Below are 57,671 nucleotides of genomic sequence, written 5' to 3'. Positions count from 1 at the left end.
CAGGGCGGAACAACGGTGTATAAAACGTTCAAGAAACCTATATGAATATACATAATCTATTTTCTTGAAGATATCTTCCTTATTTTTTGATATGATAGTAAGGGTAAATATTTTTTGGATTGTTGGTGGAGGATTTTTTATGCTAAACAAGCTTAAGCAATGGAAACGACAGCAAACTTCCGAGGAAGTGGATGATCGATTTCAAGAATTAGTAAAACACCCTATTCCGGGTCATATAGCAATTATCATGGATGGCAATGGACGCTGGGCCAAAAAAAGGGCCTTGCCCAGAGTGGCCGGACACCATGAAGGCATGAAATGTGTGCGAAGAATCACTAAATTGGCAAACGAACTGGGTGTAGAGGCCTTAACACTCTATGCTTTTTCAACCGAGAACTGGAAACGCCCAAAAATGGAAGTTGAGTTCCTGATGAAGTTGCCAGAGGAATTCCTAGGAACTTTCCTGCCCGAATTAGTAGAAGAAAATGTTCAAGTTAAAATGATGGGTTCTCCTGATGCCCTGCCGAACCACACGAAGAAAGCTGTCACTAAGGCGATGGAAGCTACGAAGCTTAATGACGGTTTGATATTAAACTTTGCTTTAAATTATGGCAGCCGCTCAGAAATTATAGATTCCATGAAACATGTCTTAAAAGATGTTCAGAATGGAATACTAGATGAGAACCAATTGAATGAAGAAGTGTTTTCGAGTTACTTGATGACGAAAGATTTAAAAGATCCAGACCTGCTTATTCGAACGAGTGGAGAAATCCGCTTAAGTAACTTTATGCTTTGGCAATTAGCTTATACAGAGTTCTTTTTTACAGACGTACTGTGGCCGGATTTTGGCAAAGAACAGTTAATAGAAGCAATTGAAGCATATCAAGGTCGTTCAAGAAGATTTGGTGGGTTACAAAGCGAGGAATCCTAATGAAACAAAGAATTATTACAGCTGTGGTAGCTGCAGCAATATTTTTACCGATCATCATTTTTGGTGAAACACCATTTATTATTTTAATGTATCTTATTGCTTCTATCAGTTTATATGAAGCATTAAAGATGAGGGGACAATGGATCTTTACCATTCCCGGTTTATTATCTCTTGCCCTTTTATGGGTTTTCTTGATTCCAACCGATGCTATTGGGATCATAGCTGACTTTGGCTATTCCAAAATTGAAATGGCTTTTCTTGCTGTGCTTCTCTTTTTAACATATACAGTGGCAACCAAGAACCGCTACACATTCGATGATGTGGCATTTGCTCTATTAAGCATTTTATATGTAGGGATTGGTTTCTATTACTTCATGGAGATCCGTTTGGATGAAGGAGTACAGTTTGTTTTCTATGCTTTATTTATTATATGGGCGACAGACTCAGGTGCTTATTTCATAGGAAGAGCGATGGGGAAAAAGAAGCTCTGGCCTGAAATCAGTCCGAATAAAACCATTGAAGGTTTTGTAGGCGGGATCATTTGTGCCATCGTAGTCGGTGTCATCATGACATTCTTCACAGATCTTGATATGTCCATTCCTAAACTCATTATCGTGACCGGGATTCTTTCTGTGTTTGGACAAGTGGGAGACTTAGTCGAATCCGCACTGAAAAGACATTACAAAGTAAAAGATTCAGGTCACTTATTACCTGGCCATGGTGGAATGCTTGATCGTTTTGATAGTTTATTATTTGTGTTACCCCTTCTTCACTTTCTTTTATAGTAAAGGTAGAAGGCTTCTAGCGGGAGGAGTGTAGTTGTTGAAAAAGATCAGCTTAATGGGAGCTACGGGTTCTATTGGAACACAAACCCTTGATGTAATTCGAGAGCATCCTGAAGAATTCAAACTGACAGCTATGTCTGTTGGCAGAAATATAGAAGAAGCAAGAAAAATGATTGAAGAATTCAATCCTCAGTTGGTTTCTGTTCAGAATAAAGAAGATGCGGAATTATTAACGAAAGAATTATCTACATCCATCAAGGTACTGTATGGGGAAGAAGGTCTTGTGGAGGTGGCTTGTCACCAGGAAGCTGACATACTCGTTAATGCAGTCCTGGGAAGTGTGGGGCTCTATCCTACACTGCAAGCCATTGAGGCAGGGAAAATGATAGCAATCGCCAATAAGGAAACTCTTGTAACAGCTGGACACCTGGTGATGGAAGCGGCCAAGAAAAAGGGCACCACTCTATTGCCTGTTGATAGTGAGCATTCTGCTATCTTCCAAGCTCTTCAAGGAGAACAAGAGAAGAACATTGAAAAATTGATCATTACTGCTTCCGGGGGCAGCTTTAGAGACCGTGCGAGAGAAGAATTAGTTGGTGTCACGGTAAAAGAAGCGCTGAATCATCCGAACTGGTCGATGGGAGCGAAGATCACCATCGACTCTGCTTCTATGATGAACAAGGGATTAGAGGTGATTGAGGCTCATTGGTTATTTGATATTCCTTATGATCGTATCGAGGTTGTGCAGCATAGGGAAAGCATTATCCATTCCATGATTCAATTTCATGATTCATCTGTTATGGCTCAACTGGGCACGCCTGATATGCGTGTGCCGATCCAATATGCTTTAACATATCCAGACAGGCTTCAAAGGCCAGGTAAAAGATTGGATTTAGTGGAAATGGGTAAGCTTCATTTTGAGAAGATGGATTTACAGCGATTCCGTTGTTTGGCATTTGCATATGAAGCAGGTCGAATTGGCGGTAGTATGACAACGGTTTTAAATGCTGCCAATGAAGCGGCTGTTGCTTTGTTCCTGGATAATAAAATATCTTTCCTCGATATTGAAATGTACATTGAAAAGGCTATGAATACCCATCAAGTGATACATAGACCTGACCTTGAAACCATACATGAGATTGACCGGCAGACCCGCCAACTCGTTTCAAGTTGGTTGTAGAGTACTTGGGCATGTTTACATGATCTGTAACGTAGTATGATAGTGGACGTGTTTGCCTGGACTTTAAACATTTAGATCTGTTACCGACAGGTTATAAAAAAGGTGGTTTTTTATTTGCAAACGGTGATTGCCTTTGTTGTTATTTTTGGAGCTTTAGTTTTCTTTCATGAGCTTGGACATTTGATTTTTGCTAAGCGTGCAGGCATCCTATGCCGTGAATTCGCCATTGGGTTTGGTCCTAAAGTTTTTTCTTACAAAAAGGATGAAACAACCTACACGATTCGATTATTGCCTCTTGGGGGCTTTGTGCGTATGGCCGGGGAAGACCCAGAAATGGTCGAGCTTAAGGCTGGACATCGGGTTGGTCTTGTACTTGATCAGGATGAGAAGATAAGAAAAATTGTCTTAAATAACAAAGATCGGTATCCGAACATTCGTGTCATTGAAGTAGAAGAAGCAGATTTAGAGCATAGGCTACATATTCGTGGATACGAAGAAGACGAGGAGGAACTGAAAACCTTCTCGATCTCAAGGGAAGCCGTGTTCATTGAAGATGGAGTGGAAACACAAATTGCGCCTTGGGATCGTCAATTTGCTTCTAAATCCCTGCCACAACGAGCCATGGCCATTTTTGCAGGTCCGCTTTTTAACTTTATCCTGGCCTTCTTCATTTTCATCCTTGTGGGCCTATTGCAAGGGGTTCCGACGAATGATCCTGTCCTTGGCGAATTGACAGAAGACGGTGCAGCTAAAGAAGCCGGTCTTCAGGAAAATGACATTGTTTTAAGTATAGACGGTAAAGAGATTTCAACATGGGAAGATATTGTTACAATCATACAGAAACACCCTGGGGATGAGCTGAGATTTAATGTTGATCGGAATGGCTCAAACACTGAGATTCCTGTCACACCAAAGCCTCAAGAAATTGAAGGGGAAGAAATAGGTATCATTGGGGTTCATAGTCCTGTTGAAAAGTCCCCCCTCAAAGTGGTGACCAATAGTGCACAACAAACCTATGAATGGACCAAAATGATTTTTGTTCTGCTAGGAAAGCTTGTGTCCGGTGAGTTCTCAATCGATGCGTTATCAGGACCGGTCGGAATCTATCAGTCAACAGATGTTGTTGCTAAATCAGGTATATACTACTTGATGAGATGGGCGGCCATCTTAAGTATCAACCTGGGAATTATGAATCTTCTGCCAATCCCTGCCCTTGACGGAGGCAGACTCCTTTTCTTCGCTGTTGAAGCGGTAAGAGGAAAACCGGTGGACCGCCAAATGGAGGGAATGGTCCATTTTGTCGGGTTTGCTCTTCTCATGGTTCTGATGCTCGTTGTAACATGGAATGACATTCAAAGATTCTTCTTATAAAATATAATGTGTGAATCGTGAACAGGCAGTTTCTCCCTCAAGAATGAAAAAATGAGGGTGTTACTGCCTGTTAATTTAAGATAAAATAGTGAGAAGGAAATTCCCACACTACATAAATGGTAACTGAGGTGCTAATAGATGAAGCAACGAAAAACATTCATCCCTACACTTAGAGAAACACCAGCTGATGCAGAAATCAAGAGCCATCAGCTTCTCTTGCGTGCAGGGTTCATAAGACAAAATGCTAGTGGTATTTATAGCTTCTTGCCATTAGGAAATAAAGTGTTAAAGAAAGTAGAAGAAATTATTCGTGAAGAACTGGATAGAGCAGGGGCTGTCGAAATGCTTATGCCTGCTCTTCAACCTTCTGAGCTCTGGAAAGAATCAGGACGTTGGGGAACGTATGGCCCGGAATTAATGCGATTGAATGATCGCCATGACCGTGAATTTGCCCTTGGAGCAACACATGAGGAAGTGATTACAAGTTTAGTAAGGGACGAAATCAAATCATACAAGCGTCTGCCCCTTACGATGTATCAAATTCAGACAAAATTCCGTGATGAAAAGCGTCCACGTTTTGGACTTCTTAGAGGAAGAGAGTTCATTATGAAGGATGCCTATTCATTCCATTCTTCTTTTGAAAGTTTGGACGAGACATACGATGCTTTATTTCAAGCATATTCAAATATATTCAGCAGATGCGGGCTTAATTTCAGAGCAGTCATCGCCGACTCTGGAGCCATGGGTGGTAAGGATACACATGAATTCATGGTGTTATCTGAAGTCGGAGAAGATACGATTGCTTACTCCGATACATCCGAATATGCAGCCAATATAGAAATGGCTGAAGTGGTTGATTCCTACACGCAGTCGGATGAAGATATACTTGAAATGGAAAAGGTTTCAACACCAGAGAGTAAATCGATTGAAGAAGTATCCTCTTTTCTATCGATCGATAAAGCTCAGTGTATTAAGTCCCTGCTATTTAAAGTAGATGATGATTACGTACTGGTATTATCCCGTGGTGATCACGAAATTAACGATATCAAAGTGAAGAATCTTCTAAATGCAAATGTAGTCGAATTGGCATCAGCCGAAGAGACGAAAGCGCTCATAGGATGCGAAATCGGATCGATTGGTCCTTGTTCATTAGATAAAGACGTGAAAATTGTAGCCGATCACGCAGTTAAATACATCCGGAACGGTGTAGCCGGGGCAAACGTAGGAGGATACCATTTCACAAATGTGAACCCTGGACGTGATTTTGAGGTTTCTCGATATGCTGATCTTCGTTTTATTCAAGAAGGTGACCCTTCACCAGACGGAAATGGTACGATTGTTTTCGCAAAAGGAATTGAAGTGGGACATGTATTCAAATTAGGGACAAGATATTCTGACGCTTTAGGAAGTTCATTCTTGGATGAAAATGGTCGATCTCAATCAATCATCATGGGCTGTTATGGCATTGGTGTATCACGTACCCTCGCAGCGGTTGCAGAGCAATTTAATGATGAAAATGGTCTGGTTTGGCCAACGAACCTTTCACCATTTGACCTTCACTTAATTCCAATTAATATGAAGGATGAAGCACAGGCAAATCTTGCAAACGAATTATATGACTCATTAAAAGATAATCGGTATGATGTATTAATGGATGACCGGGCTGAGCGTCCAGGTGTTAAATTCGCCGACTCAGATCTGATTGGACTCCCTATCCGCATAACAGTCGGAAAGAAAGCAGGGGAAGGCATCGTCGAAGTGAAAGTAAGGAAATCAGGAGATATGCTGGAAGTGCACAAAGACGAGCTTCTACCAAAACTCCAAGAACTATTCAAGACTCTTTCTTAAACATAAAAGGGCTCGACTTTGAAGGAGGCAATCCTTGGCTGTCAGCCCTTTTTCTACTGTAAATAACACGATTAGAAATGGGGGAAAAGAATCATGGAAGAAAAGCCCCTGGGCAAAAGAGAAAGGTTTCAACTGTTGCTAAGTCAATTAGGGTTAACAGAAGATGCCTTTGTAAAGTACTTTCAAAACGCTGAAATTGAAAAACTAGCGGTGTTTCGCAAGGAGAAGAAATGGCATTTTTACTTTACTTTTGAGGAAATCATTCCATGTAATGTGTGGAGTGAATTTTCAATTGCGCTGCAAACATCCTTTAAACATATTGCAAATGTTGGTTTTACCATTAAAGTATTGAATACCCAAATAACTGAAAAGCATATTTTGGATTATTGGCAGGACTGTGTGAAAGAAATCCAAGGGATATCACCGCCATTATTAAAATTATTAAATACCCAAAAACCAAAAATCAATGGAAACAAAATCATTGTTCGGGCATCGAATGATACAGAAGCAACCCAATTAAAGAGAAAATACGGTGACATGATCACCTCTACCTTCGAGAACTTTGGTTTTCCTAAGCTGGTTTTAGATGCAGAAGTTAGTCAGGTAGAGGAACAGAGCAATGAGTATGAGAAATTTTTAGAAGAAAAGCTTAAAGAAGATCAAGAAAGAGCGAAACAGGCTCTTATTGAAATGGAAAAGGCTGAAAAAGAGGAAGCAAGTGATGCACCCAGCGGTCCATTCATGCTGGGTCTTACAATTAAAGATGATGCTGACTTCCGGAAGATTGAAGAGATTTATGATGAAGAACGACGAATCGCTATCGAAGGATATGTCTTTGATTGTGAAACGCGCGAATTACGAAGCGGTCGTACATTACTAACGTTTAAAGTAACCGACTACTCAAGTTCCATCCTGGTCAAAATGTTCTCAAGGGATAAAGAAGACGCAGCGGTTATGAACATTATGAAAAAAGGTATGTGGGTACGATGTCGTGGAAGTATTCAAAATGATACGTTCGTACGCGACCTTGTGATGATTGCCAATGATGTGAACGAAATCAAACCTGTTCTGAGACTGGATACAGCCCCTGCAGATGAGAAAAGAGTAGAGCTTCACATGCACACACCCATGAGTCAGATGGATGCTGTATCTTCCGTATCAAGTTTAGTGTCTCAAGCAAAAAAATGGGGGCATAAAGCTGTAGCCATCACGGATCATGCCGTTGCACAGTCATTCCCTGAGGCGTATAGCGCAAGCAAGAAGAACGATATTAAACTGCTCTATGGAGTAGAGGCCAATCTTGTAGATGATGGAGTACCAATCGCCTATAATGATCGAGACCTTCCTCTCGAAGATAGTACCTATGTTGTTTTTGATGTTGAAACTACGGGGCTTTCAGCCGTTTATGATACGATCATCGAACTTGCCGCAGTGAAAATCAAAGACGGAGAAGTCATTGATAAGTTCGAATCGTTTGCCAACCCCCATCACCCGTTATCGGCAACAACCATCGAATTAACGGGGATCACAGATGACATGGTGCAAACGGCTCCTGAAATAAAGGATGTTCTTCATGACTACCATAGATGGGTAGGGGACGATATTTTAGTCGCCCATAATGCATCCTTTGATATGGGATTTTTAAATGCCGGGTATCAAAAAGCCGGATTACCTAAGGCAACCAATCCGGTTATCGACACATTGGAACTGGCCAGGCTTCTGTACCCTCAATTTAAGAATCACCGTCTGAATACGTTAGCCAAGAAATTCGATGTTGAACTAACGCAGCATCACCGTGCAATCTATGATGCAGAAGCAACTGGTTACCTGTTATTGAAAATGCTGAAGGATGCCGTTGAAAAAGGAATCACCAATCATAATCAATTTAATGATTACATGGGAAAAGGCGATGCATACAAGCGGTCAAGACCATATCATTGTACACTGATTGCTCAAACGGAAGAAGGGTTAAAGAACCTCTATAAACTAGTATCCATTTCTCACATGAATTACTTTTTCCGTGTGCCGCGAATTCCCCGGTCTCAGCTTCAAAAATACCGAACGGGAATTCTCGTCGGTTCAGGCTGTGACAAGGGCGAAGTATTTGAAGGGATGATGCAAAAGGGGAAAGAAGAAGTTGAGGAAACTGCTCAATTCTATGATTACCTGGAAGTTCATCCAAAAGAAGTCTATCAACACTTAATCGAGTTGGATCTGGTGCAAAGTCAGAAAAACCTTGAAGATATCATTAAAAACATTGTGGATCTTGGTAAGAAATTGGATAAGCCCGTTGTGGCTACTGGTAATGTTCATTACTTAAATGAAAACGACAAGATTTACCGTAAGATTCTCGTTGGCTCTCAAGGCGGGGCGAATCCGTTAAACCGACATGAACTTCCTGATGTTCATTTCAGAACAACGAATGAGATGCTGGATGCATTCTCTTTCTTAGGGAAAGAAACAGCGAAAGAAATTGTTGTGGATAACTCCAACAAAATAGCCGATCTTGTAGATGTTATTAAACCAATTAGAGATGATCTCTATACACCTAAAATTGAAGGTGCAGATGAAGAAATGCGTCGCATGAGTTATTCCATGGCAAAAAGCATCTACGGAGAAGAGCTTCCTGAAATCGTAGAAGCTAGGCTAGAAAAGGAATTAAAGAGTATTATCGGGCATGGATTCGCAGTCATCTATTTAATCTCACATAAGCTCGTGAAGAAGTCATTGGATGATGGTTACCTGGTAGGATCCCGTGGATCAGTAGGATCTTCTTTTGTCGCCACGATGACAGAAATAACGGAAGTAAATCCTTTACCTCCCCACTATGTTTGTCCAGCTTGCAAGAAATCCGAGTTCTTTGATGATGGATCGGTAGGATCCGGGTTTGATTTGCCTAATAAGGATTGTCCTGATTGTGGAATTCCATACAAGAAGGATGGTCATGATATACCCTTCGAAACATTCCTTGGGTTTAAAGGAGATAAAGTTCCTGATATCGATTTGAACTTCTCAGGTGAATATCAGCCTAACGCCCATAACTATACGAAGGTTCTGTTCGGTGAAGACAATGTATATCGGGCAGGTACTATCGGTACAGTGGCGGAAAAGACCGCCTATGGGTATGTTAAAGGATACGCGAATGACCATCAGCTGCAAATCCGTGGAGCGGAAATCGATCGATTGGTAAGCGGGTGTACCGGGGTGAAAAGAACAACTGGTCAGCATCCTGGAGGTATCATCGTAGTACCTGATTATATGGATATTTACGATTTTTCACCCATCCAGTTCCCTGCTGATGATTCAAGCTCGGAATGGAAAACAACACATTTTGATTTCCATTCCATACATGATAATCTCTTAAAGCTTGATATCCTGGGACACGATGATCCAACCGTGATTCGTATGCTCCAAGATTTATCTGGTGTAGACCCTAAAACGATTCCAACAGATGATCCTGAAGTAATGAAAATCTTCAGTGGGACGGAATCGCTCGGAGTGACAGAGGACCAGATCATGTGTAAGACCGGGACGCTCGGAATCCCGGAATTCGGTACACGATTCGTTCGTCAAATGCTCGAGGATACAAAACCGACGACATTTTCTGAGCTTGTACAAATATCAGGGCTTTCACATGGTACTGATGTATGGCTTGGCAATGCACAAGAGCTTATTCATAATAATATTTGTAATCTGAGCGAAGTAATCGGATGTCGTGATGATATTATGGTTTATCTCATCTATCAAGGACTCGAGCCTTCACTTGCCTTTAAGATCATGGAATTTGTACGTAAAGGTAAGGGACTGCAGGATGAATGGGTAGAAGAGATGAAAAAGAATGGGGTACCGGACTGGTATATTGATTCTTGTCTGAAGATCAAATATATGTTCCCAAAAGCCCATGCGGCTGCCTATGTATTAATGGCTGTCCGTATTGCTTACTTTAAAGTGCATCATGCTCTTCTTTACTATGCTGCTTACTTCACCGTTCGTGCAGAGGATTTCGATATCGAAGCCATGGTGAGGGGGTCACAAGCTGTCAGGGCCAAGATAGAAGAAATCAATAGCAAGGGCCTGGATGCATCTCCAAAAGAAAAGAACACGTTAACAGTACTGGAGTTGGCCCTTGAGATGTGTGAACGGGGATACAAGTTCCAAAAGGTAGATCTGTATCGTTCACAAGCGGCTGAATTTGTGATAGATGGAGATTCATTGATTCCACCGTTCAACTCGATTCCCAGGCTTGGTACGAATGCAGCCATCAATATTGTCAATGCAAGACAAAATGGGGAATTTCTATCTAAAGAAGATCTTCAACAAAGAGGTCGCGTCTCCAAGACCATTATCGAGTACCTGGACAATCACGGCTGTTTGGAAGCCTTGCCGGATAAGAACCAACTATCCCTATTCTAAGCTGATACCATGGGAATTGTTTGCATAAAAATGTTGATTATGGTATATTTTTATTGGAAATACTAAAGATAGCTCTAAAGGTAGAAGAGTGGGGTCGCACCCCACTCTTTCGTTATTACATGGAGATTTTTTGAACTATCATTTCTAGTCTTGGTGCAAGATTTTCATATAGACCAGGAGGTAAGTATGAGCAAAATAACAACACTCGTAGAAGAACTTGTTACACCTATCTTAGATGACATGTCACTAGAACTCATCGACATGGAATATGTGAAAGAAGGATCCAATTGGTTTCTTCGAGTATTCATCGACAAAGATTCAGGTGTCGACATTGAAGAATGCGGAATAGTAAGTGAAAGACTTAGTGAAAAGTTAGATGAAATTGACCCAATTCCTCATAATTACTTTTTAGAAGTTTCTTCACCGGGGGCTGAACGTCCTTTAAAGAAAGAAAAGGACTTTGAGAAAGCCATCGGCAAAAACGTTTATGTGAAAACATATGAGCCGTTGAACGGTGAAAAGGCCTTCGAAGGCACACTTCTTTCCTATACTTCAGACCAATTAGCATTAGAAGTAACCATTAAGACTCGAAAAAAGAAGGTTGAAATTCCAACAGATAAGATAGCTGTCGCACGATTAGCTGTTACATTTTCATAGGAACGAACCGCACTATAAAGGGGGATGAAACCACCATGAGCACTCAGTTATTAGATGCTCTTACTGTTTTAGAGAAAGAGAAAGGCATTGCAAGAGATGTCATCATTGAAGCAATTGAAGCTGCACTTGTGTCAGCTTACAAACGAAATTTTAACCAAGCACAAAATGTCCGTGTAGACCTAAATCTTGAAACGGGTACGATGAGAGTTTTTGCTCGTAAAGAAGTTGTAGACGAAGTATTTGATTCCCGCCTTGAGATTTCTGTTGAAGACGCCGGGGAAATCAACCCCAGCTACGAGGTGGGAGACGTTGTTGAGTTGGAAGTTACACCTAAGGACTTTGGCCGTATCGCTGCGCAAACGGCTAAACAGGTTGTTACCCAACGAGTAAGAGAAGCTGAAAGAGGAATTATATATTCCGAATTTGTGGATCGCGAAGAAGATATCATGACAGGTATCGTTCAACGACAGGACAATCGCTTTATTTATGTGGCGCTAGGGAAGATTGAAGCGCTCTTACCAGTGAGCGAGCAGATGCCAAATGAAACATATAAACCTCATGATCGCATCAAAGTGTTTATCACAAAGGTTGAAAAGACTACAAAAGGTCCTCAAATCTTTGTTTCACGGACACACCCCGGATTACTGAAACGTTTGTTTGAAATCGAAGTTCCCGAAATCTTTGATGGAACGGTAGAAATCAAATCTGTTGCACGTGAAGCCGGAGATCGTTCTAAAATCTCTGTTCATGCAGAAAATTCAGAGGTGGATCCTGTTGGTGCTTGTGTAGGAACCAAGGGTGCACGTGTACAGGCAATTGTAAACGAATTAAAAGGTGAAAAAATTGACATTGTTCAATGGTCTGAGGATCCTGTAACATTCGTAGCCAATGCATTAAGTCCATCGAAAGTGCTGGATGTACAGGTGAATGAAGATGATAAAGCGACAAGGGTAGTTGTACCGGATTATCAGCTTTCACTTGCAATCGGTAAACGTGGTCAAAATGCTCGCCTTGCAGCTAAATTGACAAACTGGAAGATTGATATCAAGAGTGAAACAGACGCTCGTGAACTGGGATTGTATCCTCGAGAAGAGTCATTCCTTCCTCAAGATGAAGAGGAAGAATATGATAACGAGCCTTTAAATATTGATTTCGACAATCAAGATTAAGAGGTGAGTCAGATGAGTGTGAATAGGAAGATCCCATTGCGCAAATGTGTGGCAACGGGTGAGATGAAACCGAAGAAAGAAATGATCCGGATTGTCCGCTCGAAAGAAGGGGAGGTTTCCATCGATCCTACCGGTAAGAAATCAGGACGGGGAGCTTATCTTTCAAAGGATAAAGACGTCATTTTACAAGCTAAAAAGAAAAATACTTTAGCCAATCAATTACAAGCGAAAATAGATGAATCTCTATACGATGAATTGATTAGCCTTGTGGAGAAGGAGTAACGTTTAGCGTATGAATCAAAATCGTTGGATGTCACTTTTAGGATTGGCGAATCGGGCACGTAAGATTATTTCAGGTGAAGAGCTTGTTATTAAAGAAGTTCGTAGTGGACGAGCAAAACTTGTCATTCTTTCCAAAGATGCTTCTGCTAATACGCACAAGAAAATCACGGACAAATGTAAATCTTACAATGTCAAGGTTAGTTTGGTGGATAGCAGAAATGATTTAGGTCAGGCCATTGGAAAAGAAGCCAGGGTAGTGGTGGCTATTATGGATGCAGGCTTTGCCGGGAAATTATCCGAACTGCTCGATGAATCTCAGTGGGGGTGAACATATGAGCAAGATGCGTGTTTATGAATATGCAAAAAAATACAATGTTTCAAGCAAAGATGTTATCGGAAAATTAAAGCAACTGAATATTGAGGTATCAAACCATATGGCAACTATAGAAGACGACGCAGTAACGAAATTAGACGCGATGTATAAAGGTGATTCAAAAGGTCAAGGGAATAAAGCTGCCCAAAAAGATCCCAATGCATCGAAGTCAGAAGAAGCTCCTAACAAGGAAAAAGTAAAATCAGCACCGAAAAGTCGTGAAGGAAAAAAACACGAACAACAGCACCAATCAAAGGAGAAGAAGGTCTTCAATAATAATAATAACAACAACAAAAACAAAAATAATAGACAAAATAAGCAAAATAAAAATTTCAAACAGGCTCCACAGCAACAGCAGCCTGCCAAGAAAAAAGAGCTTCCTTCAAAAATCACTTTCTCAGAGTCATTAACGGTTTCAGAGCTTGCGAAAAAGCTTCACAAAGAGCCATCTGAAATCATTAAAAAGCTATTCATGCTTGGGGTGATGGCAACAATCAACCAAGAGTTGGATAAAGACTCGATTGAGCTGATTGCAGGAGAATATGGAGTGGAAGTAGAAGAAGAGATCAAAGTTGATGCTACTGATCTTGAAGTATACTTCACAGAAGATACCGAAGAGCAAGTAGAAGAGCGTCCTTCCGTTGTGACAATCATGGGTCACGTTGACCATGGTAAAACGACTCTGCTTGATTCTATCCGTAACACAAAAGTAACGGCAGGAGAAGCTGGAGGAATCACTCAGCATATCGGTGCTTATCAAGTAGAAGTAGATGGAAAGAAAATCACATTCCTTGATACTCCTGGACATGCTGCGTTCACAACGATGCGTGCCCGCGGTGCTCAAGTAACGGATATTGCGATCATCGTCGTAGCCGCTGATGATGGTGTCATGCCTCAAACAGTCGAGGCAATCAACCATGCGAAAGCTGCTGAAGTTCCAATTATCATAGCCGTTAATAAAATGGATAAGGAAGCTGCAAATCCAGATCGTGTAATGCAAGAATTAACGGAATATGAACTGGTTCCTGAAGCGTGGGGTGGAGACACAATCTTCGTACCGCTATCTGCATTATCTGGTGAAGGTATCGATAATTTACTTGAAATGATCGTCCTTGTAAGTGAAGTGGAAGAGCTAAAAGCGAATCCAAATCGCCTTGCACAAGGTACAGTGATTGAAGCACAATTAGACAAAGGTCGAGGATCTGTTGCGACTTTACTTGTTCAAAACGGTACTTTAAAAGTTGGAGATCCTATCGTTGTAGGAAACACGTTTGGTCGTGTACGTGCAATGGTCAATGATCTTGGCCGCCGTGTGAAAGAAGCAGGTCCATCTGCCCCTGTTGAAATCACAGGTTTAAATGATGTTCCTCAAGCAGGAGATCGTTTCGTTGTATTTGAAGACGAGAAGACGGCTCGTTCGGTTGGTGAAGCCCGTGCATCTCAAGCATTACAAGCACAGCGCGGAGAAAAGTCTAAAGTAAGCCTTGAAAACCTGTTTGAACAAATGAAACAAGGAGAAATGAAGGACCTTAACCTTGTTCTTAAAGCGGACGTTCAGGGATCAGTTGAAGCTCTTGCAGCTTCATTGCTGAAAATTGAAGTTGAAGGTGTAAATATTCGAATCATCCATACAGGTGTTGGAGCGATTAACGAATCAGATATTACACTTGCAGCAGCTTCCAATGCCATTGTGATAGGTTTTAATGTACGCCCGGATGTAAATGCTAAACGTACTGCTGAGGCAGAAGGCGTTGAAATTCGATTACACCGCATTATCTATAAGGTGATGGAGGAAATTGAAGCTGCTATGCAAGGGATGCTGGATCCAGAATTCGAAGAAAAAATCATTGGTCAGGCAGAAGTCCGTCAAACATTTAAAGTGTCTAAAGTTGGTACGATTGCGGGAAGCTATGTAACAGAAGGTAAAATTTCTCGCGATAGCGGTGTTCGTCTGATCCGTGATGGAATTGTTATCTTTGAAGGTGAACTCGATGCCCTTAAACGCTTTAAGGATGATGCGAAAGACGTAGCCAAAGGTTACGAATGTGGTATTACGATTAAGAACTTTAACGATGTGAAAGAAGGCGACGTTATCGAAGCCTTCATCATGGAGGAAATTACACGTAAATGATCACGTATGTTGAATGTGAGTGTATGATTTATGATTCTCACTCTTTAAAAGAAAAGCGGGCGGTCCTGCAGAGGGTCTTGTCACGACTTAAACAAAAATTCAATGTATCTGTCTCTGAAATCGGACATCAGGATGTATGGCAACGAACAAAGATTGCCATCGTCACCGTCGCTTCTTCTAAAGGGGCGAGTGAAAGAGAAATAGAGCATGCATTGAAATTTATAGATTCTTTCCCGGAGTGGGAAAGACTGGAAACGCGAGTTGAGTCATTGTAATTAGCTGCTTATATTTCAACATATACCCATAACGATATAAGAGGTGATATTGATGAGCCATCGTGCGAATCGTGTTGGCGAGCAAATGAAAAAAGAGCTCAGCGATATTATCGGACGAAAAATAAAGGATCCACGTATTGGCTTTGTAACGGTTACAGATGTACAGGTAACTGGGGATTTACAACAGGCAAAAGTGTATATTACCGTTCTGGGTGGAGAAGACCAAAGAGAAAACACTCTTAAAGGTCTGGCGAAGGCAAAAGGGTTCATCCGTTCTGAAGTAGGACAGCGAATCCGTCTCCGCAAAACACCTGAAATTATTTTTGAGTTTGATGAATCGATTGATTATGGTAATCATATTGAATCTTTATTAAGAAAAGTTCAAGATGAACCAGAAGAGTCTAAAGATACAGAAGAGTAACTAGAAAGGGCTGATCCGGACGGAAGTACAATTCCAAATGGATCGGTCCTTTTGTTTTCTATTTGTTGAAATGCAGAATGAACATTAGTGGAGGTAGTAAGATGAATGGAATCCTGCCCTTATGGAAGCCCCGCGGCATGACGTCCCATGATTGTGTATTTAAATTAAGGAAGCTCCTTAGAACGAAGAAGGTTGGCCATACTGGTACCCTGGATCCGGAAGTTTCTGGTGTACTGCCAATTTGTATTGGAAGGGCGACGAAGATAGCCGAGTACATTACAGCATCGGGTAAAACCTACGAAGGGGAGGTCACTCTCGGTTTTTCGACTACGACGGAAGATGCCTGGGGTGAGCTCGTGGAAGAAAAGAAGGTGGACCGGACGATTACAAGAGCAGAGGTTGAGGAGATACTCCGAAGTTTGACAGGCGATATTGTTCAAACGCCTCCAATGTTTTCGGCGGTCAAGGTAAATGGCAAACGGTTATATGAATATGCAAGGCTTGGGATTGAAGTAGAAAGACCATCAAGAACTGTTCATATCCATAAGCTTCACTTGCTGGAGGAGTGGAATGAGTTAGACATTGATGATCCATCTTTTTCTTTTGAAGTGGCTTGTGGCAAAGGGACCTATGTGAGGACACTTGCAGTTGAAATTGGAAATAGACTTGGATATCCGGCTCATATGTCCGCCCTTACCCGTACGCAATCAGCTAGTTTTAGAAAAGAGGACTGTTTTACCTTAGAAGATGTAAAAGAGTTTGTTGAGAATGAAAATACAAAGGGACTTCTTCTTCCGTTGGAAATGGGACTTTCTCATTTGCCGAAAATGGCAATTAGTGATACATTAGCAGAGAAAGTGAAGAACGGAGCACGCTTAGAAGAGCCTGAAGATTGGCCAGAAAGCAAAGAAGTAGTGATGGAGTACCAAGGCAAGGTCATTGCCATCTATCATCGTCATCCGGACAAACCTGGGATTATCAAGCCTGTTAAGGTGCTTTTCAACGACTAGTGAAAAAGGTGAAATACTGTGAAAGTAATAACTGTACATCATCCCCATTCTAATAGTAAGAATGATTTTCCTCCCCTTGTATTGGCTCTTGGATACTTCGATGGAGTACATAGAGGACATCAAAGGGTGATCACGACAGCAGTAAAAAAAGCAAAGGAACTCAATGTCAGTAGTGCGGTCATGACATTTGATCCCCATCCTTCAGTTGTATTGGGCCATAAACACAAACATATACACTACATAACCCCTCTCGAAGATAAGAAAGAAATCATAGAGGAGCTGGGAGTAGATTATTTATTTATTGTTCGTTTTACATCTGAATTTGCAAGTCTGATTCCACAGGACTTTGTCGATCAATATATTATCGGACTCAATGTACTGCATGTAGTAGCAGGATTCGATTACTCATATGGGAGGTTGGGAAAAGGGACGATGGAAACCCTTCCATTCCATTCAAGGGATAAGTTTACATCCACTACAGTCTCGAAATTGACAGACGAGGATTTGAAAGTAAGTTCAACTTTCATAAGAGGAAGCCTTGAAGAAGGGGACGTAAAGAAGGTTCATCAGCTCCTGGGAAGACCGTTTAAAATGAAAGGGACAGTCATTCACGGGGATAAGAGAGGCAGGAAAATCGGCTTCCCTACTGCCAATATTGAATTAGCCGACGACTATCTGACTCCTAAAGTGGGAGTGTATGCTGTTAAAATCAAAATTCATGATAAATGGTTTGATGGTGTATGTAATATTGGATACAAGCCCACTTTTAAGAATCCTGATGAATATTCCCTTTCGATTGAAGTTCATATTTTTGATTTTCATTCTTCAATATATGGCGAAGAAGTCTATATTGAATGGTATGAGAGAATTAGAGATGAACAGAAGTTTTCCGGGATAGAGGAATTAATCTCGCAAATTCAAAAAGATAAAGACAAAGCGATTCACTACTTTTCGGAAATTTGAGGATTATACTTGATTTTTGCTGAAAAGAGTAGTATTCTAAATAGCGTATGAAATGAACCTTTGCTTGGCATCACGATTCACCAACGGCTGCTCAGTAACAGGGGATTTGAAAGAAATTATTAGGAGGTGAAAAGGATGGCTATCACTAAAGAGCGTAAAAACGAACTTATCAGTGAATACAAAGTACATGAGAACGATACTGGATCTCCAGAAGTTCAAATTGCTGTCCTAACTGAAGAAATTAACAACCTGAACGATCACTTACGCGTTCACAAGAAAGACCACCACTCTCGTCGCGGTCTTCTAAAAATGGTAGGTCACCGTCGTAATCTATTATCTTACCTACGTAAGAAAGATGTACAACGCTACCGTGAGTTAATTAACAAATTAGGTTTACGTCGATAAACAGACAAAGGAAGCGGGATTATGTCCCGCTTTTTCTTTAGTTTTGATAAGTGGAAATCATTGTATGATGAACCACAAATTTTTCATCATTATCACCTGAAAAAGTATTCAATTTCATGGTTTTTGTCAACAATACATAATATGAACAGAATATTGGACTAAACGTCTCTGACTTTGTGTAGAAAGCGCACCTGCATTTACATAGACATTTATGTAATCCACTTTTACGAATATAACGGCACCATCGTGCATGATATAGATTAATAATAACGAGATTTATACGGGTAAGGTACATCCGAAACCCTTTAAGTGATGTATAAAGAGAGGGGTACACTTTATGGAACAAACTAAACAAACCTTTTCCATTGATTGGGCAGGAAGAGAATTAACGGTCGAAGTAGGCCAATTTGCCAAACAAGCCAATGGAGCGGTAATGGTACGCTACGGAGATACTGCGGTATTAAGTAGTGCAACAGCTTCAAAAGAGCCAAAACCACTGGATTTCTTCCCGCTGACGGTTAATTATGAAGAAAGATTATACGCAGTGGGTAAAATTCCAGGAGGATTCATTAAACGTGAGGGACGTCCAAGTGAAAAGGCGATCCTGGCAAGTCGATTGATCGACCGTCCTATACGTCCATTGTTCGCTGATGGATTCCGTAACGAAGTACAAGTAATCAGTATAGTGATGAGCGTAGACCAAAACTGTTCATCTGAAATGGCAGCTATGTTTGGATCTTCACTGGCACTATCTGTTTCTGATATCCCATTCGAGGGTCCGATTGCCGGTGTCATAGTTGGTCTGATTGATGGAGAATTCATCATTAACCCTTCAGTAGAGCAACTTGAAAAGAGTGAGATTCATTTATCTGTAGCCGGTACAAAAGATGCCATCAACATGGTTGAAGCGGGTGCGGATGAAGTACCGGAAGAGACAATGCTTGAGGCAATCATGTTTGGTCATGAAGAAATTAAGCGTTTAGTTGCTTTCCAAGAGGAAATCGTCGCTAAAGTCGGTAAAGAAAAATCTGAAATCCAACTTGTGGAATTAGATCAAGACATTGAAGCAGAGGTTCGTTCATTATGTGAAAGTGAACTGATCCCGGCTATTCAAGTTCAAGAAAAACATGCTCGTGAAGAAGCAATCAAAGCAGTAAAGAATAAAGTAATGGCTGTTTATGAAGAAGAAAAGGAAGCCGATGAAGCTACCCTGAAGCAAGTGAAGAAAGTGTTGGATAAGCTTGTGAAAAATGAAGTCCGCCGCTTGATTACTGAAGATAAGGTCCGTCCTGATGGCCGTAAAGTTGACGAAATTCGTCCACTTTCTTCAGAGGTTGGATTACTGCCTAGAACACATGGTTCAGGACTTTTCACACGTGGACAAACTCAAGCACTAAGCATTTGTACATTAGGGGCTCTGGGAGATGTTCAGGTTCTTGATGGTTTAGGGATTGAAGAATCAAAACGATTCATGCACCATTATAATTTCCCTCAATTCAGTGTAGGGGAAACAGGACCGATCAGAGGACCGGGCCGTCGTGAAATTGGACATGGAGCACTGGGAGAAAAAGCTCTGGATCCAATTATTCCGAACGAAAAAGACTTCCCTTATACAATCCGTCTTGTATCGGAAGTACTTGAATCAAATGGTTCAACTTCTCAAGCAAGCATTTGTGCAAGTACCCTCGCAATGATGGATGCCGGTGTTCCTATTAAAGCGCCTGTGGCCGGGATTGCAATGGGTCTGATCAAGTCAGGTGAAAACTACTCCATCCTGACAGACATTCAAGGAATGGAAGATCACCTTGGTGATATGGACTTTAAAGTAGCCGGGACTTCTAAGGGTGTAACCGCTCTTCAAATGGATATCAAAATCGAAGGTCTATCCCGGGAGATTCTTGAGGAAGCACTTCAACAAGCTAAAAAGGGAAGAATGCAGATTCTTGATAGCATGTTAGCAACAATCGGTGAAGCAAGAACGAGCCTGTCCCAATACGCTCCGAAAATCCTGACGATGCATATTAATCCTGATAAGATCCGTGATGTCATTGGACCAAGTGGAAAACAAATCAATAAAATCATCGACGAAACAGGCGTTAAGATTGATATTGAGCAGGACGGAACGATCTTCATCTCATCTACTGATGAAGAGATGAACAAAGTGGCCAAGAAAACAATCGAAGATATCGTAAGAGAAGTTGAAGCTGGACAAATGTACCTTGGTAAAGTAAAACGAATTGAAAAATTTGGTGCATTTGTAGAAATCTTCAGTGGTAAAGATGGACTTGTCCACATTTCTGAAATTGCAGAAGAGCGTATTCGCAAAGTTGAAGATGTGGTAGCCATCGGTGATGAGATCCTTGTTAAGGTTCTGGATATCGATAACCAGGGTAGAGTCAACTTATCAAGAAAAGCCGTTCTTAAAGAACAGCGTGAAAAGGAAGAACAAAACCAAGCATAATCTTTTGAGATTGGCAGGCTGTCCTGTAAGGAGCAAACTCTCCTCCGGGACGGCTTTTTTTATCTGAAGAGTTGGCCATAAACGCTCTATGTTCTACGAAGTCCACTTACTTCATATGTTTTTATGAGAAGGAAGGTGGACAGGTATGGAAAAAAAATACTTGATTGGAATTAGTCTAATTGCTATTCTGACTTTAGTAGTTGTTGAAAACCCGTTATCAGATCAGTATGTGACAGGACTAAAACAAGAATCACTAGAAGTAAATGGAGTCAGCGAACCCAATGATCTAACTCGTAAAATAAAAGAAGAAGCAAAATTGAGAGAAATCCCAGCTCAAGATGCTGTAATAGATACAGTTTGGAAAGCTACACCAGGCTACAATGGTTTAAAAGTGGATGTAGAAGCGTCCCTTCAAAATATGAAAAAAGAAAAATCATTTGATGAAGATAAACTGATCTACAAACAGATCTCTCCTGAAAAGCATTTACCGGATTTGCCCGCTTCTCCTGTATACAGAGGCAATCCGGAAAAACCAATGGTTTCCTTTATCATAAATGTGGCATGGGGAAATGAGTACATTCCAGATATGCTTGCAACTTTGAAAAAGCATCAAGTGTATGCTACCTTCTTTTTAGAGGGGAGATGGGTTAAAAATAACCCTGACTTAGCAAAGATGATTGTTGATGCAGGACATGAAGTAGGTAATCATTCATATTCCCACCCTGATATGAAAACTTTAGAGTCATCCAAAGTTAGGGAAGAGTTGAAGAGGACAAATGAGATCATTGAGGTCACTACTGGTGAAAAAGTGAAGTGGTTTGCTCCGCCTAGCGGAAGCTATCGTGATGAAGTTGTTAATATTGCAGACGAGATGCACATGAGGACAATTATGTGGAGCGTGGATACCATTGATTGGCAAAAACCACAGCCTCATGTATTAGTGGAACGTGTTATGGGTAAGGTGCATAAGGGAGCAATTGTTCTCATGCACCCTACAGCTTCTACAGCCAATTCATTGAATTCGTTAATCCTTCAAATAAAAGAAAAAGATTTGAGACTGGGTACGATTTCAAGTCTTGTTAAAGAAGAACGAATCGTAGAAGACGTCGATAATTCATCTCGGGCAAGGAAATAGTAAGAAGAAGCAGTAACTTTTGCATCATGAATAGGAGGAAGTTTTTTGATAAAGAAATATACTTGCCAAAATGGACTGCGAATCGTGCTGGAAGAAATCCCGCATGTTCGCTCAGTAGCGATAGGGGTCTGGATCGCAACAGGCTCACGAAATGAAACGGAACAAAACAATGGTATTTCCCATTTCCTGGAGCATATGTTTTTCAAAGGGACTAAGACCAAAACAGCACGTGAAATTGCAGAGTCCTTCGATAGCATTGGCGGTCAAGTAAATGCATTTACTTCAAAGGAATACACCTGCTACTATGCAAAAGTATTGGACAATCATGCAGATTATGCATTACATACACTTTCTGACATGTTCTTTCATTCTACCTATGTAGAAGAGGAATTGAATAAGGAAAAGAATGTAGTGTATGAAGAGATTAAAATGTATGAGGATACGCCAGACGATATCGTTCATGACCTGCTCAGCAAGGCAATCTATGAAGAGCATCCCCTTGGCTATCCGATTTTGGGAACGGAAGAAACACTGAACTCATTCAATCAAGCTAAATTAAAAGAATATATGCATGACATGTATACTCCAGAGCAAGTAGTGGTATCTGTAGCAGGAAATGTAGATGAAACGTTTATCAAAGAAGTAGAGAAGCTATTTGGATCCTATGAAGGTGGTAAAGGGCCTGAGGACCGTGTTAAGCCTGCCTTTCACAACAATAAGCTTGCCCGCAAAAAAGATACAGAACAAGCTCATTTATGCTTGGGGTTTGACGGGCTGCAAATCGGGCATCCAGACATCTATAACCTGATCGTATTAAACAACGTATTAGGTGGCAGTATGTCATCCCGTCTGTTTCAGGAGGTTCGAGAGCAAAGAGGACTTGCTTACTCCGTATTTTCTTATCACTCCGCTTATGAAGATAGTGGAATGGTAACCATCTATGGTGGGACGGGGGCAAATCAGTTAGATCAATTATTCGATACAATCGACAGCACCTTGCAAGCCTTGAAAGCTGACGGTATAACCTCCAAAGAATTACTAAACAGCAAAGAACAATTAAAGGGTAACCTTATGCTCAGTTTAGAAAGCACCAATAGCCGGATGAGTCGTAACGGTAAAAATGAGCTATTACTAAAAAGACACCGGACGCTTGATGAAATTGTCGAAGAAATCGACGGAGTTACGATGGATAAAGTAAATCAGTTGGCCCTGGACATCTTTAAAGATGATTATGCAATATCCCTCATCAGTCCGGACGGGAATCTTCCTCAAAATATGAGAAAATAATAGGAAAAGCAGACTGCTCAAACAGTCTGCTTTTTTTCAAGGCTCTTTTCGTAAAGATTGTTGCTATTAACATAACGGTCTGCTTGAGCTCTGCCAATCAGCATGTGCTGGATGGTGAGGGGAACCTCTCCACTTGCAGCTGGCGTTCGACCGAGCCTCCTCAGCTTAGCCGAACGGGGTCTCGGCACGCCCGAAATCCGCCGGAGTCTACGCAGTTCCTCTCACCATCTTTAATAGTTTTATTGTGACAGAGCTTCAACATGCGTAATAAAACCATATAACTAGAAAGAATAATTCTTCTTTTATAAAAGGGGAAATAATTTCTACTCTTAATTAAGGTTGTTTGCTAAAATTCTTGTTTTTATTGATTTCCCTTAAGGATACAGGCTTAGAAAGTTGATTGGAGCGGAAGGATGATCGACTCCTGCGGGAATAGCTGGACAGGTGAGACCCCGGAGGCGCAGCCGAGGAGGCTCACCGCCAGCCCCGCGGAAAGCGAGCATCCTGGAGCGGAAATCAACTACTACATTCTTCATTATGATAACCACAAACTTTGCGAAAAGAGCCTTTTTAAATGATGAAACACCGAAGAAATTCTTCTAAAAAAAGTGGACAGTGTATACATTGTAATACAGAGCTTTTTTAAGGGGGAAACCTTCATGAGATTAAGCGAGTTAAGCGGAAAAGAAATAGTCGATTATAAAAAAGCAGAACGTCTGGGGATTCTTGGGCAAACCGATCTTGAATTTAATGATAAGTCGGGAAGTATTAATGCGCTTATCATTCCCACTGGTAAATGGCTGCGCAAACAGGGCGGGGAAATCCGGGTACCCTGGCACCAAATAAGAACAATCGGAGCAGATATGATCATTCTGGAAGTATCAAATGATTAACGGAAGAGAGAGTTCATTAAAACGGGGATTCCCCGTTTTTTTATTTTGTCTTTCATTTATAGTGTGAACAATCCCCCACCCTCCTGAACACCCCCTTTCAAAACAACCTTGCACTCTAAATAGCCTTCAATCGCTTTTCTTCTCACCCATTAGGTATGTGCAACATACACTGTTGAAGTGAAAAGGGATTTAGAATAGCGATTATGTAAAAAGTAGGTGAAATCAGTGATGCTGACCGGAATGCAGATCGCAGTTCTAGGCGGAGATGCTCGTCAACTTGAGATTATTCGGAAGCTTACGGAGTTGGATGCTAAGATCTCACTCGTAGGTTTTGAACAACTAGATCATGCCTTTACAGGGGCTACGAAAGAAAAGCTGAGTGAAGTGGACTTTTCTATTATTGATGCCATTATCTTACCTGTACCCGGCACGAATCTACAAGGAGAAATTGATACGATTTTTTCCAACGAGAAAATCATTTTAACAGAAGAAATCGTGTCACAGACGCCAGAGCACTGTACGATCTATTCAGGAATTAGTAATAAGTACTTGGATAAAGTGATGTCTTCAACAAACCGTAAACTTGTTCAGATGTTTGAGAGAGATGATGTTGCCATTTATAATTCCATTCCTACAGTAGAGGGAACGATTATGATGGCTATTCAACATACAGACTTTACTATTCACGGATCTACCATTGTCATATTGGGTCTGGGTAGGGTAGGTATGAGTGTAGCTAGAACGTTTCATCATTTAGGCGGAAAGGTGAAAGTGGGTGTTCGTAAAAGTGAGCATCTGGCCAGGGTGACCGAAATGGGCTTAGAACCATTCCACTTAGATAACTTAGAAAAAGAGGTTGAGAATTGTGATATATGTATAAACACAATTCCAGTGCATATAGTGAAGGCTGCTGTGATAGCCAAAATGCCAGCTCATACATTAATTATTGATTTGGCTTCAAAGCCTGGAGGTACAGATTTCCGTTATGCAGAAAAGCGGGGCATTAAAGCATTGTTGGCCCCTGGATTGCCTGGAATCGTGGCACCTAAGACAGCCGGGCAGATTCTGGCGAATGTTCTATGTCAATTGTTAGAGGAAGATTTTGATTTAGGAAAGGAGAGTTCATCATGAGTGTGAAAGGAAAACGAATCGGGTTTGGTCTGACAGGATCTCATTGTACGTATGATGCAGTATTCCCCGAAATCGAGCGTTTAGTGAATAACGGTGCAGAAGTGATGCCGATTGTAACGTCGACCGTTATGAATACGGAAACGAGATTCGGTAAGGGAGAAGACTGGATCAAGCGGATTGAGGACGTTACGGGCCATAAGGTGATCGATTCAATCGTAAAGGCAGAGCCACTCGGTCCTAAGATTCCATTGGATTGTATGGTGATCGCTCCCCTTACAGGAAATTCAATGAGTAAATTCGCAAATGCAATGACTGATTCTCCGGTATTAATGGCTGCCAAGGCGACTCTTCGTAATCACCGTCCGGTAGTTTTGGGGATTTCAACAAACGATGCTCTTGGCTTAAACGGTGTAAATCTAATGAGATTAATATCAACGAAAGATATTTACTTTATCCCGTTTGGGCAGGATGCACCTGAAAGTAAGCCAAAATCGATGGTAGCCAGAATGACTTTGATTCAGGAAACCATTGAGGCGGCAATTGAAGGAAGACAGCTCCAGCCTGTCGTAATCGAAAGATATTTAGATTAATACTCTAGAAGGCTATCACCTTGCACTGTTAAGATGGCCTTCTTTTCATGCATATAGAAGATTATGGCTCTTATTAAATTTAAAATTAAACTTATATAAAGAATTCCCTATTGTCGAATAATTGTTTATGTTAAAATATTCTTTATTATAGTAATAGACTAAAACGTTATACCTACTATGAGAATACTGAATGGTTGGAAGGAGAGAAGATTTTGAATACAACGGGATTTCATGTAGCAGTTGTCGGTGCTACAGGTGCAGTGGGACAGCAAATGCTACAAACATTAGAAAAAAGGGATTTTCCAATAAAACAATTAACATTATTATCTTCAGCACGCTCTGCAGGGTCTACAGTTACCTTTAAAGGGAAAGAATGGACGGTTGAAGAAGCGAAACCTGAAAGTTTCGAAGGAGTCGACATTGCTTTATTTAGTGCAGGTGGGAGTGTATCCAAACTTCTTGCTCCTGAAGCCGTTAAACGTGGGGCAATTGTGGTGGACAACACAAGTGCATACCGTATGGATCCAGATGTTCCTCTTGTTGTTCCAGAGGTGAACGAAGAAGATATCAAACTTCATAATGGAATCATTGCGAACCCTAACTGTTCTACCATCCAGATGGTGGCAGCACTTGAACCGATTCGTAAACAATATGGATTATCGAAAGTAATCGTGTCAACTTATCAAGCAGTTTCAGGGGCAGGTGCAGTGGCAATCGATGAGCTACACGACCAAACACAAGCCATATTGTCCGGTGAAACATTTGAGCCAAGTGTCCTACCTGTAAAAGGGGATAAAAAGCATTATCAGATTGCCTATAATGCCATACCACAAATTGATAAATTTCAAGAGAATGGATTTACATTTGAAGAAATGAAAATGATCAATGAAACGAAAAAAATTATGCATATGCCTTCTTTAAAAGTATCTGCAACTTGTGTGAGATTACCTGTTGTAACAGGTCACTCGGAAAGTGTATATATTGAAATTGAGGAGGATTCTGTTTCAGTGAAAGATATTCACTCACTGTTAAAAAATGCTCCAGGGGTAACCTTAGAAGACGTCCCGGAAGAACAAATTTATCCGATGCCTGCACATGCTGTAGGAAAACCGGATGTTTTTGTAGGCAGAGTGCGGAAGGATCTTGACGAAGATAAGGGCTTCCATATGTGGGTTGTATCTGACAACTTACTTAAGGGAGCGGCTTGGAACTCAGTTCAAATCGCAGAAAGTTTAATGAAACTTGGTTTAGTTAAGTAACGGAGAGGGACCATTCCAGAAATAGATCTATATAATTCCACTATTCGTTCTCTCATACCTCTTGAACATATGACAATGAGGTGTAGTCATGAAAGTGATCGTTCAAAAATTTGGTGGAACGTCTGTACGTGATGAAGCAAGCCGCCTAAAGGCACTAGAGCACACAAAGCAAGCTATTGATAAGGGATATAAAGTGGTGGTAGTCGTTTCAGCTATGGGAAGAAAAGGTGAACCTTACGCTACTGACTCCCTATTATCACTAATCGGTGGCAGAAATACTTCAATAAGTAAGAGAGAGCAAGACTTATTATTATCTTGTGGAGAAATCATATCTAGCCTGGTCTTCTCTAACATGCTGCTGGAACATGGAATCCGATCAACGGCTTTAACGGGGGCTCAAGCCGGATTCCGGACAAATAATGATTTTAACAATGCGAAGATTTTGGAAATGAAATGCAGCCGTTTGGTAAAAGAGCTGGAGATTCACGATGCAGTGGTCGTTGCCGGCTTTCAAGGAGCAACGAAAGATGGTGATGTCACTACGATTGGCAGAGGGGGAAGTGATACTTCTGCTTCTGCTTTAGGAGTGGCATTAAAAGCTGAATTCATCGATATTTTCACTGATGTTGAAGGGGTCATGACTGCTGATCCCCGCATTTCATCAAAAGCTAGACCTATAACTGTTGTTTCCTATAATGAAGTGTGTAATATGGCATATCAGGGAGCAAAGGTGATTCACCCAAGAGCCGTTGAAATTGCAATGAATTCGAACGTCCCGATTCGAATTCGTTCTACCTACTCTAAAGGTGAAGGCACGCTTGTGACCACACTTGAAAATACGAAAGCACATAAAGAATTTCGAAGTCATCCCGTAACAGGAATCGCTCATGTTCCCAATCTTACACAAATCAAGGTTTTCGCTAAGGAAGATCAATACAATCTTCAAGCTGAAGTCTTTAAAGCGATGGCTAAGGAAGGAATAAGTGTAGATTTCATCAACATCTCACCACGGGGAGTTGTTTACACTGTTGCCTCATCGGTAGCAGACGAAGCGATTGCTGTTCTGAAGAATATAGGTCATCATCCGATTGTTGAGTCAGAATGCGCTAAGATTTCAGTAGTGGGTGCCGGAATGACGGGGGTTCCCGGGGTGACCTCAGCCATTGTATCGTCGCTTTCCAACGAAGGAATCCGTATCCTGCAGTCAGCAGATAGCCATACGACTATTTGGGTCCTGGTGAAAGAGATGGACCTTATTAATGCGATTAATGCACTTCATGATACGTTTCAACTACAGGAGAGAACCGCTACATTCAGGGTAGGATAAACAAAAGAGGAGAGTGACAAGATTGAATTTTGGCCGCGTTTCTACGGCGATGGTTACTCCATTTGACCGTAAAGGAAATATTGATTTTACCAAGACGACCCAATTAATTCAGTATTTGATTGAAAATGGCTCAGATTCGTTAGTAGTAGCCGGGACCACTGGTGAGTCTCCTACTTTAACAAAAGAAGAGAAGATTGCTTTATTTCGGCATGTAGTAAAAGTAGTAAACGGGAGGGTACCTGTTATTGCAGGGACGGGAAGCAATAACACGCACGCCTCAATCGAGCTTACCAAAAAGGCAGTCGAGGCAGGCGTAGATGCCATCATGCTGGTGGCTCCATACTATAATAAGCCGAGTCAGGAAGGGTTGTTCCAGCATTTCAGGGCGATTGCTGAATCGACGAGCTTACCTGTCATGCTGTATAATATCCCTGGACGTTCAAGCGTCAATGTTTCACCTGAAACCATCATTCGATTGTCAGAAATTGAAAACATCGTAGCTGTTAAAGAAGCAAGTGGTGACTTAGATAGCATGACTGAGATTATATCACACACGCCAGACGACTTTATGCTGTATAGTGGCGATGACGGTCTTACTCTGCCTGTATTGTCAATAGGTGGAACTGGTATCGTGTCCGTTGCCTCACATATCATCGGGAACGAAATGCAGGAGATGGTTGCTGCATTTATTGGTGGAAATCCAATGCAGGCAGCGGGACTTCATCAAAAACTTCTTCCGATCATGAAAGGGTTATTTACAAGTCCAAACCCTACTCCAGTTAAAACAGCCCTGCAGATGAAAGGCCTGGACGTTGGATCTGTCCGCTTACCATTAATTCCACTAACAGAAGTGGAAAGAGCAAAGCTGTCTCAATTGTTACAGGTATTATCTTAAGAAAAAGACTGTGAAGGCCATTCCTTCACAGTCTTTTATTATAGGGAGGAAGCAGCCTTAAAGTCAGTATTTGATTAATTTATTTTAGAGAAGAAGGATTTAATCGCATTGTATCGAAATAGTAATGTAGTAAAAATGAATGCAGTCTTTTTCTATTTCTAGTTATAGGTAGGATAAAATTGGTTGTACTCCCAAAATATTATCAAGTATAATAAATGTAACTGATTGAAGATCGGGAAAGGCACAGCATAGGAGGACATAATGTGAGTAAGACAAAGAATGAAAGTATAAAGATCATACCGCTCGGAGGGGTGGGGGAAATTGGTAAGAACATGTACGTGATCGAAGTGGATCAGGAAATTTTCGTGGTTGACGCCGGGCTGATGTTCCCTGAAAATGAAATGCTCGGAATTGATATCGTGATTCCTGACATTCAATACCTCATTGAAAATAAAGAACGTGTGAAAGGAATCTTCTTGACTCATGGGCATGAGGATAGTATTGGAGCCATTTCATACGTACTCAATAAGATAAAGGCACCGGTTTATGGCACACGTTTAACGAATGCTCTTGTAAAGGCACGCTTGAAGGATGAAAATATCCGGGAAAATGTGAAGTTCTATACAATTCATTCCGATAGCCATCTCACCTTTGATGGAGTGAATGTTACGTTCTTTAAGACCACACATAGTATTCCGGATTCTGTAGGTGTTTGTATACATACATCTGAGGGAGTCATTGTTCATACTGGGGAATTCAAATTTGATCAATCTGCTAAACACCTTTATCGACCGGATTTAGGCAAAATGGCTCAAATCGGTGAGAAAGGTGTGCTTTGTTTGTTGTCTGACAGCACCGAAGCGGAGAGACCTGGCTACACCACATCCGAGGCAGTCATTGAACAGCATATAACAGACGCTTTACGAACTGCATCTGGTAGAGTGATTGTAGCTTGCTTTGCATCTAATTTAATTCGCCTCCAGCAAGTTTTTGATGCAGCAGAGCAAAATAATCGAAAAGTGGCCGTGGTTGGTAAGAGTTTAAAGAGAGTATATGATGTAGCATTAAAATTAGGCTATCTTTACGTAAGGGATGAGATGATCATCGGAATTGATGAGATTGGTGATTACCCTAAAGATGAAGTCGTCATCATCGCGACCGGGACACAAGGAGAACCGTTTGAAGCACTGCAGCGAATGTCAAAACGCTCCCATCGTCTTGTAAATATCGAAGAAGGTGATACAGTTCTTATTACAGCTTCCCCTTCACCTGGCATGGAAGTCACCGTAGGTAAGACAATTGACATGCTTTACAGAGCAGGAGCCAACGTATTGACTGCAAATAAGAAGGTTCATGTTTCAGGTCATGGAAGCCAGGAAGACCTAAAGTTAATGTTAAATATCATGAAGCCGAAATATTTCATACCAATACAAGGTGAGTATAAAATGCTGGTGGCCCATACCCAAATCGCTCACGATATCGGTCTTCCTTATAAACAAATTTTCATTTTGGATAAAGGAGATGTACTTCAATACAAGGACGGCAAGATGAGAATGAGCGGCAGGGTTCAAGCAGGGAATGTGCTGATCGATGGAATAGGTGTAGGGGACGTAGGGAATATCGTCCTTCGAGATCGCAAACTATTATCAGAAGATGGTGTCTTTACGGTCGTTGTGACCATCAACCGCAGATCCAAATCGATTGTGTCCGGTCCTGAAATTATTTCACGCGGCTTCGTTTACGTGAGGGAATCAGAAGAGTTGATTGAAGGAGCAGGAGGTATCGTGACTGATGTGGTACATTCCTATTTACAAAAAGGCTCTTTTGAATGGACAACCATCAAACAGGATATAAGAGATCAACTTAATTACTATTTATACAACAAGACACGAAGAAGACCAATGATTTTACCGATCATCATGGAAGTATAATACGTGAGGCTATTTGTTTGAGTATGTTTGAACAAATAGCCTCACTTTTATTATTTGTACCTAAACTATAAAGTATGAAAACGCTCCCTTATTAAAATAATAACAAGAGAATGCAAATGAAAAGGAGATGTTTTCATGGAAGAAAGTCATGGACGTATGCAGGAACAACCAAATAAAGGCCAGGATGATAGTAAAGATAAACCATCAGGATTAATGGAAAAGATTCAGCAGTTAGGGCAAACCAATGTCCCCCAACTCTCACAGGATTCCAATATCCATTGCTTAACGATAGTGGGTCAAATAGAAGGACATATGCAGCTTCCACCCCAAAATAAAACAACAAAGTATGAACATGTTATCCCTCAGCTTGTAGCAATCGAACAAAACCCGAAAATAGAAGGATTGGTAGTGATTTTAAATACCGTAGGGGGTGATGTGGAAGCTGGCCTCGCTATTTCTGAAATGATCGCTTCCCTTTCTAAACCTACAGTTTCCGTTGTATTAGGAGGAGGGCATAGTATTGGTGTACCGATTGCCGTCTCATGCGATTTCTCCTACATTGCCAGTACTGCTACCATGACGATCCACCCGGTTCGCTTGACGGGATTAGTGATCGGGGTACCGCAGACATTTGAGTATTTGGATAAAATGCAGGATCGGGTAGTGAGTTTTGTAACGAAGCACAGCAACATATCAGAAGAGGATTTTAAAGATCTGATGTTTGCAAAAGGTAACCTTACACGGGACATTGGTACGAATGTGGTAGGGGACGATGCCGTTGAATACGGGTTGATAGATGGAATCGGGGGCATTGGAACGGCCATAAAGAAGATCAACGAGCTAATTGAGATGAAAAAGCAATCTGATCAACAAGAGGGGTTGGTTCAATGATCCTTTATACAGTGGTTCCCAATGACCTTGTATTTCCAACAGATTCAAGTGAATTCAGTGGTCAAATGATGATGGAATATCAGGGTGTCCCTATCCTTGTCCAGCAGGAAGAAAACCGGTATCGAATAGTCAGGGTGATGAGCAGTGACCCTGCACATTATCTCCAAGATCAGATATGCCCGGGTGAATTTATCAACAATTAAGAGAGAAAGAGGATTTTCCCGAAATAGTGGTTATGCTATAATATTACTGGAAGAGACAATCATAATGATACTTTAAGTTAACGGGAAGGGTCTGACACCTTAGGCACATATATTGCCCCAAAGGATCAGCCCTTTCTTCATCTTTATGTACATAAGAAGAAAGACTTCAAAAGAATTTAGGTGAAATGGATTGGCAAAACGAAAAAGAAGAAAAAAACGATCTTCAACGAGTTCAACCTTAAAACAAACCATTAAATACGAAATAACAGGCATGATCCTCGCTGCCCTCAGTTTGATTTCCATCATTGAGCTTGGAGCTGTAGGCAAAGCATTGGTGTATTTCTATCGATTCTTTCTTGGTGAATGGTATATGGTAGCCCTCTTGTGGATGCTGTATGTGGCAGGATACCTCATGATTAAACGGGACGTCCCTATGTTGTTTAGTCGGAGACTTATAGGGATTTACATCATTATTGCGAGTTTCTTACTATTGAGTCATGTGAAATTATTTGATTTACTCTCAAATAATGGTTCTTTTGATAATCCAAGTGTCATCATGAATACGTGGGATTTGTATTGGATGGATATTGGTGGTGAAACGAGTACATCGGATCTTGGAGGAGGAATGATAGGGAGCGTTCTATTTGCCGTTTCTTATTTTCTATTTGACTCTCAAGGAGCAAGAATTGTTAGTGCAACATTCATAATGATCGGCATAATATTAGTGACAGGAAAATCCATCGGGGATGTGTTAGGGAGAGCAGGGAAGCGCTTTGGTGCATTCTTGGGTGGTCAATGGTCGGCTTTCAAACAAGATATGAGTGATTGGAAAGAAGAACAGTCGAAGAAAAAAGAAGTAAAAGAAAAGAAAAAGAAAGAAGTTCCAATGAAACAGGAGGAAGCGGGTGAACGGGTGCTGCCTCAGGAAGAGGAAACGAGAGAACCGATTATCTCAAACTTCGCAGAACGTGCTTACGGAGGGACTCAGACTAAAGAAGACCAGGCGTCTGCAGGAGCTGGAATAAATGATGAAAAAGAAGATGCTAAAGCTCAAGGTATGCCTGATTCAGAAGGAGAAGCTGATTCTGCACCTCCGATCACGTTTACTGAAGTTGAAAATAAGGATTATAAACTTCCATCTATTTCTTTATTAAAGAGTCCCAGAAAAACAGATCAAAGTAATGAATATCAATTGATTCACGCCAATGCAGCAAAGTTGGAACGGACTTTCCAAAGTTTTGGGGTGAAAGCAAAAGTAACCCAAGTCCACTTGGGCCCCGCAGTCACGAAGTATGAAGTCCACCCTGATGTTGGAGTGAAAGTAAGCCGGATCGTAAATCTTAGTGATGATTTAGCATTGGCTCTAGCGGCTAAAGATATTCGAATCGAGGCCCCTATTCCAGGGAAATCGGCTATCGGTATCGAAGTTCCTAACTCAGAGGTAGCAATGGTCTCTTTGCGAGAAGTACTTGAAGCAAAGGAACATAATAAACCTGATGCAAAGCTTCAGATTGGTTTAGGACGCGATATTACGGGTGAAGCCGTACTTGCAGAACTGAATAAAATGCCCCACTTACTTGTAGCCGGTGCTACAGGGAGTGGAAAGAGTGTATGTATCAATGGAATCATCACCAGTATTCTAATGAGAGCTAAGCCACATGAAGTTAAGCTCATGATGATAGATCCGAAAATGGTAGAATTAAATGTATATAACGGGGTGCCGCACCTCTTAGCTCCCGTTGTAACCGATGCGAAGAAAGCTTCACAGGCATTAAAAAAGGTTGTAAGCGAAATGGAACGGAGATATGAATTGTTCTCTCACACAGGAACAAGAAATATTGAAGGCTACAACGACTATGTTAAGAGACAGAATCTCGAGAACGAAGAAAAGCAGCCGCTACTTCCATACATTGTGGTCATAGTAGATGAATTAGCCGATTTGATGATGGTAGCTTCAAACGATGTTGAAGATGCCATCACTAGACTCGCACAGATGGCACGTGCCGCAGGGATTCATTTAATTATTGCGACCCAGCGTCCTTCAGTAGATGTTATAACAGGGGTCATCAAAGCGAATATACCATCACGGATTGCGTTTGCCGTATCATCTCAAACCGATTCCAGAACCATTTTGGATTCAGGGGGTGCTGAAAAACTATTGGGCAGAGGAGACATGCTCTTTATGCCTGTAGGGGCTTCAAAGCCTACAAGGGTTCAAGGCGCCTTTTTATCTGATGAAGAAGTAGAGGAAATCGTTGATTTTGTTATTTCACAACAAAAGGCACAGTATCAGGAAGAAATGATCCCTGATGAAATTCAAGAAGATGAGAAAACGGGCGAAGCAGAAGACGAACTATACAATGATGCAGTTCAGCTAATCGCTGAAATGCAGACTGCTTCCGTATCCATGCTTCAAAGAAGGTTCAGGATCGGTTATACGAGAGCCGCCAGGTTGATTGATGAAATGGAAATAAGAGGAGTCGTAGGACCTTATGAAGGAAGTAAGCCAAGAACAGTCTTAATCGGTAAACCTTCTGAAGAGCAAAGCTCTTAGTAAAAGGTGTGTTACCCTATTAAAAATAATTGGGGTTACACACCTTTTTTTTGTCTGAAATTAAGAAAGAAAGCTTAATATGAATACGATTCATTTTATATTATTCTAGTTTATCCACCAATGTGTTATACTATTAAAAGCGTTTTCATATGTAATGCCATTGTTTAACTATTGTAAAGAATGAAAATGAAAACTCTTCATTTTGTAAAATATCTGTAAAAACACTCCTTGTAAACCTATACATCACAATAAAATTACTATTTATTAACAAAAAAGGATTTTAAATTGTCATTCTAATCATTTTTTTCGACAAAATCACACAATGCTATTTATTTATGAAAAGAAAAGTGTTATAGTATTTTCGATTAGTAGGAAAGATATACATCAGAGGTCTGATGTCTTGAGAAAATTTGGTGGTGGTTCCAGTGACAATAAAAACAGACAATCGACATTTATACTTACAAGTGATTGACCGTTTGAAGAAAGATATTGAGGCGGGGGTTTACAAAGAAAAAGAAAAACTCCCATCTGAATTTGATCTCTCCAAACAACTAGGTGTGAGTAGGGCTACTCTCCGTGAAGCTCTCAGAATTCTTGAGGAAGAAAGTGTCATCGTAAGACGTCATGGGGTAGGTACATTTGTAAATGCCAAACCGCTCTTTACTTCTGGTATCGAGCAGCTGAACAGTGTAACGAACATGATTAAGCAGGCTGGTATGGAGCCAGGGACCATTTTCTTAAGCTCAACAACTCAAGAAGCTACTGAGGATGATGTGAAGAGGTTTACTTGCGATGAAGAGGACGACGTGATCCTGATTGAGAGGGTTCGTACGGCAAACGGGGAACCGGTTGTGTATTGTGTGGACAAAATTCCTGAAAAGGTTATGCCACGTAATTTTACCCATGAAGACAACTCTATTTTCACTGTTTTAGAAAAACGAGAGAATAAGAGAATTACTCATGCCGTCGCACAAATTGAGCCTATGGGTTATCACGATAAAATCTCCCCTATTCTAAATTGTGAACCGGAAACGGCATTACTCGTTTTAAAGCAAATGCATTTTGATGAAAACGATGAGCCGATTCTGTATTCAGTAAACTATTTCAGGTCAGACAAATTTAGCTTCCACGTATTAAGAAAGCGTGTATAAAAACAATCCATCTTACTACTAATTATTACAATAATAGGGGGTACTCTAGGTGAAAAAACGTAAATTTGGTTTAGCGTTGTCATTTGTTCTGGCTGCAGGTACATTGTTAGGTGCTTGTGGAACAAGCGAGGACAAAGAAGGTGCATCTAGTGGTGAAGGTAACAAGAAAGAAGATCAATTTACAGTAGCTATGGTTACAGATGTTGGTGGAGTAGATGACAAATCTTTCAACCAATCGGCTTGGGAAGGTTTAAAAGCTTTCGGTGAAGAAAATGACTTAGAAAAAGGTAAAGAAGGATATGACTACCTTCAATCACAATCTGATGCTGACTATGCTACGAACTTAAACACATTAGCTCGTCAAGACTTTGACTTAGTATATGGTATCGGCTTCCTTATGGAAGGTGCAATCAATGATATTGCACAACAACAAAAAGATTCTCACTTTGCAATCGTTGATGCTATTGTAGATCAACCAAACGTTGCAAGCATCATGTTTAAAGAACAAGAAGCTTCTTTCCTTGCTGGAGTAGCAGCTGGATTAGCTACCAAAACGAATAAAATCGGATTCATCGGCGGTATGGAAATTCCGGTTATCGAACGTTTTCATGCTGGTTTCATCGCTGGTGTTAAATCAGTTAACCCGGATGCGGAAATCGTTGCGGACTATGCAGGGGCTTTTGATAAAGCTGAACTTGGTCAGACGATCGCTTCTAAGATGTATTCTCAAGATGTAGATGTAATTTTCCATGCAGCTGGTGGTACTGGAAACGGCTTATTCAAAGAAGCGCGTGACTTAAAAGAGAAAGATCCTTCCCGTGAGCTTTGGGCAATCGGTGTTGACTCTGATCAAGCTGCAGAAGGTAAAGTCGGGGACCATAACATTGTTCTGACATCTGCTTTGAAACGTGTTGATAACGCGGTTAAAGACCTTGCAACAAAAGCTCAAGATGGAAATTTCCCTGGTGGGGAACAAATCTTATACGGTCTTAAAGAAGACGGTGTAGGACTTGCTGAATTAAATGAAGAGCTTTCTAATAAAGATGAAGTTATGCAAAAAGTTGATGAGTGGAAAGAGAAAATTAATAGTGGAGATGTGAAGGTTCCAGAATCTGTAAAAGAAGCGGAGTCTTTCTCAGCTAACTAATTTTAATAGGGATAAGCGGGCCAAGGATAGCCGGCCTCTTATCCCTTTTTTAAAAGGAATATTCACAATAATTAAAAATTTAATTGAAGTATAGAAATATTTTCTATCTTTCATTTAGATTTTTATTCGGGGAAACCCTTTTTTTCTGGCAAGTTAAGGTCTGACCTCTAACTACTAGATAAATATCCCTATCCTACGCAAGGAGTGAAAAGCAATGGATTATGTAATTGAGATGCTGAATATCCGCAAAGAATTTCCAGGCATCGTAGCAAATGATAATATTACCCTCCAGCTCAAAAAAGGTGAAATTCACGCGCTTCTTGGTGAAAATGGAGCAGGAAAGTCCACACTGATGAATGTATTATTTGGACTTTATCAACCTGAGCAAGGAGAAATTCGTGTAAAGGGTAAGAAAGTAAACATCACCAATCCCAATATCGCCAACGACTTGGGGATCGGAATGGTCCATCAGCACTTTATGCTCGTGGATACCTTTACTGTAACAGAAAATATTATTCTCGGAAGAGAGCCTAAGTCCGGTGCAACAGTGGACATTAAAAAGGCTGAGAAGGATATTCTGGAGATCTCGGAAAGATATGGCTTGAAAGTGGATCCGACTGCCAAAATTTCTGAAATTTCAGTAGGTATGCAGCAACGTGTTGAGATCTTGAAAACACTTTATCGCGGGGCAGAAATTTTGATTTTTGATGAGCCAACGGCGGTACTGACTCCTCAAGAAATCAAAGAACTTATTCAAATTATGAAAACTCTCATTCAAGAAGGCAAATCCATCATTCTTATCACCCATAAGCTAAAAGAGATTATGGAAGTGTGTGATAATGTAACCGTTATCAGGAAAGGTAAAGGGATTGGGACAGTGAAAGTATCAGAGACTGACCCGAACCACCTTGCCAGTCTCATGGTAGGGCGCGAAGTAACCTTTAAGACTGAGAAAAAAGAAGCAAATCCTGCGGGCAATGTACTTGAGATACGTGATTTAAACGTAAAAGATCATCGCAATGTTCCAGTTGTAAAAGGATTGAGCCTTGAAGTGAAAGCTGGGGAAATCCTGGGTATTGCAGGAGTAGATGGCAACGGTCAAAGTGAACTGATAGAAGCCATTACAGGATTACACAAAACCGATGGTGGCTCGATCAAGCTGAATGGAAAAGAAATAGTCAATATGAAACCGCGTAAGATTTATGAAACAGGAGTAGGTCATATTCCTCAGGATCGTCACAAACATGGATTAGTACTTGATTTTCCGATTGGTGAAAATATGGTTCTACAAACCTATTATCAAAAGCCTTATTCCAATAAAGGGGTATTAAGCTATAAAAATATTTACAATCAAGCGAGAAAACTAATCTCAGAGTTTGATGTAAGAACACCTTCGGAATATACTCTTGCCCGGGCATTGTCCGGTGGTAATCAACAAAAGGCGATTATCGGCAGGGAAGTTGATCGTGACCCGGACTTGTTGATTGCGGCTCAACCGACTCGCGGATTGGATGTAGGGGCCATTGAGTTTATCCACAAGCGCCTGATCGAGCAGCGGGATAACGGGAAAGCCGTGCTATTACTTTCATTTGAACTAGATGAAATCATGAATGTAAGTGATCGCATCGCCGTTATTTATGAAGGTCAAATCGTAGCGATCGTAAATCCAAAAGAAACGACCGAACAAGAGCTTGGGCTGCTAATGGCTGGATCAAAGAGGAAGGAAACGGGGGGAAGTTCACATGTCTAATCGATTAACAAATATATTAATCCCGATTATTTCAGTCCTTTTAGGTATTATTGTCGGAACCATAATCATGCTTGTGAGCGGATATGATCCGATTGCCGGATATTCTGCCTTATGGCAAGGTATTTTCGGCGAAATCTACTATATAGGTGAAACGGTACGTCAAGTGACACCATACATTTTAGCAGGATTGGCTGTGGCCTTTGCATTTAGAACCGGATTATTCAATATCGGGGTCGAAGGACAATTGATTGTTGGCTGGCTTGCTGCTGTTTGGGTAGGGGTTGCTTTCGATGAGTTACCAAAAATCATTCATTTGCCCCTTGCCATCATTGCAGCAGCATTAGCTGGGGCATTATGGGGCTTTATTCCTGGATTGCTTAAAGCAAAATTTCGCGTACACGAAGTAATTGTAACAATCATGATGAACTATATTGCTCTTCACGTCACGAATGCGATTATCCGGGATGTGTTAACAGAGCGCAAAGATCGTACTGATTATATCGCAGAAACGGCATCACTTAAGTCTCCGTTCTTCGAAAGCTTAACGGATTACTCTCGCCTGCATTGGGGAGTTTTCATTGCCCTTCTGTGTGTATTCATCATGTGGTTCCTATTAGAGAAAACGACTCGCGGATATGAACTGCGTTCTGTTGGTTTTAACCAGCATGCTTCTCAATATGCCGGGATGAACGTAAACGGAAACATTATCCTTTCTATGGTCATCTCAGGGGCGTTTGCCGGACTCGCTGGTGCTATGGAAGGTTTAGGGACATTTGGATATGCTTCTATTAAAGGAGGATTTACAGGGGTCGGTTTCGACGGGATCGCTGTAGCTCTATTGGGAGGGAATGTTGCCATTGGTGTTGTGTTCGCAGCACTATTATTTGGAGGGCTAAAAGTAGGTGCATTGAATATGCCTCTTGAAGCAGGTATTCCCAATGAACTAGTGGACATTATTATTGCCCTTATCATTTTCTTTGTAGCATCTGGTTATATGATTCGTTATCTGATTCAACGATTTAGTAAAAAGGGGGTGAAGTAAGTGGGCTTTATTGATATCTTGACAATCCTTATTCCTTCAACGTTACTATGGGCATCTCCACTTATTTTCACTGCTTTAGGCGGAGCGTTCTCTGAACGTTCTGGTGTCGTTAATATTGGGCTTGAAGGTTTAATGGTCATAGGGGCTTTCGCAAGCATCGTTTTCAACCTTGCTTTCTCAGATGTATTCGGTGATGCAACTCCTTGGGTAGCTCTGCTCATAGCCATGGTCATGGGAGCATTACTGGCAGTCTTGCATGCTGTTGCCTCTATCACGTTCAGAGCTGATCAGGTCGTATCGGGTGTGGCGATCAACCTGCTTGCTATTGGATTAACGCTTTTCCTAGTAAAACGTATTTACGGAAAAGGTCAAACAGATATTATTTCTGAAGGATTTGGGAAAGTGGATGTACCGTTACTGAATAAAATTCCAGTGATTGGGGATATTTTCTTCTCGAACACATATTGGCCTCCGTTTGTAGCCATACTTGTATCCATCATTGTTTGGTTCATTATGTTTAAGACTCCATTTGGACTAAGACTCCGTTCGGTCGGCGAACATCCAATGGCAGCAGACACAATGGGAATCAACGTAACGAAAATGCGCTATATCGGTGTCATCATTTCTGGTGCTTTTGCAGGAGTGGGTGGGGGAGTATATGCTCAATCCATTTCGTCAGACTTTAGTCATGCGACGATCAGTGGGCAAGGGTTCATGGCCTTGGCCGCTCTGATCTTCGGTAAGTGGCATCCACTGGGTGCCATGGGTGCAGCATTATTCTTTGGATTCGCTCAAAGTTTAAGTATCATCGGATCGAGCATTCCATTATTTGAGAATATTCCAAGTGTATATCTGTTAATCGCGCCTTACGTATTAACAATCCTTGCACTTACCGGCTTCATCGGTCGTGCAGATGCGCCAAAAGCTCTTGGTACACCGTACATCAAAGGCAATCGTTAATTTCCATGAGCAATGCACAAAAAAAGGTATCTCGACATTCGAGGTACCTTTTTTTTGTGAAAACAAAAGAATGAAACATATTGAATACTTTCCATACATATAATAGTTTACTCTATGGGTATTTTTCCAATAGAGGAAGATGCTTGAAATCAACATCTCACTACATGTATAGTTATACATAAATACCGCACAATAAGGGTGTTTATATCTTTTTTGATTTCAAAAATGACGGAAGTGTGGAACTAAGGAGGACGGTACGATGACAGCCATAAATGAAGTAGTAAAAAAGAAACAAGGGTATACGCTACATATCGTTCAAACGGATAAGTATAAAACCAACAGTCTGATTTTGAAAATGAAAGCTCCATTAGATCAAGAAACGGTGACCTTACGCGGATTACTCCCCCATGTGATGCAAAGCAGTACAAAGACCTATCCAAGTACAACGGAATTAAGATCCTACCTGGATGAATTATATGGTGCTAACTTCTTTACGGATTTGGGTAAGAAGGGTGAGTACCACGTGGTCAGCATGTCAGTTGAAATTGCCAACGAAAAGTTTCTGAGGGACTCAGAACCTTTACTCCAAAAAGGAATTGAATTTTTAGCTGACGTGCTGCAAAATCCTCATATTGAAAATAATGAATTCGATAAAAAGACGGTCGAGAAAGAAAAACGAAACCAGAAGGTAAGAATACAGGCGGTTTATGACGATAAAATGCGTTACGCTAATTCACGGCTTGTAGAAGAAATGTGTAAGGGAGAGCGGTTTGCCCTTCATGTTAATGGAATCAGTGAAGAAGTAGAGTCCATAACGGCCAAGAGTTTATATGAATATTATCAAAAAGTCATGAATGAAGATCAATTCGATCTTTATGTCATCGGCGATGTAGATGTTGCGGAAGTTGAAAATCTGTGTGATCAACTCCTTCATTTAAACGAACGGGTCCCCCGTGAAGTGGATTCATCGGAAGTGAAACCAAAAGAAAGGGAAAACGTCGTGAAAGAAAAGCAGGATGTGAAGCAAGGGAAGCTTAATATGGGCTACCGGACACATACACAATATGGCGATGATGATTACTTTGCCCTGCAGGTTTTCAATGGCATATTCGGTGGATTTTCACATTCCAAGTTGTTCATAAATGTGAGGGAAAAAGCGAGCTTGGCCTACTATGCAGCGAGTAGACTGGAAAGTCACAAAGGATTATTGATGGTTATGTCTGGAATAGAATTTGAGAAATATGATCAAGCTGTCGGAATCATCAATGATCAGCTGCAAGCCATGAAGGATGGAGACTTTACAGATGGAGAGATCGAACAAACGAAAGCGGTCATCCGCAATCAACTGCTTGAAACCATAGATACGTCCCGTGGGTTGGTAGAGGTCCTATATCATAATGCTGTAGCCCATGAAGAAATCGATTTAAAACACTGGCTTGATGAGATAGAGAAAACGACGAAAGAAGACATCGTGAAAGCAGCAAATAAAGTTGAGCTTGATACCATCTACTTTTTAACAGGAATGGAGGGATAAAGATGAAGAAGATTTCCTTCGATCAACTACAAGAAAACTTATATTATGAAAAAATGTCTAACGGACTGGATGTCTATATTCTCCCGAAAAAAGGATTCAATAAGACGTATGCTACGTTTACGACGAAGTACGGAAGCATCGACAATCATTTTGTCCCTCTGAACGAAGAAGAATTCGTTAAGGTTCCAGACGGGATCGCCCACTTCTTAGAGCATAAATTGTTTGAAAAAGAAGATGGGGATGTATTCCAGCAATTCAGCCGCCAGGGAGCGTCGGCTAATGCATTCACCTCCTTTACACGAACTGCATATCTATTTTCAAGTACTACCAATGTAGAACGAAATTTAGAAACGCTCATCGACTTTGTTCAAGACCCGTATTTTACAGAAAAGACTGTCGAAAAAGAAAAAGGCATCATCGGACAGGAAATCACCATGTATGATGATAACCCTGACTGGCGATTATACTTTGGCGTGATTCAAAATATGTACAAGAATCACCCTGTGAAGATTGATATAGCAGGAACGATTGAGTCCATCACACCAATCACGAAAGATATGTTGTATCAGTGCTATAACACATTCTACCACCCAAGCAATATGCTCCTCTTTGTAGTGGGATCTGTAGATCCGGATCAAATCATGAATCAGATTCGTTCGAATCAGGAAAAGAAGGATTATGAAAAAATGCCTGAAATCAAGCGGAAATTTGATGATGAACCAGAAACGGTTGCTGAGAAGAAGCAGGTCCTTAAGATGAATGTACAAAGCCCTAAGTGCCTGGTGGGCCTTAAAGCGCCTGAACCTCATCAGCAAGGCAAGGAAATGCTTAGACAAGAACTTTCGATGAACGTTTTCCTGGATATGTTATTTGGTAAAAGCTCAACATATTATTCTGAACTATACAATGATGGGTTGATTGATGAAACATTCCACTATGACTATACACAAGAAAATGGCTTTGGGTTCCTGACCGTCGGTGGAGATACGGAAAAGCCGGATGAGCTGGCCGAAAAGGTACAATCACTGCTGCTTAAAGCGAAACAAGAATCTCTCTTTACAGAAGAGGGGTTAGAAAGAACGAAGAAAAAGAAAATTGGTGCGTTTTTACGGGCCATTAATTCACCTGAATTTATTGCAAATCAATTTACACGCTATGCGTTTAATGAAATGGATCTTTTTGAGGTTGTACCTACACTTGAATCATTGAAGTATGATGATATTCAAACCGTTGCGAGTGCCATTATTAGTGAAGAGCGTTTTACGGTGTGTCAGGTAGTACCTAAATCATAATATCGGAGGGAGCTGCTCTAGGGTAGTTCCTCTCTTTATGTAGACATAGAGGTGAGAATAGATGAAATATGCCTTAATAACAGGGGCTTCAGGAGGAATAGGGAGCAGTACGGCTTTAAGCCTGGCAGAAGAGGGATGGAATTTATATTTACATTACCATTCGAATGAAGAAGCTATGAGAGAGTTATTACATAAAATCGAAAAGCATGGGGTTGAGGCAATACCCATTCGAGCCAATCTTGCCCTTCCCAAAGAAGTAGGAAATGTTGTGAACAATATTTTTCAACTTGATACAATTATTTATTGCAGCGGAAATTCAAGCTGGGGACTGTTTCAAGATCAGACTGAAGACGAAATGGACTATATGATTAACGTTCATGTGAAAAGCCCTTTGCTTCTTGTTCAAAAATTATTGCCTAAGCTTATAGAGCGTAACGGGAATATTGTAATGGTAAGCTCTATTTGGGGGCAAATTGGTGGAGCCTGTGAGGTTATATACTCAACAGTGAAGGGTGCTCAATTGGCATTTGTTAAATCATTAAGTAAAGAGCTTGCCTTAAGTGGCGTAAGGATTAATGCGATTGCTCCGGGAGCCGTCGATACATCAATGATGAACATTTTTTCTGAAGGAGATTTAAAAGCTTTGGAGGAAGAGATACCAATGGGGCGCCTTGCTCAAGCGGACGAAATTGCAGACTCGATCCAGTTTCTTATTTCACCTAAAGCTTCCTATATTACAGGTCAAACACTTTCAATCAATGGTGGCTGGCATACATAAAAAGTTTTTTCAGTCAAAAGATTAGGGCGCATAATTTTTTCTCCGGGATACAAACTAAGGTTGTATTTCAATAAAGGAGGTCATGACAAATGTCTGTATTAGATAACTGGTCTGATTGGAAAAACTTCTTAGGCGATCGTCTTCACCAAGCTCAACACGGTGGGATGGAAAATGAAACGGTATCTGACTTAGCATACCAAATTGGCGACTACTTAGCGAATCAAGTCGAAGCTAAGAACGATCAGGAGAAAGTGTTAGCGGATTTATGGTCTGTCGCTTCCCCTGAAGAACAACATGCCATTGCGAACATGATGGTTAAACTTGTAAATAACAATGGTACTCGTTAAGGAGAGGGATTTTTTCCTCTCCTTTTTCTTATACATACTCTTCAAAAAGGAATCAATTGAGTCGCGAGTCATTTTATTAGGCCCAGTCTATGCATCTTTTCAATAAACAGCCCTTTAGGTATAAAATGAGAAATTGTACATATTTATGTAGGTTTTACTTTTCTATTACCGGAAAATCATTTATTATAATACCTAGATGTTTAAAAGACTTTTCGAATTATGTCAATTTTTATCGAATTGAAATGTCACGGATCTTTCAGGAGGTAACCAATGGAACGCAAAGAATGGTATTTGGAATATGAAATTCAAAAAAATCGTCCTGGCCTCTTAGGTGATATTTCCTCATTATTAGGAATGCTTTCTATAAATATAGTGACGATAAATGGAGTGGATGAAGGAAGAAGGGGAATGCTTCTTCTTGCGAATAATGATGAACAGATCACAAGGTTAGAGTCCATTTTACAAACGATGGATACAATTAATGTGACAAAGCTCCGGGAACCGAAATTAAGGGATCGCCTTGCCGTTCGTCACGGCCGCTATATTCAGCGTGATGCCGATGATAAGAAAACGTTTCGGTTTGTTCGTGATGAGCTGGGTTTATTAGTGGACTTCCTGGCTGAGCTATTTAAGCAAGAGGGACATAAGCTTGTTGGGATCAGAGGGATGCCCCGGGTAGGGAAGACCGAATCCATCGTGGCCTCAAGTGTATGTGCAAATAAGAAGTGGCTCTTTGTCTCCTCTACTTTGTTGAAACAAACAATAAGAAGCAAGCTGATTGAAGACGAGTACTCATCTGAAAATTTATTTATCATTGACGGTATCGTTTCAACCAGGCGTGCAAGTGAAAAGCATTGGCAGCTTGTAAGGGAAATCATGAGATTACCAGCAGTGAAAGTAATTGAACATCCTGATGTATTCGTTCAAAACTCTGAATATTCACTTGAAGATTTTGATTATATCATTGAACTTAGAAACGATCCTGATGAAGAAATTACATACGAATTAGTAGAACAAAATAATCTATTTCAAAATTCCGATTTTGGAGGTTTTGATTTTTAATATTGGAAGGTGTTAAGTAGTGACGGAATTAGGAAATCGTTTAAAGGAAGCTCGTGAAGCTAAAGGCTATAGCCTCGATGATTTACAAAAGGTAACAAAGATTCAAAAACGCTATTTGATTGGAATCGAAGAGGGCGCATATGATGTGATGCCTGGGAAGTTCTATGTTCGTGCATTTATTAAACAGTATTGTGAAGCGGTTGGTCTTCCTCCTGAAGTTATTTTTGAGGAGCATAAAAATGAAATTCCGACAACCTATGAAGATGAAATACCGGTTTCCCTTTCCAGGGTCCAATCTAGAAAGTCTGTTTCAGAAAGCTCTACCAAAGTGTTTGACTTCCTTCCTAAGCTTCTTATAGCATTATTCGTCATTGGTGCGTTGATTGCAGTCTGGGTGTTTTGGCAAGGGAAAGTCGGAGATAAAGCTCCGGAGACACAAGGGTCTGAAAATCAAGAACAAGTAGCGGTAGATGAAAATAAAACCGCTGAAAGCGATAAGCCTGAGGTAGAAACCGAAGATAAAGAAGAAAGCAAACCTTCAGAGGATGAAAAAGCTGATGAAGAACAGGAGCAAAAGCCTGAACAATCTCTGGAGGCAGTTAATACAGCTGGCAAGAAAACAACCTATGACCTTAAAAATGCAGATGAGTTCAAGTTGCAATTATCGGCTAAAGGCGACACTTGGATTGGGGTTTATAACACCAAGGATGAATTATTGTTTGAAGGTTTACTGAAAGAGGGAAATAAAAAGGACTTTGATTTTTCCTCAGATAAACTTGCTTATCTTGTAATCGGAAACGCTGCGAACACAGACATTTTAGTAAACGGCAAACAGCTTGAGTATAAAGTATCATCCACTGATGTTGTGAGGCAGGACATTGTGATTAACTACGAACCGCAAGCAGCACAATAATTAAGATGGAGGGAGTTTTAATAACTCCTTTTTCTTACATACTATAGGTAGAATGTGTTTTATATGTATTGGAGGTAGAAAGGTGAACTTACCTAATAAGATTACAGTTTCGAGGATATTTTTAATTCCATTATTTTTAATCATTATGCTGGCCCCATTAAATTGGGGTGACATGATATTTCTTGGGGCAGAAATGCCAGTCAAACATTTTGTAGGAGCATTGATATTCATTATTGCAGCAACAACCGATTGGATCGACGGTTATTATGCCCGAAAGCTTGACCTTGTGACTAACCTGGGGAAATTCTTAGATCCATTAGCGGACAAATTGCTTGTTTCCGCTGCACTGATTGTGCTTGTTGAACTGGGTCTTGCTCCTTCATGGATTGTTATTATCATCATCAGCAGGGAGTTTGCTGTAACCGGTCTTCGCCTTGTATTAGCCGGGGAAGGGGAAGTGGTTGCTGCGGGCCAACTTGGGAAAATCAAAACATGGGCACAGATTATCGCTATTTCAGCGCTGCTTCTGCATAATGCCATTTTTGAACTGATCAACCTTCCATTTGCGACCATTGCCCTTTGGGTAGCTATGTTCTTTACCATCTGGTCAGGCTGGGATTATTTCAAGCATAACAAAAAAGCATTTGTAAATTCGAAATAAGGTGTTCTATTAAAGGGGATTGATTCAACTGGAATCATCCCCTTCTTTACATCATCAATAGGGGGAATAAGGATGAATGCAGAAATCATAGCGGTCGGATCTGAACTACTATTAGGTCAGATCGTCAATTCCAATGCTCAATTCATATCAGAGCAACTGGCTGAAGTGGGGGTGAATGTCTATTACCACACTAGTGTGGGAGATAACCCTGAACGGTTGCACCACGCGATTACAGTAGCGGAAGGGAGAGCAGACCTGTTGATTTTTACGGGGGGACTTGGACCGACGAAGGATGATTTAACGAAAGAAACAATAGCAAAGTCATTAGGTACAACTTTGACCATGGACGAAGATGCGTTGGAATCAATTAAAAGCTACTTTAACAAAGTGAATCGGGAAATGACCCCCAATAATGAAAAGCAGGCCCTCATTTTAGCAGGCTCTCAAGTACTGAAGAACGAACACGGTATGGCTCCTGGGATGCTACTGAAAAAGGATGATAAAGCATACATGCTTTTACCAGGTCCCCCATCTGAAATGAAACCTATGTTTAGTAAATACGGCAAACAAGCGATCTTTACTTTATTAAAGAAGAAAGAAATCATCCATTCCCGGGTAATGCGCTTTTTCGGCATTGGGGAAGCTCAGTTGGAAACAGAGTTGGAAGACTTGATCGACAAACAAACCAATCCTACCATTGCACCATTGGCGGGTGATGGAGAAGTGACCCTTAGGTTGACGGCGAAGCACGAGTCAAAGGAGATTGCCGTCTCCCTTTTGGATGCAGTAGAAGAGGAAATTATGGCTATTGTAGGAGATTACTTCTATGGATACAATCAGGATTCTCTCTTTGAGGTAGGATTCAAATTGTTAAAAGAAAAAGGTCTCACCTTATCCTGTGCAGAAAGCTTAACCGGGGGACTCTTTCAAGCTCAATTAGCGTCGTTAACTGGAGCATCATTTATCCTGAATGGCGGGGTGGTTTGTTACCAGGATGAAGTTAAGAAGACGATTTTATCTGTGAAAGAGAGTACATTGAAAGAGCATACATCAGTAAGTGAACAGTGTGCACGGGAACTTGCTGAGAATGTAAGAGAGCTTTTCTCATCAGATATAGGAATCAGTTTCACAGGAGTAGCAGGCCCGGGATCACATGAAGGTCAGCCTGCAGGAACCGTGTGGATTGGTTTGTCGATTAAAGATCGGCCTACTAAAGCGTTTCTATTGAATCTCGGTGGTGGAAGGAATGCAAATCGAGTGAGAACAGCGAAATACGGCTGGCATTATTTAATTAAAGAATTAAGTTAGGTGCTAGACGAGCTGTCTTCCAGTATAGGGAAGGCAGTTTTTTTAGTGTGGAGAAAAGTTTTTACTTTGCGGGGAGAGGATATCTGCCAGTTAATATAAATTGACCACCTCCATTCACCTTCATTTATTCTAGTGAAACAACTCCCAATTCAATTGAAAACACCCTTAGAAAAAAACCGAATGAATGTTCGATTTTTTTCTTGTTTTCTATTTAAAAAACGTTTATAGTATAGATAGGTTGGATTTGAGACAAGCTGATAAGTTGTCTATTTCAAGTTATATATTCAAAGGAGGAAGATTTGTGAGCGATCGTAAAGCAGCCTTAGATATGGCGTTAAAACAAATAGAAAAGCAGTTTGGTAAAGGCTCTATAATGAAGCTGGGGGAGCAAACTGATAGAAAAGTAGTAACTTGTCCAAGTGGTTCACTAGCGTTGGACGCAGCCTTGGGAGTTGGCGGATATCCTCGAGGAAGAATTATCGAGGTGTATGGTCCGGAATCGTCTGGTAAAACAACAGTAGCACTTCATGCCATTGCAGAAGTTCAAGCTCAAGGCGGTCAGGCTGCATTTATCGATGCAGAGCACGCACTTGATCCTGAATATGCTCAAAAGCTTGGGGTAAACATAGATGAATTATTACTTTCTCAACCTGATACAGGTGAGCAGGCGCTGGAAATTGCGGAAGCTTTGGTGCGTAGTGGAGCGGTAGACGCTATCGTTATTGACTCGGTTGCGGCGCTTGTACCGAAAGCGGAAATCGAAGGAGAGATGGGAGATGCTCACGTAGGTCTTCAAGCCCGTTTAATGTCACAGGCTCTTCGTAAGCTTTCAGGTGCTATTAACAAATCGAAAACCATCGCGATTTTCATTAACCAAATTCGTGAAAAGGTTGGAGTCATGTTCGGTAATCCTGAGACGACTCCTGGTGGACGCGCACTGAAGTTCTATTCATCTGTTCGTTTAGAAGTCCGTCGCGCTGAAACACTTAAGCAGGGGAATGAAATGGTAGGGAACAAAACGAAGATCAAAGTCGTTAAAAATAAAGTAGCTCCACCTTTCCGTGTAGCTGAAGTAGATATCATGTACGGAGAAGGGATTTCTAAAGAAGGTGAAATCGTGGATCTTGGGTCTGAGTTGGACATCGTTCAAAAGAGTGGTGCCTGGTATTCTTATAACGAAGAGCGTCTGGGTCAAGGCCGCGAGAATGCGAAGATTTTCCTTAAAGAAAATCCTGAAATCCGCAGTGAAATCATGCTGAAAATCCGTGAACACTACGGTTTGGACACAGGCCGTGCCGAAACGGATGATCAAAGTGAATTAAGTCTTTTAGAGGACTAATCCACAAATAAGAGAAGCAGCCACTATGGTTTGCTTCTCTTTATTATGTATGTCAAACAACTTATATGTAGAAAATAGTGACAAACCCTTTTTCACAAAGATTATGTCTGATCGGTATGAATGTACAAATGTGTATCCAGTTTTTGGTGATTGTCCTTACACTCAAACAAAAAATGAAAAAAGATGGTTTTGCTTGAAAATCATTCATAACCCCACAGCGGCAGTGTCAAATAATGTCGATTGGAAAAAATCCCTTTAGAAATCTAGTGATAGAGGGCTCTACCCCTTGACAATAAATTTTCAGAGATTTAAAATTAACATGTATATTTTACAAATTTTTCGAATGAATATTTGAAAGCCTAGCGCTGTATATTTTGTTCTAGTGAGCAATGTACAAGCCGACATGTAAAAGACATGATGACAGTTCATAGCAAGAGGAGGTGAAATAATGCAACCTATAACAATCATCTCCATTTTGCTTGGCCTTATCGTCGGTGTAGTTGTTGGATACCTAATTCGTAAGTCCATTGCTGAAGCAAAGATTGCTGGTGCCAAAGGTTCAGCGGAGCAGATTTTAGAAGATGCTAAGCGCGAGGCAGATGCTCTGAAGAAAGAAGCACTTTTAGAAGCAAAGGACGAAAATCATAAACTTCGCACAGAAATGGAAAATGAACTTCGTGAACGAAGAAATGAATTGCAAAAACAAGAAAACCGTTTAATGCAAAAAGAGGAAAACCTCGATCGAAAAGATGAAACGCTTGATAAGCGTGAAGCTTTACTTGAAAGAAAAGAGGGAACTCTTAACGAGAGACAACAACATATTGAAGAGATGGAAAGCAAAGTGGACGAGATGGTACGATCACAGCAAACTGAGCTAGAACGTATCTCTAGCTTAACTCGTGACGAAGCGAAAGGAATTATTCTTGACCGCGTTGAGAATGAACTCTCCCATGATATCGCCATTATGGTCAGAGAGCATGAAACCCGTGCGAAAGAAGAGGCAGATAAGAAAGCGAAAGAAGTCCTTTCACTGGCTATACAACGTTGTGCTGCAGAACATGTGGCTGAAACAACGGTTAGTGTTGTGAACCTACCGAATGATGAGATGAAAGGTCGAATTATTGGGCGAGAAGGACGTAACATTCGTACGCTGGAAACTTTAACAGGAATTGATCTAATTATTGATGATACTCCTGAAGCAGTTATTCTTTCTGGTTTTGATCCGATTCGTAGAGAAACGGCTCGAATTGCATTAGAAAAATTAGTACAGGATGGACGTATCCACCCTGCACGAATTGAAGAGATGGTGGATAAATCTCGACGTGAAGTAGACGAATATATTCGTGAAATTGGTGAACAAACAACGTTTGAAGTTGGCGTTCACGGGCTTCACCCGGATTTAATTAAGATCCTGGGACGTTTGAAGTATCGTACAAGTTATGGTCAAAACGTTCTAAAACACTCAATGGAAGTCGCATATCTTTCGGGATTACTGGCAGCTGAGCTAGGTGAAGACGAAAGACTCGCTAAACGTGCAGGATTACTTCACGATATCGGAAAAGCGATTGACCATGAAGTAGAAGGAAGTCACGTGGAAATTGGTGTAGAACTCGCAACGAAATATAAAGAACATCCTGTGGTCATTAACAGTATTGCTTCTCACCACGGTGATACAGAGCCTACGTCAATCATTGCTGTTCTGGTAGCTGCTGCTGATGCTTTATCTGCTGCAAGACCTGGGGCAAGAAGTGAGACGCTCGAGAACTATATCCGTCGTTTAGAGAAGCTCGAAGAAATCTCAGAGTCTTATGAAGGCGTTGAGAAATCCTTCGCTATCCAGGCGGGGCGTGAGGTACGTATTATGGTAAGACCTGAAGCCATTGACGATTTGGAATCTCATCGATTAGCAAGGGATATCCGTAAACGGATCGAAGATGAGCTTGACTATCCAGGCCATATTAAAGTAACGGTCATCCGTGAAACAAGGGCTGTCGAATACGCTAAATAAGTGGTTGACTCGAAAAGGGATATCCCCTTTTTGAGTCAGCTTTTTTTATCGTTGCCAACATCAGTGATAAGGATCATTGGGAGAATCCCTCATTCATGAATAGACCCTAAGGATTTTGTGATACAATAACTACAGGACTCAATACATATAGAGAAGGGATTTTTCATGAAAATATTATTTGTAGGAGACGTTGTCGGTTCAATGGGCCGAGAAATGATCACAGAATACCTGCCGAAGTTAAAGAAGAAGCATTCACCCGATTTTACGATCGTTAATGGAGAGAATGCTGCATCAGGCAGAGGGATAACGGAGAAGATTTATAAACAATTCTTACAAGATGGCGCCAATATGGTGACCTTAGGAAATCATACATGGGATAATAAAGATATCTTCAATTTTATCGACTCATCTAAACAGATGGTTAGACCGGCGAATTTCCCGGAAGGCACGCCGGGAAGCGGTCTGGTGTTCGCTGAAGTGTACGGAAAAGAAGTTGCCGTCATCAATGCTCAAGGAAGAACATTTATGCCTCCCCTTGATGACCCGTTTAAGGCACTTGATGAACTTGTATACGAAGCAAAGAAAAGAACGTCGATTATCTTCGTTGACTTTCATGCAGAAGCAACAAGTGAAAAGCAGGCGGTTGGCTGGTTTCTAGATGGACGTGTATCTGCTGTAATAGGAACCCATACACATGTTCAAACGGCAGATAATCGCATCCTTCCAAATGGAACCGCATTTATGTGCGATGTCGGTATGACGGGACCATATGATGAAGTATTAGGGATGAGCAAGGATTCTGTTCTTAAGAGATTCCAGACTAGTTTACCGGTTCGTTTTGAAGTCCCAAAGACAGGACGCAAAATCTTGAGTGCCTGTCTAATCGAAGTTGATCAAAAAACTGGTAAAGCGAAAAAAATCGAGCGTATTTTAATCAACGAAGACCATCCATTTATGGCAGAATACTAAATGTTTTCTTTCCTTTTTTCGGTGTGACCGGAATGATTTGTCCATTTCCTGAATATAGTATCAGTGGAATCATTTATACCAAGTTTGTTCTTTACCACGGACATACGGTATGGGGGAAATGACAAGGAGGAAAAGGAATGGAAATATTAAAAGTTTCAGCAAAATCTAATCCTAATTCTGTAGCTGGTGCACTCGCCGGTGTTCTTCGTGAGAGAGGAGGAGCTGAGATTCAAGCTATTGGTGCAGGAGCTTTAAATCAAGCAGTTAAAGCGGTTGCGATTGCCAGAGGCTTTGTGGCTCCTAGTGGTTTAGATTTAATATGTATCCCGGCATTTACAGATATTTTAATTGATGGAGAAGAGCGTACGGCGATAAAGTTAATCGTAGAACCAAGATAATAAACAATGGGCTGTTCATTAAAGAGGATTCTTTAGTGGACAGCCTTTATACTATTAATCGTAATACATATAAGATAGGTGCCCTGAAAGGATGAAGTATTATGTTATTTGATGCACACTGCGATGTGTTAATGAAGTTATACCTGGAACCAGGGAAGGGAGCATTTCAATCTAAACATACAATGCATATTACTTACCCCCAGCTTCTTGAAAGCAGGAGTAAAGTACAATTGTTTGCGATCTATATTCCATCTTATTTGAAACCAGGTCAAAGATTCCAAGCTGCGTTAGAGATGGTGAACTTGTTTCATAATGAAATTTTAAAACCAAACCCAAAACTTAAATTTGTGACTTCAAAACAGGAAGTAGAAAGACTGGCCGATGATGAAATTGGTGCGATGCTGACACTGGAAGGTGCTGAGGCTATAGAAGAGGACCTCACGAAGCTTGAAATTCTTTCCCGGCTTGGGGTACGTTCTGTAGGATTGACGTGGAATTGGGCCAATGCTTGTGCAGATGGTGCACTGGAGCCGAGGGGTGGGGGATTAACCAATTTTGGACATGAGGTAGTATCATTTTTAAACGAGGAAAGGCTTTGGACGGATGTTTCCCATCTATGCGAGAAAGCATTCTGGGATACAATCGAAATGGCTGATTATCCGATTGCTTCTCATTCGAACGCCTATTCTATATGTCCCAATCCCCGTAATTTGAAAAACGATCAAATTGAAGCGCTAATAAAAAGAGATAGTGTCATGGGGATCACTTTTGTTCCTCCCTTTTTAAACAAAAAAGGATCAGCGGAAATTTCAGACGTGATAAGGCATATCGAGCATGTATGCAGTTTGGGTGGTGAAAATCATATTGGCTTTGGCTCCGATTTTGATGGTATATCTGAAACGGTACAAGGTTTATCCTCATTCAATCAATATGATAACTTAATCAACACACTTCAACGATACTATAGTGAAAAGCAAGTTAAGAAATTCTTATTTGAAAACTTTTTTGCCAGATTACCAGATTGAAACCCCTAAAGGTAAAACCTTTAGCGGTTTATTTTTTGCCAAGTTGTACCCGTTTACATTCATAATTTCTTCGATACAGTAGTGAATTAAATCAAAAAGTGATAAACTGATAGAGTGAACACAAGTTGCAACCATCCTTTGTAATAATAGATTGTTTGAACGAAATGAAGAGAAAAGCATCTCTACTAGATGTTGCAAAAATTGATTGAAGGGGTGTAATAAATGAAGGAACAACTTTCATGGAAAGTTGGTGGCCAGCAAGGTGAAGGAATAGAGAGTACGGGTGAAATCTTCTCTATGGCTCTTAACCGCCTTGGATATTACTTATACGGTTACCGTCATTTCTCCTCTCGTATTAAGGGAGGCCATACGAATAATAAAATTCGGGTAAGTACTACACAAGTGCGTGCGATTGCTGATGACTTAGATATTTTAGTTGCATTTGACCAAGAAACGATTGATGTGAATTATAAAGAACTACATAGCAATGGTGTCATTATAGCTGATGAGAAGTTTAAGCCTGAGAAGCCTGAAGATACAGAAGCTTCCCTCTATATCATCCCATTCACCCAGTTAGCCACGGAACTTGGAACGTCGTTAATGAAGAACATGGTAGCTGTAGGTGCGACATGTGCCGTTCTAAACCTTGATCCGGAAGTTTTTAAGGAAGTTGTTGAAGAAATCTTCGGCCGCAAAGGTGAAACGGTAGTAGAGAAAAACATGGAAGCGATCAAACAGGGCTTCCAAACGATGAAAGAAGAGCTTGGAAGCAATGTTGGTGCCTTACAGCTGAAAGAAGCTGACGGCAATAAACGTATGTTTATGATCGGAAATGACGCAATTGCTCTTGGGGCACTCGCAGGTGGCGTTCGTTTGATGGCTGCATACCCAATCACTCCAGCCTCTGAAATTATGGAATATCTTATTAAAAAGCTCCCGATGGTTGGAGGAACGGTTATTCAAACAGAGGATGAGATTGCAGCCGCAACGATGGCAATCGGAGCTAACTACGGAGGAATCCGTTCATTCACTGCATCGGCTGGACCAGGTCTTTCACTTATGATGGAAGCAATCGGATTATCCGGAATGACAGAACAGCCTTTAGTAGTGGTGGATACTCAACGTGGAGGGCCGTCCACGGGGCTTCCAACGAAACAGGAGCAGTCCGATTTAATGGCCATGATTTATGGTACACATGGAGAGATTCCCAAGATCGTCCTGGCTCCAAGTACAGTACAGGAAGCGTTCTATGATACAGTAGAGGCATTTAACTTAGCCGAAGAGTATCAATGTCCAGTCATCATTCTTTCAGATCTGCAACTTTCATTAGGGAAACAAACAGTTGAACCTCTTGATTACAGCAAAGTGGAAATTCGTAGAGGAAAGCTTGTTGGAAATGAATCTGAACTAAATGAATTAGAACCGAAAAAATACTTTAAACGTTTTGAAGTGACTGAAGATGGTGTATCACCACGTGTCATTCCTGGAATGAAGAACGGTATTCATCATGTAACAGGAGTAGAACATGATGAAACAGGGAAGCCCTCTGAATCCCCTGTAAACAGGCAGGCGCAGATGGATAAACGTATGCGTAAGGTGGAAAGTATCCGCTTTACTAATCCAATTCACACTCATGCACCACATGAAGAAGCCGATTTATTATTAGTTGGTTTCAACTCCACACGTGGTGTAATTGAAGAAGCAATGGAACGCCTTGATGCCGATGGGCTGAAAGTGAACCATGCGCATGTTCGCTTAATCCACCCGTTCCCGGCAGATGAACTGGAGCCACTAATGCAATCAGCGAAGAAAGTGGTCGTGATTGAACATAATGCTACTGGACAACTGGCAAATATTATAAAAATGAATGTTGGGTATGGGAATAAAATCACGAAAATGACAAAATATGATGGAACACCATATTTACCAAATGAAATTCATTCCAGATGTAAGGAGTTGATCTGATCCATGGCTACCTTTAAAGATTTCAGAAATAATGTTAAACCAAACTGGTGTCCTGGGTGTGGTGACTTCTCTGTACAAGCAGCGATTCAACGTGCATCGGCAAATGTGGGGCTGGATCCTGAACAATTAGCTGTCGTTTCCGGGATTGGTTGTTCCGGACGTATATCAGGTTATATTAACTCATACGGTTTTCATGGCATTCATGGACGTTCCCTTCCTATCGCTCAGGGATTAAAAATGGCGAATAAGGATTTAACCGTTATCGCTTCAGGTGGGGATGGTGATGGGTTTGCCATCGGGCTTGGCCATACGATCCATGCGATCCGTCGTAATGTTGATGTTACATACATCGTTATGGATAACCAGATTTATGGGCTGACAAAAGGACAAACCTCCCCGCGCTCATCATCTGGTTTCAAGACAAAGTCTACGCCTCAGGGAAGTATCGAGCCTGCACTCGCACCGATGGAAATGGCACTGACAGCAGGTGCAACATTCGTTGCCCAAAGCTTTTCTTCTGACTTGAAAGAGCTTACGGCGATAATTGAAGCTGGACTTAATCATAAAGGCTTCTCATTGATCAACGTATTTAGTCCTTGTGTAACATATAACAAGATTAATACGTACGACTGGTTTAAAGAAAACCTGACAAGGCTCTCAGATGTTGAAGGCTATGATCCATCAAATCGTGAACAAGCGATGAATATGCTCATGGAAAAGGATGGACTGGTTACTGGTTTGATTTATCAGAATAAAGAACAGCCATCGTACCAAGATCTTGTAGCAGGTTACTCCGAAGAGCCTCTAAGCACTCATGATTTAAGGTTGGATGAAAGTAAATTTGATGAATTAGTGAAAGAATTTATGTAATACTGATTGTAGAAAGGACTTCCAAATTGGAAGTCCTTTCTATCTTTGTTGTATGTGCATTGTAGTGATTTATCTTGTTTTATCCCTGATTATTGGCGTGCTTTCCCTTGCTTCAATTTTATAGACGCCTTTTTTGGTTGTCATAAGTTTGTTCGTATCTTGATTTTTATTAGAATCGATCAGTGTTTTAAGAGAATCAATTCCGTGAAATATAGATGACTCGGTCTGGTAAAGTGTGTTCATCTGTTGGATGATATGTGAAAGTTGGGAATCGAATTTTTCAAGTTCGTTCAACATATTATCTTTTTTACTTAGCACTTTTTCAAATGAATCATTCATTATCAATTCAAGTGAGTCCATTTTTTCTTCCTGCTTCTTGGA

The 57,671-nt window shown here is 40.9% G+C and carries 51 protein-coding genes (1 of these 51 running past the window's edge); 49 read left to right on the top strand and 2 right to left on the bottom strand.

From position 1 onward, the window contains the following. The first annotated feature begins 139 nt into the window (after window positions 1-139). The 19 genes from TV75_RS04040 (at window position 140) to TV75_RS03950 (ending at window position 23,097) form a co-directional block, all read left to right on the top strand. Complete coding sequence (locus TV75_RS04040) at window positions 140-931, top strand: isoprenyl transferase (protein WP_044337372.1); 792 nt, start codon at window positions 140-142, stop codon at window positions 929-931. After that, on the top strand, window positions 931-1,716 hold the full coding sequence (locus tag TV75_RS04035; RefSeq protein WP_044337371.1) for a phosphatidate cytidylyltransferase: 786 nt from the start codon (window positions 931-933) through the stop codon (window positions 1,714-1,716). Before TV75_RS04040 ends, TV75_RS04035 begins: the two co-directional genes overlap by 1 nt. A gap of 37 nt (window positions 1,717-1,753) precedes the next feature. Continuing rightward, window positions 1,754-2,896, top strand: a complete 1,143-nt coding sequence (locus tag TV75_RS04030) for a 1-deoxy-D-xylulose-5-phosphate reductoisomerase (RefSeq protein WP_044338003.1) — start codon at window positions 1,754-1,756, stop codon at window positions 2,894-2,896. 114 nt (window positions 2,897-3,010) lie between these two features. Further along, entirely contained in the window at window positions 3,011-4,267 is a 1,257-nt protein-coding gene (rseP, locus tag TV75_RS04025; protein WP_044337370.1) for an RIP metalloprotease RseP, read from the top strand. Window positions 4,268-4,405: 138 nt separating this feature from the next. Continuing rightward, entirely contained in the window at window positions 4,406-6,115 is a 1,710-nt protein-coding gene (locus tag TV75_RS04020) for a proline--tRNA ligase (protein WP_044337369.1), read from the top strand. Between the two features lie 93 nt (window positions 6,116-6,208). Beyond that, complete coding sequence (locus TV75_RS04015) at window positions 6,209-10,528, top strand: PolC-type DNA polymerase III (RefSeq protein WP_044337368.1); 4,320 nt, start codon at window positions 6,209-6,211, stop codon at window positions 10,526-10,528. 186 nt (window positions 10,529-10,714) lie between these two features. Then, window positions 10,715-11,185 carry a ribosome maturation factor RimP gene (gene rimP, locus TV75_RS04010; RefSeq protein WP_044337367.1) on the top strand — a complete coding sequence of 157 codons (471 nt, stop codon included), beginning with the start codon at window positions 10,715-10,717 and terminating at the stop codon, window positions 11,183-11,185. 35 nt (window positions 11,186-11,220) lie between these two features. Then, entirely contained in the window at window positions 11,221-12,354 is a 1,134-nt protein-coding gene (nusA, locus tag TV75_RS04005; protein ID WP_044337366.1) for a transcription termination factor NusA, read from the top strand. Between the two features lie 12 nt (window positions 12,355-12,366). Further along, complete coding sequence (gene rnpM, locus TV75_RS04000) at window positions 12,367-12,636, top strand: RNase P modulator RnpM (RefSeq protein ID WP_044337365.1); 270 nt, start codon at window positions 12,367-12,369, stop codon at window positions 12,634-12,636. Between the two features lie 10 nt (window positions 12,637-12,646). After that, window positions 12,647-12,964: a YlxQ family RNA-binding protein gene (locus tag TV75_RS03995; RefSeq protein ID WP_044337364.1), complete on the top strand. Its 318-nt coding sequence runs from the start codon at window positions 12,647-12,649 to the stop codon at window positions 12,962-12,964. A 4-nt stretch (window positions 12,965-12,968) separates the two neighbouring features. Beyond that, complete coding sequence (infB, locus tag TV75_RS03990) at window positions 12,969-15,140, top strand: translation initiation factor IF-2 (RefSeq protein WP_044337363.1); 2,172 nt, start codon at window positions 12,969-12,971, stop codon at window positions 15,138-15,140. Continuing rightward, window positions 15,137-15,415 (top strand): DUF503 domain-containing protein, encoded by a 279-nt coding sequence (locus TV75_RS03985; RefSeq protein WP_044337362.1) that lies wholly within the window; start codon window positions 15,137-15,139, stop codon window positions 15,413-15,415. Before infB ends, TV75_RS03985 begins: the two co-directional genes overlap by 4 nt. Before the next feature lie 52 nt (window positions 15,416-15,467). Beyond that, window positions 15,468-15,836: a 30S ribosome-binding factor RbfA gene (rbfA, locus tag TV75_RS03980; RefSeq protein WP_044337361.1), complete on the top strand. Its 369-nt coding sequence runs from the start codon at window positions 15,468-15,470 to the stop codon at window positions 15,834-15,836. A gap of 101 nt (window positions 15,837-15,937) precedes the next feature. Next, window positions 15,938-16,846 (top strand): tRNA pseudouridine(55) synthase TruB, encoded by a 909-nt coding sequence (gene truB, locus TV75_RS03975; protein ID WP_044337360.1) that lies wholly within the window; start codon window positions 15,938-15,940, stop codon window positions 16,844-16,846. Between the two features lie 18 nt (window positions 16,847-16,864). Next, window positions 16,865-17,809, top strand: a complete 945-nt coding sequence (gene ribF / locus TV75_RS03970; protein WP_044337359.1) for a bifunctional riboflavin kinase/FAD synthetase — start codon at window positions 16,865-16,867, stop codon at window positions 17,807-17,809. Between the two features lie 135 nt (window positions 17,810-17,944). After that, window positions 17,945-18,214: a 30S ribosomal protein S15 gene (gene rpsO / locus TV75_RS03965; protein WP_034760125.1), complete on the top strand. Its 270-nt coding sequence runs from the start codon at window positions 17,945-17,947 to the stop codon at window positions 18,212-18,214. Window positions 18,215-18,551: 337 nt separating this feature from the next. Next, window positions 18,552-20,675 carry a polyribonucleotide nucleotidyltransferase gene (gene pnp, locus TV75_RS03960; protein WP_044337358.1) on the top strand — a complete coding sequence of 708 codons (2,124 nt, stop codon included), beginning with the start codon at window positions 18,552-18,554 and terminating at the stop codon, window positions 20,673-20,675. A gap of 145 nt (window positions 20,676-20,820) precedes the next feature. After that, the gene (locus TV75_RS03955; RefSeq protein WP_044337357.1) at window positions 20,821-21,810 is read left to right on the top strand and encodes a polysaccharide deacetylase family protein; all 990 of its coding nucleotides are present in this window, start codon (window positions 20,821-20,823) and stop codon (window positions 21,808-21,810) included. Window positions 21,811-21,855: 45 nt separating this feature from the next. Continuing rightward, window positions 21,856-23,097 carry a M16 family metallopeptidase gene (locus tag TV75_RS03950; protein ID WP_044337356.1) on the top strand — a complete coding sequence of 414 codons (1,242 nt, stop codon included), beginning with the start codon at window positions 21,856-21,858 and terminating at the stop codon, window positions 23,095-23,097. A gap of 374 nt (window positions 23,098-23,471) precedes the next feature. Here TV75_RS03950 and TV75_RS21765 read toward each other — a convergent pair whose 3' ends face one another. Next, window positions 23,472-23,633 carry a hypothetical protein gene (locus TV75_RS21765; RefSeq protein ID WP_156142313.1) on the bottom strand — a complete coding sequence of 54 codons (162 nt, stop codon included), beginning with the start codon at window positions 23,631-23,633 and terminating at the stop codon, window positions 23,472-23,474. Between the two features lie 123 nt (window positions 23,634-23,756). Here TV75_RS21765 and TV75_RS03945 point away from each other — a divergent pair, with 123 nt between their 5' ends. The 30 genes from TV75_RS03945 to TV75_RS03800 all read left to right on the top strand — a co-directional run bounded on the left by TV75_RS03945 (window position 23,757) and on the right by TV75_RS03800 (window position 57,290). Beyond that, on the top strand, window positions 23,757-23,990 hold the full coding sequence (locus TV75_RS03945; RefSeq protein WP_044337355.1) for a YlmC/YmxH family sporulation protein: 234 nt from the start codon (window positions 23,757-23,759) through the stop codon (window positions 23,988-23,990). 228 nt (window positions 23,991-24,218) lie between these two features. Next, on the top strand, window positions 24,219-25,121 hold the full coding sequence (dpaA, locus tag TV75_RS03940) for a dipicolinic acid synthetase subunit A (protein ID WP_044337354.1): 903 nt from the start codon (window positions 24,219-24,221) through the stop codon (window positions 25,119-25,121). Beyond that, window positions 25,118-25,711, top strand: a complete 594-nt coding sequence (locus TV75_RS03935) for a dipicolinate synthase subunit B (RefSeq protein WP_044337353.1) — start codon at window positions 25,118-25,120, stop codon at window positions 25,709-25,711. Before dpaA ends, TV75_RS03935 begins: the two co-directional genes overlap by 4 nt. 209 nt (window positions 25,712-25,920) lie before the next feature. Beyond that, a complete protein-coding gene (asd, locus tag TV75_RS03930) occupies window positions 25,921-26,970 on the top strand; it encodes an aspartate-semialdehyde dehydrogenase (RefSeq protein WP_044338002.1) in 1,050 nt (349 codons plus the stop codon). Between the two features lie 88 nt (window positions 26,971-27,058). Then, window positions 27,059-28,297: an aspartate kinase gene (gene dapG, locus TV75_RS03925; RefSeq protein WP_044337352.1), complete on the top strand. Its 1,239-nt coding sequence runs from the start codon at window positions 27,059-27,061 to the stop codon at window positions 28,295-28,297. Window positions 28,298-28,319: 22 nt separating this feature from the next. Beyond that, window positions 28,320-29,192 carry a 4-hydroxy-tetrahydrodipicolinate synthase gene (gene dapA / locus TV75_RS03920; RefSeq protein ID WP_301280411.1) on the top strand — a complete coding sequence of 291 codons (873 nt, stop codon included), beginning with the start codon at window positions 28,320-28,322 and terminating at the stop codon, window positions 29,190-29,192. 263 nt (window positions 29,193-29,455) lie between these two features. Continuing rightward, window positions 29,456-31,123, top strand: a complete 1,668-nt coding sequence (locus TV75_RS03915) for a ribonuclease J (RefSeq protein WP_044337351.1) — start codon at window positions 29,456-29,458, stop codon at window positions 31,121-31,123. 135 nt (window positions 31,124-31,258) lie between these two features. Then, window positions 31,259-32,014 carry a ClpP family protease gene (locus TV75_RS03910; protein WP_044337350.1) on the top strand — a complete coding sequence of 252 codons (756 nt, stop codon included), beginning with the start codon at window positions 31,259-31,261 and terminating at the stop codon, window positions 32,012-32,014. Next, window positions 32,011-32,217 carry a YlzJ-like family protein gene (locus TV75_RS03905; RefSeq protein ID WP_044337349.1) on the top strand — a complete coding sequence of 69 codons (207 nt, stop codon included), beginning with the start codon at window positions 32,011-32,013 and terminating at the stop codon, window positions 32,215-32,217. Before TV75_RS03910 ends, TV75_RS03905 begins: the two co-directional genes overlap by 4 nt. A 190-nt stretch (window positions 32,218-32,407) precedes the next feature. Continuing rightward, window positions 32,408-34,771: a DNA translocase FtsK gene (locus TV75_RS03900; protein ID WP_044337348.1), complete on the top strand. Its 2,364-nt coding sequence runs from the start codon at window positions 32,408-32,410 to the stop codon at window positions 34,769-34,771. Window positions 34,772-35,196: 425 nt separating this feature from the next. Next, entirely contained in the window at window positions 35,197-35,922 is a 726-nt protein-coding gene (locus tag TV75_RS03895; RefSeq protein ID WP_044337347.1) for a GntR family transcriptional regulator, read from the top strand. A gap of 49 nt (window positions 35,923-35,971) precedes the next feature. Further along, entirely contained in the window at window positions 35,972-37,069 is a 1,098-nt protein-coding gene (locus tag TV75_RS03890) for a BMP family lipoprotein (protein WP_044337346.1), read from the top strand. Between the two features lie 214 nt (window positions 37,070-37,283). After that, the gene (locus TV75_RS03885; protein WP_044337344.1) at window positions 37,284-38,819 is read left to right on the top strand and encodes an ABC transporter ATP-binding protein; all 1,536 of its coding nucleotides are present in this window, start codon (window positions 37,284-37,286) and stop codon (window positions 38,817-38,819) included. Next, on the top strand, window positions 38,812-39,861 hold the full coding sequence (locus TV75_RS03880) for an ABC transporter permease (RefSeq protein ID WP_044337342.1): 1,050 nt from the start codon (window positions 38,812-38,814) through the stop codon (window positions 39,859-39,861). Before TV75_RS03885 ends, TV75_RS03880 begins: the two co-directional genes overlap by 8 nt. Beyond that, a complete protein-coding gene (locus TV75_RS03875) occupies window positions 39,862-40,821 on the top strand; it encodes an ABC transporter permease (protein ID WP_044337341.1) in 960 nt (319 codons plus the stop codon). It begins immediately after the preceding gene. A gap of 259 nt (window positions 40,822-41,080) precedes the next feature. Further along, complete coding sequence (gene yfmF / locus TV75_RS03870; protein ID WP_044337340.1) at window positions 41,081-42,355, top strand: EF-P 5-aminopentanol modification-associated protein YfmF; 1,275 nt, start codon at window positions 41,081-41,083, stop codon at window positions 42,353-42,355. 2 nt (window positions 42,356-42,357) lie between these two features. Next, the gene (gene yfmH / locus TV75_RS03865) at window positions 42,358-43,647 is read left to right on the top strand and encodes an EF-P 5-aminopentanol modification-associated protein YfmH (protein WP_044337339.1); all 1,290 of its coding nucleotides are present in this window, start codon (window positions 42,358-42,360) and stop codon (window positions 43,645-43,647) included. Between the two features lie 61 nt (window positions 43,648-43,708). Next, on the top strand, window positions 43,709-44,425 hold the full coding sequence (ymfI, locus tag TV75_RS03860) for an elongation factor P 5-aminopentanone reductase (RefSeq protein WP_044337338.1): 717 nt from the start codon (window positions 43,709-43,711) through the stop codon (window positions 44,423-44,425). An 89-nt stretch (window positions 44,426-44,514) separates the two neighbouring features. Beyond that, a complete protein-coding gene (locus TV75_RS03855; RefSeq protein WP_044337337.1) occupies window positions 44,515-44,772 on the top strand; it encodes a DUF3243 domain-containing protein in 258 nt (85 codons plus the stop codon). Window positions 44,773-45,042: 270 nt separating this feature from the next. After that, window positions 45,043-45,834: a DUF3388 domain-containing protein gene (locus tag TV75_RS03850; RefSeq protein ID WP_044337336.1), complete on the top strand. Its 792-nt coding sequence runs from the start codon at window positions 45,043-45,045 to the stop codon at window positions 45,832-45,834. 19 nt (window positions 45,835-45,853) lie between these two features. Continuing rightward, a complete protein-coding gene (locus tag TV75_RS03845; RefSeq protein ID WP_044337335.1) occupies window positions 45,854-46,747 on the top strand; it encodes a helix-turn-helix domain-containing protein in 894 nt (297 codons plus the stop codon). An 82-nt stretch (window positions 46,748-46,829) separates the two neighbouring features. Further along, complete coding sequence (gene pgsA / locus TV75_RS03840; protein WP_044337334.1) at window positions 46,830-47,408, top strand: CDP-diacylglycerol--glycerol-3-phosphate 3-phosphatidyltransferase; 579 nt, start codon at window positions 46,830-46,832, stop codon at window positions 47,406-47,408. Between the two features lie 72 nt (window positions 47,409-47,480). Further along, window positions 47,481-48,716: a competence/damage-inducible protein A gene (locus TV75_RS03835; RefSeq protein WP_044337333.1), complete on the top strand. Its 1,236-nt coding sequence runs from the start codon at window positions 47,481-47,483 to the stop codon at window positions 48,714-48,716. 301 nt (window positions 48,717-49,017) lie between these two features. Continuing rightward, on the top strand, window positions 49,018-50,055 hold the full coding sequence (gene recA / locus TV75_RS03830; protein ID WP_044337332.1) for a recombinase RecA: 1,038 nt from the start codon (window positions 49,018-49,020) through the stop codon (window positions 50,053-50,055). A gap of 448 nt (window positions 50,056-50,503) precedes the next feature. Continuing rightward, window positions 50,504-52,063 carry a ribonuclease Y gene (gene rny, locus TV75_RS03825; RefSeq protein WP_044337331.1) on the top strand — a complete coding sequence of 520 codons (1,560 nt, stop codon included), beginning with the start codon at window positions 50,504-50,506 and terminating at the stop codon, window positions 52,061-52,063. A gap of 165 nt (window positions 52,064-52,228) precedes the next feature. Continuing rightward, entirely contained in the window at window positions 52,229-53,032 is an 804-nt protein-coding gene (locus TV75_RS03820) for a TIGR00282 family metallophosphoesterase (protein ID WP_044337330.1), read from the top strand. 137 nt (window positions 53,033-53,169) lie between these two features. Next, window positions 53,170-53,430 (top strand): stage V sporulation protein SpoVS, encoded by a 261-nt coding sequence (gene spoVS / locus TV75_RS03815; RefSeq protein ID WP_034760060.1) that lies wholly within the window; start codon window positions 53,170-53,172, stop codon window positions 53,428-53,430. Between the two features lie 101 nt (window positions 53,431-53,531). Next, window positions 53,532-54,455 (top strand): dipeptidase, encoded by a 924-nt coding sequence (locus tag TV75_RS03810; RefSeq protein ID WP_044337329.1) that lies wholly within the window; start codon window positions 53,532-53,534, stop codon window positions 54,453-54,455. A gap of 222 nt (window positions 54,456-54,677) precedes the next feature. Then, window positions 54,678-56,420, top strand: a complete 1,743-nt coding sequence (locus TV75_RS03805) for a 2-oxoacid:acceptor oxidoreductase subunit alpha (protein ID WP_044337328.1) — start codon at window positions 54,678-54,680, stop codon at window positions 56,418-56,420. A gap of 3 nt (window positions 56,421-56,423) precedes the next feature. Further along, window positions 56,424-57,290: a 2-oxoacid:ferredoxin oxidoreductase subunit beta gene (locus TV75_RS03800; RefSeq protein WP_044337327.1), complete on the top strand. Its 867-nt coding sequence runs from the start codon at window positions 56,424-56,426 to the stop codon at window positions 57,288-57,290. A 69-nt stretch (window positions 57,291-57,359) separates the two neighbouring features. Here the strand turns inward: TV75_RS03800 and TV75_RS03795 are convergent, their stop codons facing one another. Beyond that, window positions 57,360-57,671, bottom strand: partial view of a hypothetical protein gene (locus TV75_RS03795; RefSeq protein ID WP_044337326.1) — the end only. Its footprint extends 801 nt past the window's final position; the window shows 312 of its 1,113 coding nt (coding positions 802-1,113); the start codon falls outside the window, past its right edge; the stop codon is at window positions 57,360-57,362.

This window comes from Rossellomorea aquimaris (assembly GCF_000935355.1).
Taxonomy (GTDB): domain Bacteria; phylum Bacillota; class Bacilli; order Bacillales; family Bacillaceae_B; genus Rossellomorea; species Rossellomorea aquimaris_B.
The sequence above is the reverse complement of the archived record's forward strand: the minus strand, read 5'-3'. Positions and strand labels throughout refer to the sequence as shown.

Excerpts from the sequence above, each read along its gene's own strand:
- TV75_RS04040 (WP_044337372.1), top strand. The coding sequence starts at position 140 with ATGCTAAACAAGCTTAAGCAATGGAAACGACAGCAAACTTCCGAGGAA.
- TV75_RS04035 (WP_044337371.1), top strand. The coding sequence starts at position 931 with ATGAAACAAAGAATTATTACAGCTGTGGTAGCTGCAGCAATATTTTTA.
- TV75_RS04020 (WP_044337369.1), top strand. The coding sequence starts at position 4,406 with ATGAAGCAACGAAAAACATTCATCCCTACACTTAGAGAAACACCAGCT.
- TV75_RS04015 (WP_044337368.1), top strand. The coding sequence starts at position 6,209 with ATGGAAGAAAAGCCCCTGGGCAAAAGAGAAAGGTTTCAACTGTTGCTA.
- rimP (WP_044337367.1), top strand. The coding sequence starts at position 10,715 with ATGAGCAAAATAACAACACTCGTAGAAGAACTTGTTACACCTATCTTA.
- nusA (WP_044337366.1), top strand. The coding sequence starts at position 11,221 with ATGAGCACTCAGTTATTAGATGCTCTTACTGTTTTAGAGAAAGAGAAA.
- rnpM (WP_044337365.1), top strand. The coding sequence starts at position 12,367 with ATGAGTGTGAATAGGAAGATCCCATTGCGCAAATGTGTGGCAACGGGT.
- TV75_RS03995 (WP_044337364.1), top strand. The coding sequence starts at position 12,647 with ATGAATCAAAATCGTTGGATGTCACTTTTAGGATTGGCGAATCGGGCA.
- infB (WP_044337363.1), top strand. The coding sequence starts at position 12,969 with ATGAGCAAGATGCGTGTTTATGAATATGCAAAAAAATACAATGTTTCA.
- TV75_RS03985 (WP_044337362.1), top strand. The coding sequence starts at position 15,137 with ATGATCACGTATGTTGAATGTGAGTGTATGATTTATGATTCTCACTCT.
- rbfA (WP_044337361.1), top strand. The coding sequence starts at position 15,468 with ATGAGCCATCGTGCGAATCGTGTTGGCGAGCAAATGAAAAAAGAGCTC.
- truB (WP_044337360.1), top strand. The coding sequence starts at position 15,938 with ATGAATGGAATCCTGCCCTTATGGAAGCCCCGCGGCATGACGTCCCAT.
- rpsO (WP_034760125.1), top strand. The coding sequence starts at position 17,945 with ATGGCTATCACTAAAGAGCGTAAAAACGAACTTATCAGTGAATACAAA.
- pnp (WP_044337358.1), top strand. The coding sequence starts at position 18,552 with ATGGAACAAACTAAACAAACCTTTTCCATTGATTGGGCAGGAAGAGAA.
- TV75_RS03955 (WP_044337357.1), top strand. The coding sequence starts at position 20,821 with ATGGAAAAAAAATACTTGATTGGAATTAGTCTAATTGCTATTCTGACT.
- TV75_RS21765 (WP_156142313.1), bottom strand. The coding sequence starts at position 23,633 with ATGAAGAATGTAGTAGTTGATTTCCGCTCCAGGATGCTCGCTTTCCGC.
- TV75_RS03945 (WP_044337355.1), top strand. The coding sequence starts at position 23,757 with ATGAGATTAAGCGAGTTAAGCGGAAAAGAAATAGTCGATTATAAAAAA.
- dpaA (WP_044337354.1), top strand. The coding sequence starts at position 24,219 with ATGCTGACCGGAATGCAGATCGCAGTTCTAGGCGGAGATGCTCGTCAA.
- TV75_RS03935 (WP_044337353.1), top strand. The coding sequence starts at position 25,118 with ATGAGTGTGAAAGGAAAACGAATCGGGTTTGGTCTGACAGGATCTCAT.
- dapG (WP_044337352.1), top strand. The coding sequence starts at position 27,059 with ATGAAAGTGATCGTTCAAAAATTTGGTGGAACGTCTGTACGTGATGAA.
- TV75_RS03910 (WP_044337350.1), top strand. The coding sequence starts at position 31,259 with ATGGAAGAAAGTCATGGACGTATGCAGGAACAACCAAATAAAGGCCAG.
- TV75_RS03905 (WP_044337349.1), top strand. The coding sequence starts at position 32,011 with ATGATCCTTTATACAGTGGTTCCCAATGACCTTGTATTTCCAACAGAT.
- TV75_RS03885 (WP_044337344.1), top strand. The coding sequence starts at position 37,284 with ATGGATTATGTAATTGAGATGCTGAATATCCGCAAAGAATTTCCAGGC.
- TV75_RS03880 (WP_044337342.1), top strand. The coding sequence starts at position 38,812 with ATGTCTAATCGATTAACAAATATATTAATCCCGATTATTTCAGTCCTT.
- yfmF (WP_044337340.1), top strand. The coding sequence starts at position 41,081 with ATGACAGCCATAAATGAAGTAGTAAAAAAGAAACAAGGGTATACGCTA.
- yfmH (WP_044337339.1), top strand. The coding sequence starts at position 42,358 with ATGAAGAAGATTTCCTTCGATCAACTACAAGAAAACTTATATTATGAA.
- ymfI (WP_044337338.1), top strand. The coding sequence starts at position 43,709 with ATGAAATATGCCTTAATAACAGGGGCTTCAGGAGGAATAGGGAGCAGT.
- TV75_RS03855 (WP_044337337.1), top strand. The coding sequence starts at position 44,515 with ATGTCTGTATTAGATAACTGGTCTGATTGGAAAAACTTCTTAGGCGAT.
- TV75_RS03850 (WP_044337336.1), top strand. The coding sequence starts at position 45,043 with ATGGAACGCAAAGAATGGTATTTGGAATATGAAATTCAAAAAAATCGT.
- TV75_RS03835 (WP_044337333.1), top strand. The coding sequence starts at position 47,481 with ATGAATGCAGAAATCATAGCGGTCGGATCTGAACTACTATTAGGTCAG.
- rny (WP_044337331.1), top strand. The coding sequence starts at position 50,504 with ATGCAACCTATAACAATCATCTCCATTTTGCTTGGCCTTATCGTCGGT.
- TV75_RS03820 (WP_044337330.1), top strand. The coding sequence starts at position 52,229 with ATGAAAATATTATTTGTAGGAGACGTTGTCGGTTCAATGGGCCGAGAA.
- spoVS (WP_034760060.1), top strand. The coding sequence starts at position 53,170 with ATGGAAATATTAAAAGTTTCAGCAAAATCTAATCCTAATTCTGTAGCT.
- TV75_RS03810 (WP_044337329.1), top strand. The coding sequence starts at position 53,532 with ATGTTATTTGATGCACACTGCGATGTGTTAATGAAGTTATACCTGGAA.
- TV75_RS03805 (WP_044337328.1), top strand. The coding sequence starts at position 54,678 with ATGAAGGAACAACTTTCATGGAAAGTTGGTGGCCAGCAAGGTGAAGGA.
- TV75_RS03800 (WP_044337327.1), top strand. The coding sequence starts at position 56,424 with ATGGCTACCTTTAAAGATTTCAGAAATAATGTTAAACCAAACTGGTGT.